This window comes from Candidatus Hydrogenedentota bacterium (assembly GCA_016791475.1).
GTDB lineage: Bacteria > Hydrogenedentota > Hydrogenedentia > Hydrogenedentales > JAEUWI01 > JAEUWI01.
The window spans coordinates 1-57,671 of sequence record JAEUWI010000041.1; the positions used below are offsets into that span (position 1 = coordinate 1).

Sequence of the window (57,671 nt, forward strand, 5' to 3'; positions counted from 1 at the left end):
GGGCTTCGGATACCGACATTCGGGCGGCGGCGGCTATCTCGTCGACAAAGGAACCATCCTGACTCAGCACATCGAGCACGGCGCGCTCCAGCGGTGTCACGTTGGCTGCGGGAGACGGGGTAGAAGCCGCCTGGCCCGTCGGTGACGCGACGGCCGGTGCGGCGGGTCGGGGAGGCGGCGCAACCACATCGCGGGGCGCGGGTGTATTCTGACGGGCGGGCGGACGATTCGCGGCCTCTATATCAAGCTCTACGAGAATATCCTGGGCCGTTTCCACCAGCTTGGCCCCTTCGCGAATGAGGGCGTGGGGACCCCGGCTGTTGTAGGCGCCGGCCTCGCCGGGTACCGCGTAGACTTCGCGGCCCTGCTCCGCGGCATTGCGTGCGGTAATCAGGGCGCCACTCCCAATGGGCGCCTCAACAACCACGGTACCCATGGAGAGTCCGCTGATAATCCGATTGCGATACGGGAAATGGCCCTTGGAAGGTTTCACCCCCATCTCGAAAGACGATACCACCGCGCCGTGTTGGACGATCCGGTGCATCAGCGCCGCGTTGGATGGGGGATAAACAATATCGACACCGCACCCGAGCACCGCGATCGTACGACCACCGGCCTCCATGGCCCCCTCGTGGGCGGCGGTGTCGATGCCTTCGGCCATCCCGCTGACAATGGTAATGCCGTGCGAGGCCAGTTCATAGGCGAGATTGCGGGCCATGCGCGCGCCGTAGGCCGTGGGCTTGCGGGTACCCACCAGCGCTACCGCCTGATGGTCCGCCTCGGCAAGACTTCCCCGGCAGAAAAGGACCAGGGGGGGATCGTAGATTTCGGCGAGGCGCAGGGGATAGGCCGGATCATCCATGGTCAACAGGGATGCGCCGTATTGGGCGAGGTGCATAAGCTGTCGGTCGACATCCACCACGCCCCGATAGGCCCGGATGCGTTCGGCCAGCTTCGGGCCCACAACGTCGCTCAGGGCTGCTTCCGAGGCCCCCAATACGTCCGCCGGCGTGCCGAAGCGCGACAGCAGTCGGATGAATAATGTTGTGCCCACCCCAGGAATCATTTTCAGGGTCAGCCACTCGAGTTGGTTTGCTGAAATTGACATGCTCGATACTATGCACGAGGCCTTGCGGATGGGTCAACCCCGGCGTTTCACCACGCTCCCGTGGTGAAGTAGTTTGTTGACAGAAGACCTCAAAGGGCCGCGCCTTTGTCAAGAGATTCAGGGCCCTTCCATGTCGCAATGAATTCTCGACGTTCACACCGCAGTTATAGTAATTCCGGCAGGAAAATCACTCAATTCCCGAAGTTTTTTTGAAAAAAAATTGAGCCGCGTCCGATTTTCGGACACATTATTTCGCGTAAGCCGTTGAATTTGAAGGAGATAGAGAATAAAAAGGAAAAATATTCAGATCCACCCTGGATCGGGAATAAATAACGGGAAAGAGGGTGTTTCATTAGTAGCGTCCGACAAAGGTCATTCCCCCTGACCTGAAGACGCCATCAGTCAGAAATGACTGGTTCCCACCACCGGCGAGTGCAATTATAACAGTTCCCCCGCTGTTTGCACTCGCCTCTTTTTTTGTCTTATAAACCCCTGCAAACAAACATGTTTGCAGGGGGTTTTTCTGGAAAAAACGGGTTAGGAATGGATGAGTTTTCGCCCCCTTAAGGTAGTGAACCTATTGACAATCCTATAGTTATCGCATATAATGCGCCCAATGTATGGCCCACTATCCGAATCCTTGGATAGACACTCTCTGAAATCCCCTCGTTTTGTGAGTTGACTTGCAGCGTCGCCTGCACGGTTGGGCCCCCAAGGCAACCACGCATTATATGCAATTCCAAAACCCGGCCACCTGAAAGGCCAATCTTATGTTACAGGAGACCATAATGACCATGAAATTCTCCACGGGACTCTGGGTGTTTTCCCACCACCCCGACCGGTTCTGCCCGGAAGGATACCGTGAATCCCCTAAGGTGTCGGAGGCGATCGCCCTGGCCGCGAAGATCAAGGGCCTCAAGGCGGTGGAAGTGAGCCAGACGGATATCTCCTCCGAGATGCCCGTAAAGGAAATGAAGCGCATACTCAAGGACAACGGTCTTCTGTGCTCGGGCGTGAATACGAATCTTGGTCATACGCGACGCTTCGCCCTCTCCGGCTTCGGCCACCAGCACCAGAAGACCCGTAACGCCGCGATCGATGAAGGCCGCAAAGCGACCGATCTGGCCCGTGCGCTGGGCGCCACGGAAATCACGCTGCGCCTCTACACCGACGGCTTCGACTACCCCTTCCAGGTGGACTACACGGCCCACTGGAACACCGTGATATCCTCCATCAAGACGATTGCGAAGTACGCCTCGCCGGACATTAACGTGGCGATCGCCTACAAGCCTCGCGAACCCCGGAAGCATCTGACCGTGGCGACGGTGGGCAAGGCCCTTTCCATGTGCCAGGAAATCGCGATGAAGAACGTGGGTGTGGCCATGAATTTTTCCCACGCCATGATGTCCGGCGAGAACCCGGCGGAGTCCATCGCCTTCCTGACGCGTTCGAACAAGTTGTTCCAGATGTACTTCAGCGATGGCTACCGCCTCTGGGACGACGGCATGATGCCGGGCAGCCTGAACCTGTGGGAGACCATGGAAGCGCTGTTCTACCTGAAGTCCTCGAAGTACAAGGGCTATTTCACCATTGACATGGTGCCCCAGCGCATCGAGCCGACCCACGCGCTCCAGATTGCCATCGGCAACTTGAGCATCCTCTTTAAGAAGCTGGAGAAGCTGGACACCTCCGAATTGCGAAAGGCGCAGAAGACTCTGGACGCCACCGAGTCGCAGCGCATCATCCGCCGCGTCATGCTCCAGTAGCATCGCCTTACAAAGTGCGCATAATCGGCCCTGTTCTACAGAACAGGGTCGATTTTTTGTTGTGCGGGCTTCGCGCGCCGTAGTAGGATCACCCCAGGCCCCAAACCCATACAAGTCAGGAGAGATTCCCAATGTTAAGTGGCAATACTACCGGTCTCAAGGCCAGCCATATCCGGCTCCTTGAGAACCTGTCCAAACGCAAGACCCCGTCGGAGAGCCTCATATCGCCCGAGTTGGCGCGGGCCATCACCGAGCTCGCCCGCGAACTGAATCGCCAGATCGGTCTGTTGATCGAGCGCAAAGGGCGCGTTTCCGCCGTAGTCGTGGGCGACGCCAAGTCCGTCTTTCTGCCCGATATCGACCGCAAGGGGCGCAACCGTCTCTGCGGGCTGCGTCTCGTTCACACGCACCTCAACGGCGAACCCCTCAGTGAAGACGACCTGACCGACCTGGCGCTCTTGCGTCTCGACAGTGTCGTGGCCATCGGCGTGGGTTCGGACGGTCTGCCGGGCAAGGTCTTCAGCGCCAATCTGCTGCCCGCAAACGAGGGTGACGAGCCCTGGGAAAAGCACGAATACCGCTCGGTGCACGAGCTGCCCTATGATTTTCCCGCCTTTATCGACGCGCTGGAAGATGAATTTGCGCGCCAGAGCTGGAGCCGCGACAGCCAGGGCAACGACGATCGGGCCATCGTCGTCCATATTTCCGAGAAAGCGCCGATTGCCGCCAAGGACTCCCTCGACGAGTTGCGCGAGCTGTGCCGCAGCGCCGGCATCAACGTCGTCCACGAACTGCAACAGCGCCGCACGCCCGATCCCAAGTATGTCATGGGCCAGGGCAAACTTAAAGCGGCGATCATCAAAGCCATGCAGGTCGGGGCGGAGACGCTGGTTTTCGATCTCAACCTGACGCCCTCGCAAATGAAAAGCGTGAGTGAGTTGACGGATTTGAAGGTGGTGGATCGAACCCAGGTGATTCTGGATATATTCGCGCTCCACGCCGTAACCCGGGAGGGCAAACTCCAGGTGGAGCTGGCCCAGCTCCGCTATCGCCAGCCCTTTCTGGGCATGAAGAGCTCCGCCTTTTCCCGTTTGACCGGCGGCATCGGCGGTCGCGGTCCCGGCGAGACCAAGCTGGAAGTGGATCGCCGACGCGCGAGCGATCGAATCGCCCGTCTGGAGCGCGAAGTCGACAAGTTGGGGGAGCGTCGCGAACTTCGACGTGGAGTGCGCCATCGAAAGGGCGTGCCCACCGTGGCCGTGGTGGGCTATACCAACGCGGGCAAGTCCACCTTGCTCAATTCATTGACCAACAGCGACGTCACGGCTGAAGACGCGCTTTTCGCAACGCTCAACCCCGTGTCGCGCCGGATACGCTTTCCCCAGGAACGTGAAGTTATCATCACCGACACGGTGGGCTTTATCCGTGATCTTCCGAAGGATCTCATGGCCGCTTTTCGTACCACCTTCGAAGAACTCCACGACGCCGATTTGCTGCTCCACGTGATGGACGCCTCATGTCCGGATCTCGAAGACAAGTATGAGACCGTCTTCAGCCTGCTCCGCGATCTGGAGCTGGACCTGAAGCCCACGTACTACGTGCTGAACAAGCAGGATAAATGCGATCCCGATGTATTGCAGGGACTCGCCGAACGATTTCAGGGATTCCCCATCAGTGCCCTTGATCGGGATTCCTTTGCCGACCTTTTGAACCAGATGGAGGCCGACCTGTGGTCGCAAGACTTGACGCCGGCGCACTAATGCGAACCATTTGCCTTACCCTTGGAACTTTGCTGTGCGCCCTGAGCGCCACGGCATCGGTGGAGGAGGCGCGGCAGCACCTGGCCTCGTACCGGATGGTTTTGACCGAGTTGCAGGACGCCCTGAACCGCCAGGACGCCGCGGCCTATGAGGCCCTGCGGGAAAAATCCCTGGCGACCCTCGCGGAAGCTCGCAAGGCCTTCGAGGCGTCGGGGGCCGACGACAGCACGGATCCGGCCATCGTATTCAGCTATGCCGAGGTCCTCAAATTGGAGGGCGACGACGACTTGGGCGCCGAAATCGCCCGGAACGCCCTGGACAAGGGCGTGGAAAGCCCTGCTCTCTGGCGCATCTATGGCGAAATGTGCCTGGCCACGGGACCTTCTCACTATGCACGGGGCGTTGAAGCCCTTTTGAAATCCACGGCCCTGGATGGCACAAGTCCGGAGTCCGCGGACACCTGGTTTGCTCTTGGTCGATACTATCTTGATCGGGAGATGCCCGAAGCCGCGAGCAAGGCATTTGCCTCCGCGCTGGCTGCGAATCCCGACCATGTTCCCGCCCAGTTGGGGGACGCCGCGGCCCGTATCTACGCCGGCGATATCGCGGGCGCGGGCGCGATTGTAGAGCGCGTGGGACGGGCAGCCCAACCCCACGACGTGCTGCTCCGCTCGATGGTCCGTTCCGCGCTCTTTGACTTCGAACTCGCCCGTCGGGAATTCGATGACACGGCGGAAAACCACTTTTCCTTTTCCAGGCTGATGTACATCGCCGGGCGATTTCCAGAGGCCGTGCTCGCGGCGAAGCGCGCGGGACGTCTGGCTCCGGAGCGTGTGGACATTTTGAATTTCCAGAGCGCGATCCAGATTCAACTGGGCGACTATGCCGGCGCGATTCAAACCTGCGAGGCGTCTCTGCGCGCGAAAGCGGACCAGCCCCAGATCCAGCAGACACTGGAGCAACTTAAGCAGGCGGCCCAGCAACAACAGGCGCCGCAGACCGGCCAGGGCAAGGGCATGCTTCGTTGAGCACTTGAGCGCGGGCAATCCTGGTTTGCGCCGCACCCGATCCTCAGCCGAAGTGGCGTCGGAAGTGGTGGTCGAAGGCCGCCGCACATGTCTCCAGGGAAGGGGGCGAACCCAGGAGCAAGGCGAGCGATGTGACGGGCTTGTCCGAAATTCCGCAGGGAACAATCGTTCTGAAATGCGCCATATTCGGGTCAACGTTCAGGGCAATGCCGTGAAACGTGGTCCAGCGCCTCAGGCCCACACCGATGGCGGCCACCTTGGCCCCGTCGACCCAGACCCCCGTCAGCCCCTCTACCCGTTCCCCCCGAAGCCCGTATTCCGCGAGTAGATCGATGAGCACGCTTTCGAGCGTACGAAGATACCAGCCGACCGACAGTCTCCAGGCGTTCAAATTGAGAATGGGATAGGCCACAAGCTGGCCTGGGCCGTGGTAGGTCACGTCGCCGCCCCGACTCGTCTCGACGACATCAATGCCCTCGGCCGCATAGGCCGCTTGGGTTAGCAGCAGATTGTCGTCATGGGCCTCGCGCCCGAGCGTAACAACGGGGCTGTGCTCCAGCAAGAAGAGCGTGTTGGGGACTTCACCCGCGACGACCGCCCGGTGCCGGGACAACTGGCGTTCCAGCATGGCGGCATACGGCTGGGGCTCGATAATTCGGATGGTCTCTATCTGGCGGTCAGCCATTGCCGAGAAGTTCGGCGATCGATCCCAGCGTCACGCCTTCCAGGGTGGGGACGATACGGTCCGCGAGATGGAGTTCCTCCGCGGTGAAGGAATTCGTTACCGCGAGCACTTTCATCCCCGCGCTGCGAGCGGAATCGACGCCTTGAATCGAGTCTTCCACGGCAACACACACCGCCGGGTCCAGACCGAGGTCATGAGCGGCACGCAGATATATCTCGGGATCGGGCTTCTTTTTCGTGATCATATCGCCGTGAATCCAAACGTCGAAGAGGTCGGTATTTACCCGGGCCGACTTCAACGTCTGGGCGGATTTCTTGCCGGGGCTGGAGGTGGCAATGCCGAGCTTCCAGTCGGGCGCGGCGTGGGCCGCCTCGATCAGGGTATGGATTCCGGGAAAGGAAATGTCCGGGTCGGTAACCAGCAGCTCCAGGAAATACTTGTGGCGCGTTTCCACGGCCAGGGCGACATCGATATCAACTCCGTACTTCTTTCCGGGGCCAATACAATACAGTTCCGCACCCGTGCCGATGAAAGGGATATAATCCTCCGGCTGAACGTCCAGATTGTATAATTCCTTGAACATCTTCGTGGTGGCGATAACGCTCAAGCCTTCGGTGTCGCCAAGGACGCCGTCTACGTCGAAAATCAAGCCCTTCATGTGGGGAAACTTCTCCAATGTGAGATAATTGCGAATGGGTCTTATGGGTCTTATGGGTCTTATGGGACTTAAGGACCATTGGGCTGTCTTAGATCGGGCCGATCCGTCTGATAAGTCTTCTAGACGGCCAGCTCTTCTTCCGCCTCCAGGCCGATGGCGTCGAGGATGGCGTCTTCATCGTTCTCCACGGTAAGGGGGGCCTCGGCGGACTTGATGGCATTGTCGGGATCCTTGAGGCCGTGGCCGGTGAGGATACACGTAACGCGAATCTTGTCGCTGTAAGCCGGCGTCTTGTCGTCGAAGTAGCCTGCGGCGGACAACTTGATCAGGCCCGCGATGCCTGCGGCGCTCGCCGGCTCGCAGAAGACGCCCTCGGTAGCGGCGACTTTCTGGTAGGCGTCCCGGATCTCGTCATCCGTCACGGCTTCGATGAGGCCGCCGGACTCGTCGCGGGCCGCCACGGCGCTTTCCCAACTGGCGGGATTGCCGATGCGGATGGCGGTGGCGAAGGTCTGGGGATTGTCCACGGGGTGGCCGAGCACGATAGGGGCGGAACCGGCCGCCTGGAAACCGAGCATCACGGGACGGTTCGGGCTCTTTTCTGCCTGGAGGTACTCCGTGTAGCCTTTCCAATAGGCTGTGATATTGCCCGCGTTGCCCACGGGCATGGCTTGGAAGTCGGGGGCGACGCCGCCGAAATCGTCGACGATCTCGAAGGCGCCGGACTTCTGGCCTTCAATGCGGAAGGGATTCACGGAATTCACCAGGGCGATGGGGTTGTCCTCACAGATCTTGCGAACCTGCGCCAGGGCGTCGTCGAAATTACCCTTGATCTGGATGACGCGGGCGCCGTGGATCATGGCCTGGGAGAGTTTGCCGAGCGCGATCTTCCCCTCGGGAATGAGCACGGCGCAGCGGATACCGGCACGGGCGGCATAGGCTGCGGCGGAGGCCGAGGTGTTGCCCGTAGAGGCGCACATGACGGCCTTGTAGCCCTCTTCCACGGCCTTGGTGATGGCCATGGTCATACCGCGATCCTTGAAGGAGCCGGTGGGATTCAGGCCTTCATACTTGAGCCAGATTTCGAGCTTCGGATGAATCAGGCGGCTCAGGTTGTAGGCGGGTATCATCGGCGTGGATCCCTCGTTGAGGGTGATGATACAGGTATTGTCATTAACCGGCATGTACTGTCGGTAACGGTTGATCAGGCCTTCATTGCGCATCGGCGTACCTCGAGTTTTCGGGGAAAATCGGTGTTGGAGTTTGGAGTCGGGTTCAGGCGAGGATCCGGATCATGTGGGTCGGCTCATCGATGATGGGTAGTGCGTCGATCTCGGCTATTGCGGCCTGCACATTGGCTTCCAGCGTCTCGTGGGTCACGATCACCACATGCGCCGGAACCGCTTCCTGTTCTTCCTTCTGAATGCACGATGAAATGCTGACGCCGTGCTTCCCGAGAATCGTGCAGATGGTGCCGAGCACTCCGGGGTGGTTCTCCGTGGTGAGGCGCAGGTAAAAGCGCCCCTTCAGGAGACCGCCGTCGCGAAGTTTCAAGTTGTGCGAGTAACGGAAAGGGGCCCGGGCGGGGGCGCCATTGAGCCGCGCGATATCGACGATGTCCGCAACGACGGCGCTGGCCGTGGGGAATTTCCCCGCGCCCCGCCCGTAGTAAAGCGTGCCATCGGCGATGTCGGACTTCACGTAGACGGCGTTGAACTCATACTTCACCGCCGCCAGAAGATGGGAATCGGGCACGAGGGTGGGGTGGACCCGAACCTCGATATCCTCGTCGGCCCGTTCGATTACGGCGAGGAGCTTCAACTGATAGCCCATTTCCGCGGCATAGGCCACGTCGAGGTGGGTCACCTTGGTGATGCCTTCGACATAGATATCTTCCAGCTTCACCGGTGTGCTGTAGCAAAGGCTCGCCAGGATCTGGCACTTGTGGGCCGTGTCGTGGCCCTCGATATCGAGGTCCGGCGGCGTCTCCGCGAAACCTTTCTCAATGGCCTGCTGAAGGGCGGAATCAAAATCGAGTCCCGCGATCGCCATGTTGGTCAGAATGTAGTTGCAGGTGCCGTTGAGAATGCCGTACACCGCCTGGATATTGTTGGCGGCGAGGCTTTCGCGGATCGCTTTGATGATGGGGATGGTGCCGGCAACCGCCGCTTCAAAGCGGAGTTCGACCCCGTTTTTCACCGCTGCCTCGGTCAACTCCGGACCGGCTTTGGCCAGAAGCATCTTATTCGCGGTCACGACGTGCTTGCCGCTGTTGAGCGCCTCCAGGATAAAGGTCCGCGCGGGTTCGTAGCCGCCGATGAGCTCGCAGACCACATCGACTTCCGGGTCCGCGATCAGCGTGCGCGCGTCATTGCTTACCGTGATTCCATCCAGCGTGAAGTTGGCCAGAAGACTCTGATTCAATTCCGCCACATGGACCAGCCGCACTTCCGCGCCGGTCTTGTCGGCAACAACACCCTGATGGGACATGAGCGTCTCGATCACGCCTCCACCCACCGTGCCGGCACCGATTACGCCTACCTTTACCGCCATTGCTTGTCCTTTCTCAATCTTTCATGCCGTGCGTATCCGAGAGGAATGCACGCTGGTCCGGCCGGGGGGCCGGTTCATATTTCACAGAAATTTACGATAGCGCCGATCAGCAACGCGCCTCTCGGCGCAATAACACCGCCGGCACGGCGCGCCACATACCACAGGGCATTCCTATGCGCCCTGCTCCACGTCAATAACACAAATCACATCGCCCACCTTGACCTTGTCGCCAACTTGGACGCGGTGCTCCACGAGGGCGCCGCTACAGGGCGCGGGGAGGACGAATGCCGCCTTGTCCGTCGTAAGCTCGATAAGATCATCGCCCTCCGCAAGGGGCCCGGGCGCCGCATACCACTCGGTAATCGTTCCGCCGGTTACCGCATCGTCGTCGTCACCCAGACTGGGCAGTGTAATCTCAATCCGCATGGGATGCTCCATTCAATTCATTCCCGGCCATGCGCGACTGGGCGTAGGCCGATTCCAAGAGCGCTTCGGAGCGATAGGAACTCCGCACGAAGGGCCCGGCGACGGCGAATCCGAAACCTATGCTCCACGCCAGCGCCTCAATTTCTTTAAACTGTTCGGGGGCAATGTAGGCCTGCACCGGGAAGTGCTTGGGTGTGGGTTGGAGGTACTGTCCGATGCTTACGGCATCGCAACCCGCCGCCTTGAGATCCCGTAGAGTTTCTTCGATTTCAGCGGGCGTTTCGCCACAGCCCAGCATGAAGGCGGACTTGATGAAGCGTCCCTCACTGTATTCCCGGGCGATGCGCAGGACTTCCAGGGACTGTTCATAGGTAAAGCGGCGATCCCGGATTCGCGAAAAAACGCTCTTTACGGTCTCGATATTATGGCTGAAAATCTCTGGACCTGCGGCCTGCACCCGTGCAATGTCCTCGCGCTTTCCATCGAAGTCCTGCACGAGCACTTCGATCGTGGTCTCCGGCGTGGAAGCCTTGATCGCGCGGATCGTCCGGGCGATGTGGCCGGCGCCTCCGTCGGGGAGGTCATCGCGCGTGACCGAAGTCAGCACGGTATGCTTCAGCCCCAGGCGTCTAACCGCCTCCGCGATGTGTTCGGGCTCGTCGAGATCGAGTTCACCCGGTTTGCCGCTGTTGACGGCGCAATAAGAGCAGTGGCGCGTGCAGGTATTGCCCATCACCATGAAAGTCGCGGTTTTCCTGCCCCAGCATTCGGACTGGTTCGGACAATGGGCGCTCTGACAGACGGTGTGCAGCCGGAGATCGCCCAGCAGCGATTTCACTTCGCTGAAGGCTTCTCCCGACGGCCACGGCTGACGGATCCATCCGGGAAAGGTCTTGGGGGGCTGTGTCTTGCTCATAACGATATATACACCGGTGCGTTAAGATGGGGATTCCCATACGGGCGGAGAGTATAACACGCCGGGACACAGGGATTGAATAGCGGGGTGAGGATGAAGGATGAAGGATGAAGGATGAAGGTTGAAGGATGAAGGATGAAGGATGAAGAATAGGTCCTATAAGTCTTATGGGTCAGTATGAAGACTGAGATCCCATACGACCCATAAGACCCATAAGACCCATACGACCCATAAGTCGCCCTCAAAACGCTTCCTGCTTCCTGATTTGCGCCTACTGCATCTGCACTTGAGGCTCCTCGTGCACGACCGGCATGTCCAGTGGCTTCCCCGGGATCTTCACTGGCTCGTCCACTTCGCGAAAGTCGAAAAACTGCTTCTGGATGGCGTTGCCGATGTCATTCAACTGAATCTGGAGGGAGTCAACAAACTCATGCAGGCCTGACTTCATGATATCCTCGACCCGGGCGCAGGCCAGATTCGAGCGCAGCCGATCGCAGCATCGTTCGGCGTCGTTGGTGTATAGAAAGGGCGGCGAACCGGACACGTAGGCGATTGAACTCTGAAGCCGGTCCACGCAGTACTTGACCGAGCGGGGGAATCCATAGCCCAGGAGGAGTAGATCGACCACGTTGGGCGGCGTGATGGGCCCGTAATGCTGGCGATAGGCCTGAAGGGCGCTGGCGCTTCGCAGCAGGGCGGACCACTGGATGTTGTCGTAGGGCGATCCCACATCCTCCACACGGGGCAGCAAATAGAAGTACTTCACGTCCAGAATACGCGAGGTCTTGTCCGCCCGTTCCAGCATACGCGCGATGCGGCTGAAATGCCAGCCCTCATCGTGCATCATGGTGGTGTAGCTTCGCCCGATAAACTCGTTGCTGCCTTTGACCACGAATTCCAGGAACTCGTGGGGCGACTCCAGCACTTCGTTGGTCAGCGTTGCCCGCTCCACTTCCTGGTAGAACTTATTCACATGCTCCCACAACTCCGAGGGAATGATCTCGCGCACGGAGCGGGCATTCTCACGGGACTGGCGAAGGCAGTTGTAAATACTGTTGGGATAGTTGCGGTCACAGGCAAGAAACCGCACCACATTTTCCTGCGAGACCCCGGAATAGTGCTCGTTGAAATAGTCCTCGTCCGCCATGATGCTGATCAGCGGACCCCACTGGGGCTCGGACGAGGCATCGAGGGTGAGGTGCCAATTTACATTGACGACACGGGCGACGTTTTCGGCCCGCTCCATATAACGACACATCCAGTAAATGGATTCTGCGACACGGCTCAGCATAAGAAGTACTTCCTTCCTTGGACTATTCGGCCAAAACCCACGTGTCCTTGCTTCCGCCGCCCTGGGATGAGTTCACCACGAGCGAGCCCTTCTTCAGGGCGACGCGTGTGAGGGCGCCCGGAAGCACATACTGGTCTTCACCATAGAGGGCATAGGGACGCAGATCCACATGACGCCCTTCGAAGCCGTCCTCGCAGAGCGTGGGAAGGCGTGACAGGCTCAGGGTCGGCTGGGCGATGTAATTGCGCGGATTGCGCTTGATCTGTTCCCGGTAGGCGTCGTGCTCCAGACGGGTCGCATGGGGACCCACCATGATGCCCGCTCCGCCGGACTCGTTGGCCGGTTTCACCACCAGGTGCTGGAGATTGTCGCAGACGTAGCCGAGGTCCTCCGGGTTGTCGCAGAGATAGGTCGGTACATTGGGAATGATGGCCTCTTCACCCAGGTAGTACTTGATGATCTGGGGAACGTAGGCGTAAATGACCTTGTCATCGGCAACGCCGGTACCGGGGGCGTTGGCCAGGGCGACCCGCCCTTCACGATAGACGTCCATCAGACCGGGCACTCCCAGGCAGGAGTCGGGTCGGAAGCAGAGAGGGTCGATAAAATCGTCATCAATGCGTCGGTAGATGACGTCCACGCGCCGGAAGCCCCGGGTCGTGCGGGTCTTCACGTAGCCATCCATGACGACCAGGTCGCGACCCTCGACCAGTTCCACACCCATCTGGTGCGCGAGGAACGAGTGCTCATAGTAGGCACTGTTGTAGATGCCGGGGGTAAGCACGGCCACCGTGGGGCGCTCCACGCCTTCGGGCACAAGGTGGAGCAGCATCTCGAGCAGCTTGCTCGGATACTCTTCCACGGGGCGCACTTTGCCGACGCCGAAGAAGTTCGGCAGGGTCCGCTTCATGATGTCGCGGTTCTCAAGCACATAGGACACGCCGGAGGGACAGCGCAAGTTGTCTTCCAGCACGTAAATCTGGCCGTCCTTATCGCGAACCAGATCCGTACCGGTCACGTGGGCCCAGATGCCCCGCGGCGGCTTAAGGCCGATGCATTCCTTGCGAAAGCCCGCCGAGGACTTGACCAGCGTCTCGGGAATGGCCTTGTCCTTGAGAATCTTCTGGTCGTTATAGATGTCCTGGAGGAAGGCGTTCAGCGCGAAGATTCGCTGCTTGAGCCCCTGCTCGATCCAGTTCCACTCCGCGGCCGGGATGATTCGGGGTATCAGATCGAAGGGGAAAATACGCTCCGTATTTCCGTCTTCCGTTTTCAGCGTGAAGGTGATTCCGAGCTCGCGCAGGGTGCGCTCCGCGCTGCGCTGGCGCTTCACAAAATCTTCCTTACTGATGGAAACAAGTTTCTCCACTATATTTTTCATGCCGGAGCGCGGCGCGCCCGTGTTATCGAGCATCTCGTCAAAAAAGCCCTCGGTCTCATAGACGTCGAGAATCTTCATGGGTTGTATCCTTCTTTGGGTGAATTAAAGGAATCGTGTTTCGCACAGGGGTGAATTGCGTTCAGACTTTTGTTGCGTTATTGAGGGGTAGTCAGGGGGGCGTGAAATCCCTCCGGAGATCCAGGGTCCACGGGTATTCCGCGCAGCATTCCGCACGCTTGAGTTTCATGTGGCCCGGGGTATGCCCGATCGGGCTGAATCGGGCCTCGCGGCGGGACTCCGCTTCGTAGGCATTGATCGGGTGGGTTTCGTAATTGCGGCCGCCGGGGTGGGCCGGCCAATAGGTGCAGCCGCCCAGAGAGCGCTCGTTCCACGTGTCCAGCAGGTCGAAAACCAGGGGCGCATGGGTGGGCACGTTGGGATGCATGCCATTAGGCAGGGACCAGGCCTTGAAGCGGATGCCGGCAACAAACTCGCCGGCCGTGCCGGTGGGATGGAGCGGTACCTCCACGCCATTGCAGGCGACCTTGTGGCGGCTGTCGATCAGCCCGCGCACGCGAAGCTGGACACGTTCAAGCGAGTTGTCGACAAATCGGGTGGTACCCCCGGCGCCGGGTTGCTCGCCGAGCACATGCCAGGGTTCGAGCGCACCACGCAACTCGAGATGGACCCCCGCTTTGGCCACTTCACCATAGAGTGGGAATCGAAACTCGAATTGGGGCGAGAACCACTCGTCTTCGAAGTGAATCTCCTGGCGACGCAGGTTCAGCAGCACGTCTTTAAAATCCTCCCAGACAAAATAGGGAAGCACATTGCGATCATGTAGCGCGGTGTTCCAGCGAACCAGCGGAAAATCATAGGGCCGCTCCCAGAACGTCGCAACAAGACTGCGGATCAGTAACTGCTGCAGCAGATTCATCTGGGGATGGGGTGGCATCTCGAAGGCGCGCAACTCCAGCAGTCCAAGGCGCCCCCGGGAAGAGTCCGGGGAGAAGAGTTTGTCGATACAGAATTCGGTCCGGTGGGTATTTCCGGTAACGTCCACCAGGATATTGCGGAAGGCCCGGTCCACCAGCCAGGGGGGTGGGTTCTCCACGCCGCGGAGATGCTCAAAGGCGACTTCAAGCTCGGAGACCAGATCGTTCCGGGCCTCGTCGATGCGGGGGGCCTGGCAGGTCGGCCCGATGAAGTTGCCGCTGAAGAGGTAGGAAAGACTCGGGTGATTGTTCCAGAAATTCAGCATACTCTGGAGTACATCGGGGCGACGCAGAAAGGGACTTTCCGCCGGCGTGGACCCGCCCAGTACGATGTGGCATCCGCCTCCGGTGCCCATGGCCCGTCCATCGATGCCGTATTTCTCCGCACTGAGACGGCACTGGCGGGCCTCCTCGTAGAGCGTGGTGGTGAACTCCTTCAACTGCCCCCAATTCTTCGCCGGGTGGATGTTGACTTCGACCACACCAGGGTCGGGTTGGACGCTGAAATGGGAGAGGCGCGGATCGAAGGGCGGGGAGTAGCCTTCGATGATGACCGGCATTTCGAGTGCGGCGGCGGTCTCTTCCACCGCGCGGACGAGGGCAAAGTAGGCCTCCGCCGTTTCCACCGGCGGCATGAAGATGTGAAGCCGTCCCTTGCGCGGTTCGACGCAAAGGGCCGTGCGGATGACGGGCGCCCATTGCTCGGAACCCTCCAGAAGAATGTTCTGCTCCATCCGCGCGTGGGCGCGTCCGGGTGGGCCTTCGACCCGGAAGGGTGCGATGGCGTTTCGCGGGGGCGCCCCCATCGGATCGCGCTCGAAAACCTGGTGTCGCGCGAGCTCGGGCTCGTAGGGCAGGGCATCCAGCGGCAAACGGAACCCCATGGGAGAGTCGCCCGGCAGCAGGTAGAGACGCTCCGAGCGAAGGTGCCAGGTGCCGCTTTTCCAGGCCAGGTTGCCGTCGCGTGGTTCCACGCGAATCGGGAGCACCAGGCCGGTTACGCTGTCCAGGCCCTGTTCATAGATCTGGGCGAGACGATTCCGCTCTACCGGATCATCGAGTTTGCTGTCAAAGGGATCGGTGTTGACCGGCAGGCGCCGCTCTTTCCAGAGGTAGTAAAAGGCGTCTTCGTAGCCCGGAATCAGGTATGAGGGATCCACGCCGAGCACGCGCGTCAGGTGCTCGCCAAAAAGCTCCGCGTGATCCGCGGTAATTCCATAGTCCCGAAGGGGGTTGGCCAGCCAACGCGGAGCGCGCCAGAGCGGCGTGCCGTCGTCGAGCCAGTAAGAGTCCATGGACCACCGGGGCAGGGGTTCGCCAGGGTACCATTTCCCCTGGCCCAGATGCTGGAGGGGGTCCTGGGCAAAGCGCTTACACAGCCGCTCAAAAAGCTGGAAAGCCAGGTTGTACTTGCCCTCGCCCAGCGCCTCGCCATGCCACATGGGGCTCTCGCGATCTTCCGCCGCGACGAAGGTGGGCTCGCCGCCCATGGTCAGGCCAACGCCGAGCCGCTCCAGTTTCTGATCGACGGTCTGGCCCAGGGTGTCGATGTGGATCCACTGATCGGGTGAAAAGGGCTTGGTCACACGGGGAGACTCGTAGACCCGACGGACCGACATGTCGAAGGTAAACGTCGTCTCGGCGATGCCCGTGCTACCGGTGATGGGGGCGGCGGAAACCGGGTCCGGGGTGGAGGCCAGGGGCAGATGCCCCTCGCCCGCAAGCAACCCCGAGGTAGGATCGAGACCCACCCAGCCGGCGCCGGGGAGGTAAACTTCAGCCCAGGCATGGAGATCGGTGAAATCCTGGGTCGCACCCGCCGGACCCTCCAGCGGTTTTTCGTCCGGCACCAACTGAATGAGGTAGCCACTCACGAAGCGTGCCGCCAGACCGAGGTTGCGAAGGATCTGAACCATGAGCCACGCGGAATCGCGACAGGATCCGCTGCGTTTCTTCAGGGTCTCCTCGCAGGTCTGAACCCCCGGCTCCATGCGAATCCGATACTCGATATCCTGGCTCAGGCGATGGTTCACCGCGACAATGTAGTCGATGATCTGCTGCTTTTCCCGGGGGACGCTTGCCAGATACTTGCACATGAGGGTGCCCGGAGGCTGGATGAGCAGGTAGGGGGCCAGATCTTTGGCCGTTGCCTCGTCATAAGAAAACGGATAGGTGTTGGCATAGTCGTCGAGGAAGAAATCGAAAGGATTGACTACCGCGAGTTCGGCCACGAGGTCCACGTCTACAATGAGGGAATCGGCCGGCTCGGGAAAGACCAGACGAGCAAGATAGTTGCCATGGGGATCCTGCTGCCAGTTCAGGAAATGTTCGCGGGGCTGGACCTTCAGGGTATAGCTGCTGACGGCGGTCCGGCAGTGTGGCGCGGGCCGTAATCTTACAATATGGGGGGACAATCTTACCAAACGGTCGTATTCGTAGCTTGTTCGGTGATGCAACGCGACGCGAACGCCCATACAATCAGCTCTCTTCCTGTGCCCGATTCACGGGGTAAATCGGAGTACAACGTTTAAAAATAGGGGCAAAAACGTTGATAATCAGTGCGAAACCGCTCCGGCGTGCGGACCCGGCCCATAATCGGGCCCGACTTCCCGGAAGTAGCGGGCACATTGACTTCGACGGTATAGAGCAAGTACTGTGCCAGTGCAATTTGATGGCACAAACCTTGCTCCGTAGACGGGTTAGAGCTTTGTGTGCAACGGGTACTGGGAAAGAGCATGTTTCAAGAGCAAGGAAGCCGTTGGGCGAAGTCGCCAAGTGGGACGTTGAACAGCCTCATACAGGAATACAGCACGGTCGCCGGATCCAACGACGAACTGCTGGATCCGCTCGGCAAGATCCGTCCGCACTGGCAATGGATCACGGAAGTCCTGGGCGAGTTGCCCTCCTCGGCCCTCTCGGAACGTCGCCGACAGGCGGAAGACATGGTCCGCCAGCACGGTATTACGTACAACGTGTACAGCGACGCCAAGGGCATGGATCGACCGTGGGCCCTGGATGTGCTCCCCGTGGTGTTGCCGGTGGAGGAGTGGGCTCATATAGAACGGGGCGTGCGCCAGCGCCTGCACCTGCTCAACCAGATCCTGGCCGATGTTTACGGCCCCGGAAACCTCGTCCGCGACGGTGTGCTGCCCAGAGAATTTGTCTACGCGAACCCCCAGTTTCACCGGGCCTGCCATGGCATCCCACCGGCGCGCCATGGCCACATCGCACGCTATGCCGTGGACCTGGTCCGAGATGCCTCCGGCCAATGGAAGGTCTACAGTGATCGGACCCAGGCCCCTTCGGGCGCGGGCTACACGCTGGAAAATCGGGTCGTCATGGCCCAGACCTTTCCGAACCTCTTCTCCGAAGGAAAGGTGGAGCGGCTCGCCGCTTTCTACGAAGCATTTCACACCACCCTGCGGGAGATGGCGCCGGGCGGCGCCCCCAACCCGACCATCGTTCTGCACACGCCCGGCCCCCTGAATGAAGTGTACTTCGAACATGTTTATCTGGCGCGCTATCTGGGAATCAATCTGCTGGAAGGCGCGGACCTCACCGTGCGCGACAACCATGTATACCTGAAGACGATTCAGGGGCTGCGAAAGGTCGATGTGCTGCTCCGGCGCATCGACGACGCCTTCAGTGATCCTCTGGAGCTTCGCAAGGACTCGACCCTGGGCCTCGCTGGACTGCTTCAGGCGGTGCGCAGTGGTAATGTGGCGGTATGCAACGCCGTGGGCAGCGGCATGCTGGAAGTTCCCGCCCTCGCGGCCGTTCTGCCCGCCGTCGCCCGCCATCTCACCGGCGGCGATCTTTCCCTGCCCTCGGTGCCCGCACGCTGGGGCGCCTTCGCCGAGGATCGCGCGTGGATGGAGAACCATTTTGAGTCCCTCCGCCTTCTGCCGGCCTTTGCAACCGGCGCCATTCACGCCATCAAGCCCGGTGAGATGTCCGAACTGGAACGGGATCGGTGGCGGGCCAACTGGCGCGAACGCCCCCATGATTTTGTCTCCGTGGAGCCCGTGTCGCCGTCAACCGCGCCCGTGTTTACGGGGGAACACCTGGTGCCAAACAGTCTGGTGCTGCGTGTCTATGCCGTGGGCGGCGAAACGCGGGACAGCATTCGCGTATTGCCCGGGGGCCTCGCGCGCGTCAGCCCCAAAGACGACATCTTCGATATATCGATGCAGCAGGGTTGCGGAAGCAAGGATATCTGGGTGATGACGGAAGGGGAGACGCCCTTCCGGAGTCTCCTTCAGGATCGCGGTGTGCCCCTGGTGATCCGGCGCTCCCCGGGCAACTTGTCCAGCCGCCTGGCGGAGAATCTCCTCTGGCTGGGCCGCTATTGCGAGCGGGCCGAGGCTACGGTGCGTTTCCTGCGTTATCTGCTCAATCAGTGCACGGACGAAGCCGGCTACCGCAGTATCGGTGAGTTGCGCTCGCTGTTGCGCGCCGCGCCGAGGGGACTCTTCGGCAAGCAGGCCGACGAGCAGATGAGCGCCATGTGGACCCGGCAGGCGAGCGATGAAAAAGGCGCCTATGACTGGCTCGCCTCTCTGGATCGTGTGCAGACGGTGATATTGGATGCGGTGTTCAACGCGCAGCAGCCCAACACCGTGGTCAGCAATATCATGGCGATCCGCCGCACGGCGTGGGTCGTGCGGGAGCGCTTTTCCGAAGATGACTGGCGAATCCTGAACAGCTTTACACTGGAGTTCATGCAGTTGCAGGAGCGCCGTACGCGGCCGGGCCTGGGTGAGGCACTCTACGCGATGAACCAGCTCGTGAGGGGATTTGCGGCCTTCAGTGGACTGCTGAGTGAGAACATGACCCGGGAATCCGGTCAGGTCTTTCTGGATATGGGACGACGCCTCGAACGAAGCAGCCAGACCACCAACGTCGTGTTTCAGACTCTGGAACGGGCCACCGAACACGAGGAGGCCCTGCTCCAGTCGTTGCTGGCCATCTGTGACAGCCCCATGACCTACCGGGCCCGCTATGGCTCCGTGTTTCAGGCGGCGCCGGTCATCGATCTTCTCGTGTGCGACGATACGAATCCCCGTTCGGTCGCCTATCAATTGAACCAGCTCATCAAGCATGTGAAGCGCCTGCCCAAAGCCGGTGGCGCGGGCCTCTTTAACAGCGAAGAGCGCATCATCGAACGTATCAACACCGAAATCCGGGCGGCCGACGCCAATGATCTGGCCCAGGCCGACGAGGACGGCGTTCGGGAAGGACTCCATGCGCTGCTCTTGAGACTCCACGCGGAACTTCCGAAGTTTGCCGACCTGCTGGAGCAGCGCTATTTCATCCACACGGCTCCCGCGCGGCCACTGGAAGAACTGAGATGAGAATGGTGAATAGTGAATTCAGAATAGTGAATGAAGTATTTGAGGGAAAGCGAAGAATACTCCGCGCCTCTCACCGTTCCCAGTTCCAATGCGTGATTCTTAATTCTCTATTCATAATTCACAATTCTCAATTCCCCGAGGGCCAATGAAGTACCGAATCACCCATAGCACCAAATACAAGTACGAAGGCAAAGTGCCCATTGGTTACAACCGCGTCTACCTGACCCCCCGTACCTGTGCCGGGCAGGAGTGCCTTCGTTCCCAACTCGCAGTCGAGCCGGTGCCCGCCGTTTTCGGCCAGCGGAGCCGGGATTTCTATGGCAACGAAGTCATATTCTTCACAGTGCAGGAACAGCACGACGTGCTCGAAATCACAGCCCGCAGTGAAGTGCGCCTGAACCCGGTGCTTACGGTTGACCCGGCCTCCACAGCTCCCTGGGAGGAGGCCCTGCGCCTGGTTCGCGAGAGCAGGGACCCCGATACCCACGATGCGCTCCAATTCACCTATCCCGCGGAGACCGTGGCGGTATCAACCGCGCTTCGGGACTACGCGCGCGAGTCTTTCTCACCCGGTACGCCCCTGCTGAAAGCGGCCGCCCACCTCATGACCCGGATCTTCAAAGAGTTCGCCTACGACCCGAACGCCACCACCGTCACCACGCCCGTGGAGGAGATTCTGGAAAAGCGTCGCGGCGTCTGCCAGGATTTCGCCCACCTCCAGATCGGATGCCTCCGCGCGCTCGGCCTGCCCGCGCGCTACGTGAGCGGCTATGTGGCCCCGAAGCATGCCGACTCCGGCCACGCCTACGTCGGCGCACAGGCATCCCACGCGTGGCTTTCCCTCTACACCCCCGGCGCGGGTTGGGTCGATCTCGATCCCACCAACAACTGCCTGCCGTCCGTCGAACACATCACGGTGGCCTGGGGCCGGAACTACGATGAAGTCAGTCCCGTCCGCGGCGTGATCCTCGGCGGCGGCACCCAGCACCTGGCCGTGGAAGTGGATGTGGCCAGAATCGCGGAATAATACGGCGGTCGCCCTCCGGAAGAAAACTTTCCAGCGTGCGTGGCGACTGTTCCGGTAGCATCCCCGTCCTGTCCGATATGGCTTATTGCGCAGGTCAGTGTACGTCGCCGATATTGGCGGCCAACTCCGATGGGTGAGGAGCAACAAGAGAAAGAATAGGAGTGGGGCGCGCTTTGCCGGTGTGGACCATGCCCACAATACCGTTCGAAAATCTTCCGCTGCTCGCCTTGACGTGCTATGCTTTTATTCCGGTACCACAAACCGCCGCCAGCGTGTCGGTGGAGAAAGGCAGGCTCCCCATGAACAATTTCATCAAATACGCCGGATGGATAGCACTTGTTCTGGTGCTGATCGTTGGCGGCTTTGCATACAATGTACGAATCAATGCGGAGAAGTCGCGCGCGAAACACGCGGAGCAGGAGCTGGAGAAGGTGCAGGCGCTACTCTCCAATTTGGAGGAAGAGGTGGCCCAACGGCAGGCGCACGAGAAGAACGAGGTCGCACCCGCCCCGATGCTCGCGTCTCCCGAGCCGCAGGTTGCTCCACCCGTGGAAGTTGACCCACCCGCACCGGAGTCCACGCCCCCGGCCCCGCCGACCCCTGACGCCGTCCCCAATGTGGATCTGGAAGATCGCGTCGCCACGGCCCAACTCAATATGATGGCGGAGATGACCTACCAGTCGCTCTTTGACGAACTCCAACTGACGCCCGAAGTGCGCGCCTCCTTGAAAGACGCCATAGCCGCGCACATGCTGGCCATGCAGCGCGAGACGGGCGCCGCGATGGGCGCAAAGAACGAGACGGCGAAGGCCTTCTACGCCCGAATCGAAGCGATGAAAGGCGCCATGCGCGACGAGCTGGCCCAGTTTCTCAGTCCGGAGGAGCTGACGGCGTGGGATGAGTATGAGCCGGTGGCCGATCAGATGCTCTACGAGCGGTTGGTGGACGGACAGATGAACATGCTGGCGCCGGGGCTCACGAATGAGAACCGCGTCCTGGCAAGTCAGGTGATGGCGGAGGAGTTGGTGCGGGAGTTCGACGCGTTGGGCCAAAGCGACGAGATCTACAGCATGGACAGTCACAATGGCGCCCAGGCGCGGGCGCTCAATGCGAGTCTGGAACGTCTTGCCGAAGAACTGGATGAGGCGCAGTTAAGTCAGGTCCAGGGATTTGTCAATCAGGCGATTGCCATGTTTGACGCGATGAAAGGGCGGTAGGGCGAGGGGCGCCGATCCATTGGGCAAGCGTTCGGCCTGCGCAAGTCGAGGTGCTGCCCCCCCTGGCCCCCGCAAGCGGGGGGAACCCTACCTGTTGGAGTAAACCTCTTGATCCCCCCGCTTGCGGGGGGGGGGAGGGGGGTAAGACTCCGACACGATTGTGATTCTTGGTGACGAACCAACATGTTCACAATTGAAGTAGTCTATCTTTAATCCCCAAAAATCCAATTGATCGTCAGCAACACCACCAGCAGAATCATCAGCCATTTGCCGATCAGCCAGGCGCGCAGGCCACCCTCCGCCGCCCGGATGCGCGCCACTTCTTCGCCCGCGTAGCGCGCCGTGCGCATCAGGATGTTTTTTGACGTCTCGCCGGCCTTCTCCACGACCTCCTTCACATCTTCGCGTTCGCTGAAGGCCTTGGCCTTTTCCGCCGCCTCCTGCCCGATGGTCGTGGCCTTTTCTTTCACCGCCTGGACATCTTTGCGGGCGCCGATGGCCTTCGCCTTGCGCGCCGCCACGATACCAATGGCTTTGGCGGTCGCTTTCAGTTCCTGGGCCTGCTCGCTTTCGCTGAACTCTTTGGCTTTCACATAGGCCTGCTTGCCCGCCGCGGTGATCTTCTCCTTGGCCGCCTTTACGTCTTCCCGTTCGGAAAACTCCATGAAGGCGTCGATTACGTCCTTGCCGACCTCCTTCAATTGCTCTTCCAGCGAGTCGTTCTTGCCGGGGATGTCTTCCATGGAGGCGCCGCAGTAGGGGCAATAGGGTTCATGGTCGCGGTAATGCAACTTGCAGGTGGGACACGCGGGATGGCGTTCGTCCGCAAAACTCTCCAGATCCTCCAGTGAAGAGCCACAGCGCGCCTCGTATTGTCCGGCCTCCTGATAATCCGGTTTCAGCGCCAGGGCCGATTCGAAGAAATAGCGTGCGGTGGCCTTGTCCTTCTCGAAGAACGTGCGGCCGAATAAGTACAGGGCCTCTGGATTTTTTGCGGCTTCGCCCTTGGCAAGCAGGGTTTTCAGATGCTCCCGTGCGCCCGCGAAGTCGCCAATCTCGACGCTCAGGCGGGCGGCTTTCAGAGTTTCATTTTCCATGGCTTCACCTCGCAGTTACTATCAGACTTCCAGCGTCTGGCCTTCACGGGGAATCACGACTTTCTTGACGCCCGCATCATGCAACGCGCCCTGGAGGGATTTCATTCCCTCGGGTTCGCCGTGGACCAGGAGCACCTGCTCCGCGCAATCTCTGAAACGCGAGCCAAACTCGATCAACTCCCGGCGTCCGGCGTGGGCGCTGAACTCATTCATGATACGCACGTGGGCGTTGAGATCATAATCGATGCCAAAGATGCGGATCCGGCGCGAGCGCTCCACGATCCGCCGGCCCAGGGTATTCTTTGCCTGAAATCCAATGATCATGATGGTGTTCTTCGGATTCGTGCAGTGGTTCTTGAGGTGGTGGAGAATGCGCCCGTGCTCACACATGCCCGCGGCGGAGATGATGATGGCCGGCCCTTCGAGCTTGTTAATCTCCATGGATTCCTCCACGGTCCGGATATAGCGTATCCGTTTCGTCATGAAGGGATCGCCGTTCTCGCTCATCGCGCGGCGGAATTCTTCATCAAAGGACTCCGTGTGGAGGCGGAAAACTTCCGTGATGTTCACGGTCAACGGGCTGTCCACGATCACCGGAATCTCGGGAATGAGTCCCTCGGCCTCCAGACGCTTCAGGGCGTAGACCATTTCCTGAGCGCGCTCCAGCGCAAAAGCCGGCACGATGACTTTGCCGCCCCGGTCCACGGTCTCATTGATATACTGGGCGAGTTTTACCTCCATGCGCTCCATGGAATCGTGGTCGCGATCGCCGTAGGTGCTTTCCATCATCACCACATCCGCAGGACCCGGCACCCAGGGATCTTCCAGAATCGCCATGTTTTTCCGGCCGATATCGCCGCTGAAGATGAACTTGCGCCGCTTTCCCTGCTCTTCATAGTCCAGCTCCACCATGGCCGAGCCGAGCACGTGGCCCGCATTGTGGTAGGTCAGAAACACGTTTGGCATGACGGGGAAGCGAACTTCATAGGGTATGGAAACGAAGCGCTTGATGACTTCCCGGGCGTCATCTTCGGTATAGAGCGGCGGAATGAAAGTCATGTGCTTCTTCGAAAGCCATTCCGCGTCCCGCTTCTGGATCCGGGCGCTGTCCTGCAGCATCACGGCGCAGAGGTCGCGCGTGGCGGGCGTGGCGTAGATCACGCCGCGATAGCCGAACTTGGCGAGCATGGGGAGGAGACCGCTGTGGTCGATATGGGCGTGACTCAGGATGACGGCGTTCAGCCGGTCCATGTCGAAGTTCACCCTCCGGTTTTTTTCTTCCGCCTCCTTGCGCTTCCCCTGGAACATGCCGCAATCGAGGAGGATACGGGCGCCGTTGATCTCCAGATAGTGCTTGCTTCCGGTTACCTCTTCCGCGCCGCCGTAGGATGTGATTCTCATATCGATGCCTCTCGCTGACTGATAATGGGACGGTCCTCCCGATAGGAAGCCACGCACCGCCGTACCAACGACTCGGGGTCTTCGTCGAAGAGTATTCGCGACCCCGTTTTTTTCTTGATAATCGGGAGAAAATCGTCCACGTGATCCGCCACGCCACCGGTGCCGGTGAGCACGCCGATGAGGCGACCTTCGTCGTAGGCGATGGCGAATTCGCCGAGGGTGCCCGAGCGCCCGCCCACGATGAGCACGATGTCGCAACTGCGGATGCCGGTGACTTCGCGCCCCATGAGACCGCTGCCGGTGTAGATGAGCACGTCGAGGTGATCGGTCGGCGAGCCATAGCGCCCCACGTGCTCGTCGAAGCTGATGGCGGGGGAGATGCCGATGGTGAGGCCGCCCGCGCGCTTGCAGCCGATAACGGCGTGGTGGGGAAGACCGGGGCAGCCCCCGGTGAGAATGGCGCACCCTTCTTCCGCGATAGCCTGTCCAATACGCTCGCACTTGGCGATAAGCTCGTCGGCCATTTCACCGCCGGCCGAACCCATGACCCCGATCTTTATCCGGGCAACGTCCATTGCGCCTCTTTTCGAATCAACACTTTCCCGACAACAGGGCCCGAGCATGTTCCAGGCTCACGCTGGACACGGAACCGTCCAGCAAGCGTGCAATTTCTTTTTCCCGCGACTCGGCTTCGATAGCGGTCACGTCGGTGCGCGTGCGCCCGTTTCCGCTCGCCTTGGCCACCGTGAAGTGCACATCGCCCACGGCCGCGATCTGGGCCAGGTGGGTCACGCACAGCACCTGATGGGACGAGGCGATGGACTGGAGCTTCTGGGCCACTTTGCGGGCCACGTCGCCGCCGACGCCCGCGTCCACTTCATCGAAGATGAGCGTGGGGATTGTGTCCGCACCCGCCAGGACCGTCTTGATGGCCAGCATGATGCGGGACATTTCGCCGCCCGAGGCCACCTGCTTCAGGGGCTTCATGGATTCGCCCTGGTTGGCCGCCAACTGGAAGGTGGCGCGGTCGAAACCGGAGAGACTGAGAGGGACGCTCTCGATGCGCGCTTCGAAGCGGGCCCCCTTCATCCCCAGTTCCTGCACCGAAGCCGTGACTTCCTTCTCCAGTTTTTTGCCGGCTTTCTGCCGCGCGGCGCTGAGTTTTCCGCCCGCCTCGGTGATGGTTGCCAGCAGGGCGGTCGATTCGCGCTTCAGGCTGAGCAGTTGCTCGTCGCGATTCTCATAACCGCTTAAATCCGCCCAGGCTTTCTCGCGATAGGCGAGCACATCGGCGATCGTGGCGCCATACTTCCGGCGCAGGGCTCCGATAAGGGTGCTGCGCCGGTTCAACTCGTTCAGTTCCTGGGGGTCGAACTCCATTTCGGCCGTGTAAACCCGCAATTCGGCCGCGATATTGTCCACCGCCGCCTGCACCTCGGCCAATTGACCGGCCAGGGGAGCAAAGCGCTCGTCAATCGCCGCCAGTTCATCCAGATCGCGCCCGACGGAAGCGAGGCGGTCGATCACGGCAATCTCGTCTTCTTCGTAAAGCAGGGCGTAGGCCCGTTGGGCGGTCTCGAAGATCGTTTCTGAATTGGTAATGAGGTTAATCCGGGCCTTCAGGGTTTCATCTTCCCCGGGCTCCAGGGCCGCCTCGTCGATCTCGTTCACTTCAAAGCGGAGAAACTCCATCTGGCGGGTACGGTCCCGATCATCGCTCTCCAGCGCCTCGATGCGACGCTCGATATCGCGGTAGGTCTCGACTTGCCCGCGAAGGGCCTGCGCAGCCGCCTCGGTACCGCCGAAAGCGTCGAGGAGGTCCAGTTGGCGATCCGCGCGGAGCAGGGACTGGTGATCGTGCTGGCCGTGAACGTCCACCAGCTCATCCCCGATGTCGGACAATACCGCAATGGGCACCATGGCCCCGTTGATATAGCCTTTGGTCCGTCCATCGCGGGAGATGGTTCGGGAGAGGTGGAGTTCGTCGCCTTCCAGCACAATCTCGTGCTCTTTGAGCAGGGCCTTAAGGCGCTTTTTCGGCGTGCGCAGCAGAAAGATGGCGTCGATCTGGGCTTTTTCCGAACCGGCGCGGAGCACATCGCCCGTGGACCGAGCGCCAAGCACCAGATTGAGCGCACCGATGAGAATCGACTTGCCTGCGCCGGTTTCGCCGGTCAGGACATTGAAGCCCCGTTGAAAGTCGATCTCGACGGTGTCAATCAGGGCGTAATTCTGTATGCGCAGGGTGGCTAGCATGGAATCGGCTCCGCCGGTGCAAAATCGCGCAGCCAGGCCAGAAATTCTTTGTTGCCCGCGGGCCCGGTGAGGGGCGAGGGGATCACGTCGATGGATTGAAAGCCCAGTCCCCGGGCCACGGCGCATACATCGTCCACAGTCTGCTGGCGCACATCCTCATCGCGCACCACGCCGCCCTTGCCGATCTGGCCCTTGCCCGCTTCAAACTGGGGCTTGATCAGCACGATGCCTTCGGGCGCTTCGCCCAGCACCGGCATGAGGGGCGGCAGCACGATCTTCAGCGAGATGAAGGAGCAATCCGCAACAAAGCGGGTGGGGGCCTCGTCGAGCATGTCCCGCGTGAGATTGCGCACGTTGCAGCGCTCCATCACCACCACGCGGGGATCTTGGCGGAGGTCCCAGGCGAGTTGGCCATAGCCCACATCGACCGCATAGACCTTGGTCGCGCCCTGCTGGAGGCAGCAATCGGTGAAGCCGCCCGTGGACGCGCCCACGTCGATACAGACATGCCCCGCCACGACAAAGGGGAAGTTTTCGAAGGCGGCGGCCAGCTTGTCGCCGCCCCGGCTCACGAATCGGGCCTGTTCGCGAATTTCGAGGGCGAATTCGCTGTCCACCCGAAGACCGGGCTTGTCCAGCTTGTTGCCGGAGGCGTCGAAGACCTGCCCGGTCTGAATCAGTCCCTGCGCCTTGGAGCGGGATACCCCCGCCTGCTGTTGCACCAGAATGTCGAGTCGCTCTTTGACCATATATCCGCTTACGTAGACCGTCGATACCACAATAGGTTGTAGTGGGATTATACGCGATCCGGCGGCGGAGTAAACACTTTTGAGGACCCTGAGCGTGGGACCGCAGGTCTTAGTCGATGAAAGAGCAAGACTGGGTGCCACCCGTACACGCAGGAGCCCCAGCGACTAAGTTTACGGGTGTATCGCTGAGACGAAATACCTTGCGAATTTCCTGCGACCTCAACGCACAGTCGTTGTAAGCATATTAAGATCTCTCAATTGCATCGGGTCAGCTCACCCGCAAGCTACCGACCGCCTCAGGCGGCCCGCGTGCGGGTGGCACCCCGGGTTGAGTTTTTTACTACCGCGCGGGCGGGGCCGCCGTGAGCACCCGGGCGCCCGCCTCCTCGCTGATGACCAGGATCGCGAATTGCTTCACCTGGGCAATGTCCAGCGTGCTGGAGGAGGCATAGTCGAAGCGGCCCCGGAGGTCGGTGTAGCCATCGCGGTAGAAGACGGTCTCGCCGCTTTGCATCTGGGCGAATACCTTGACGTATACCTTCGGCAAGGGCTTGCCGTCGGCTTTGCCGGTGACCTGTACCTGGCCGTAGCGCTCGATCAACTGAGCGACCAGGCTGCTGGCGTAGCGAATGCCGGAACGGTTGATGCCGCCCGCTTCCGCTTTCACAATGACATGGCGCGCGGCGAACTCGGCGGGGAGGGACACTGCAGTCTGGCTTTGGGCGGTGTCGAAGGTGACCGTGAGCGTCGCCACGGGTTTCACACCTGCGACCACGTTGGTGTCGGCGAGGGCGAAGGGACTCCGGGTGAAGAGCATTTCCAGATCGATGGGGTAGAAGCTGAGCACACATGACTTCAGGTTGCCGTAGCGAATGAGGAGCGAGTCCTCCTTCACCTCCAGATCGAGCTGGGGCTCTTGCGCGGCGAGGGCGTCCTGTCCGGGTTGCTTATCCGTCGCGGGCGTATTGGCCCCGACGATTTCGCTGGCCTGTGCCACGATGGCGGCGAAGCGCTCGCGCCAGGCGTCCACGGGATAATCCTTGTACTGCGCGGCGATGGTGGCCGCCGACGACGGATCTTCACGGTAGAAGGCGAGGTAGGCCTGAAGGTAGTCATACTGGATGCGCGTGGGCAGCGCCTCCGGCTGCACCTGCTCGAAGTAGGCCATGGCCTCGCCGACGCGATCCTGCAGGAGCAGGTAATAGGTCAGGGCGAGCAGATCCTCCTGACGCGGCGCGGTGCGATGAGCCAGCACGTTCAGCAGGGCGTTGTACTGCTGCTCCAGTTGGGCGTTGGTGATCATCCACTTGCCCTCCAGGTGGTGGGCCCGGGGATTGATGAGCGGCACGAATTCCATGTGCTGGTAGGTCTTTCGCTCCACGGGCACGATGGTCAGCAGGGCGCTCTCGAAGCTGGGGCCTGTCTGGGCTATGAAGTCTTCCCGGTACTGGAGGAAGGTTTTTAGTCCATCTGCGTCGTTGTGGTGGACCGCATAGGCCCAGCAATCCGGCTGATACATCGCCCGGCCCTTCAGCAGCGTCAACACCTGCTGGTAGAAGGCCTGATCCTTCATCCGCCAGAGCACGAGCCCAAGATCGAGGCGGTTGAGGTTGGACTGCTTCAGGTACGCGATGACCTCGTCCGCCGTGCCCTGCTGGGAGACGTAGGCCCACGAGGTGGTATCGGTCGTCGTGGGCACCTCCACGACCGCCATGGAAGCCGGTTCCGCGTGCGCGAGCAACTGGCCGTTCTGGCTTACGTGAACGGGGAAGTGGGTGAAGGTCCCGGCCTGCGGGAAGTAAAAGAAATACTCCAGTCGCGCCGTGCTGTAGGCGTCGAGGCCGAGACGCTCGCTCTTCGTATAGCGACCGCTGCCCACGGGCAACGCGCCTGCGGGGATCTGGTGGAGCACTTCGATTTGGAGGGGCGTGGAGGCCGGGTTGGTCGCCGTGACCTGACAGCCGTAAACGACACCCGTGAGGAATTCACCGGTCACGAACTTGTCGAATTGCTGGTTGCCCTCAAAGCGGAAGCGATCATCCTGGCGGAAGAAATTCTGACTCACCAGTACGGGCGTATCCGCGACGGAAGGCGCGGCGTCAATATCTTTGTAGAAGGCGATGGCCGCGCCGCCCGCTTTCACGGTGAAGAAACCGTCCGTGCTGCTCTGTTCGTGCTTCGGCGATTCAAAAGGCAGATCGAGCACCGCCAGAGCCAGCATGGCTTCGGTGAAGTTCGAAGCGGCTTCTGCGAGGTTACCGGACACGAAGGGCCTCGCCGGATCCGCCTCGGCATAATCGCGCCAGAAGGCATTCACGGGAATCAGCCCAGAGGTTGCCTGGCCGATGGGCAGCTTGTAGTAATCGTTTTCGAGCAGGGCCTTGGTTTTTTCGGGCGCGCGGTAAAGGGCCCGGTAGTTATCGAACAGAATTCCTACAGGCATTTCCTCTTTGGCCAGATTGGCGGCCCCACCAGTTGCGAAGTTGAATTGTCGGTTACCTTTCGAATCGACCAATTCCGGTAACGCTTGCGGCCTGTCTACTCCAGACGAACGGTTTCCGTCGGCATCCGATTCAACTCCTCGCCGTTTTGCTTTTTCTTCCATTTTCTTCTCGGGTCTGGCTTCGCCCGCATTAAAAAAGTCTGTGCCGTTCCCATTGGCTTCAATGCCGACTCTGGGATCAAAGCCGCCATTGCCGGGACGCCCGAGGGGATCGCCGCCGACATCACTGACCCCAAGGGAAACACCGGCCACGAAGGGCACTTCCTTGCCGACCGTAATACTTTCGTCGGCATATAAGTGCGAAGTATTGTACGTGCTGACCAGGTCATGCACCGCGAACCCTGCCCTGGATCCCAGCGCGCCGCCATAGAGCGCGGTCATGAAGAGGGTGTTGAAATACTCCGGGTTAGGCGGTCGCATGTCCAGGGCATCGCGCACGAAAGGCGAGACCACGGCCTGGGCCTCGGGGAATCGCCGGGCCAGCAGGATTTTCTCCACGAGGTTAAGCTGCCCGAGTTTCCAAGGCTCCAGGTAACCCTTCAGGTCTTCCTCCAGCAGCCACTGATCGATAAAGGTCTTCTGGTACTTGTTCGCGAGATAAGGGCGAACAACCGCATCGAAGAAGGCCCGGTCCTTGTGGTAGAGGAACAGGTTCAGCTCGTGGGATTCGTAGGTGGAGAACTTGGTTCGCTTCTCCGCATCGCTCAGGCTAGGCCAGCGCGACAGAAAGCTGAACTCCGCCAGTTTGGCGTCTCCATTGAGCGTCATGAACAAAGCCATCACCGACGGGACGGAATCGTAGACCTGCACGTTGGCCTCGCCGGTGAGACTCACCTTCAATTCGGTGCCCGTCTCCAGCACCTGAATGCGCTTCTGCTCCACGAGTGACTTCGCGGGATCCAGGGCCTTCGCCAGGCGCTGATCGCGGGGTGTCCAGGCCTGCGCGGGCAGCGTGGCGTACGATGACACCGTGGCGAAGGGATCCGTGGCGACGATCTGGACAAAGCCCCGGCCCTGGAGTGCTTCGGCGGGGACCGCCACCAGGCCATTGGCGTCGGGCTTAAGGTTGTAGATCGCCGAGGATTCGCCATCGAGGAAATCGAAACTGGGGGAGAAAGGGATCACAGGCATGGATTCACCGATCTCCGCCGTCCGCGCCGGGCTTGGCTGCTCGGAAGGCTTCGGGGGCGAAATCGCGACGGGCGCTTCCCCGGAACTCGCGGCGTCCTGCGCCGCCTGCGTTTCTTCGAAGCTCCACGGATTCAGCAACAGCGACGGACGCTCCAGCATGTTTCCCGGAAACTTCTCGGCGAAGCGGCGCTCCAGCACATAGCGGAATTCATCGCCGATTTGACGGCCCGAGGTGTAGAGCGCATAACCCTGGTTCAGGTTCCACGCCATGGCATAGGGCGGTCTGGTCACGTTAAACTGTTGATAGGCGTAGCGGTCCGGTAGAAAGCGGGTAGAGACCACGTGGACGCGCGTGAATTCGTTGGCCCCGCCCACTAGCACCTCCAGGCCGCCGCTATCGGTCTTGACTTGCTGAATCTGGAGCACGGCAGGTGCGGGCGTCTCCAGAATGCGATGGGCCGAAGCCACATAACCACCGGTGGCCTCGCCATCGGTAACGCACACCGTGATCCGCCTCCCGGAGGCCTTCATGTGCAGTAGGTAGTCGCCCGCCGAAAGGCCCGACAGGGTGAGGTAGCCATCTTCCAGGGCGAGGGCGTCACTCCGATCCGCCGTGTAAACACCTTGGCGCATTTCGAGGAGAGACCCAGCGTCCGTGGCCTTGTCCGGCGCATCACCCGACAAGGGCACATACAGGACCTCGCGTGTGCTGCCCTGGAGCACGGGGGGATAAGTGACGCCCGGCTTTGTCAGATTCCACGCCTGAGGCATGAAGCCGGGAGACGAAGCACTGACCTGATAGATGTCTTTCAGGTCCCCCAATGAAATTTTTCCTTCACTATCGGTCTGGAGATCCACCGTCACGGGATCGGTGAAGTGGAGGTGATTCAAGGTAAAATTGACCAGGCGATCGGCGATGGCCATTCCGTTCTTGTCGCGCATTTCCAGGCCGTAGCCCCCGTCCGACTTCGTGAGGAAGAGGGCGGCGGTCTGCGGTGTGGCGTGGATGCCGTTCACCGCAATGACCTGTTCCGCGCTCAGCGGCAGGGGCTCGCCGCCGGTCAGTTTCTCCAGGGTGCCATTCAGGGCGAAGGTCACTTGTGCCAGATTCTCCGGCACGCGAAATTCGTGGATGGACAGCTCATTGTTTTGCAGGGCAAAGTCGCTGATCTGCTGGCTGCTCTCGATGCCGTCGTGGGTGCGGGAGCGAATCGAGAGCACGGGGTTTTTCAAGCGCGAGAGGGGTATGGGGGTGCCGTTGAGATAGAGGAGGGGGCGCACTGCAACTTTGGCCGACGTGCCTGCGCGCAGGGATTCCTGATCCACGTGGAAGCCCGCAGCGAGGTTATAGTTCTCGCCTGCATGCTGAAAATTCGCCAGGGTCGTGAAGTCACCCGCGCATAACAGTAAGGATTGCTCGCCGGGTGTCGTGGAGAAAGGGAGAGTGAGCTCGCCGTCCTTGTCTGCCGTGTACATGCGTTCGGAAAACCAGATGGACGCGTCCGGCACTTTCGTTCCGGTTTCGTCGAAGACTGTAAAGACTTGTCCGCCGCTGCTGGTGCGGCTGAGGTATTGCAGGTCGCCTTTCGCCACCACCGCGCGGCTGCTGGTGCCGTTGCCCACGAACTCGATCACCCAGACGCCTCGTCCGGTCAGCTCGGGAAAGGAGAATTCCCGCCGCACGCGGGTGAGGGGGGGCTCGGTGTAGGTGTAGACCTGCTCTTCATTCGCCACAAGCCCGTCGAGGTCGATGGCGGTGTTGATGGGTTGTTTGAATTGCTGGTAGTAATTTCGCGTGTCGATCTCAAAGACCTTTACCAGCAGACGATCCACGTTCTTTACCCATAGGTCCAGGGTGACAGGCTCGTCAATGCCGAAGCGCCCCCGATTTTCCGGCACAAAGGCCACCTCGACGCGATTTTTCAACTCGTCCACATCGGCGGGATTGAGCCATGTGTACCAGCGCTCCAGATCGCCCTTGCCCTGGGTGAGCTTCGCGGCGGCGAAGTGACGACGCAGGTAATCCTCACGTATGTACGGCTTGAAGGTGTCGTAGTCTGTGTCGGTCTCAAAGAAGGCGCGCAGGTAGAAGCCGATCAGGTCCTCGTCCGATTCCACGGCAGGTAGACCCGTGGCGCCGTCAAAGTTAAGCGAGAAATCGACCCGGTATACGGCGTTGTCGGGCAGTGTAAGATACTCGGGGTTCGTGTAGTCTGCCCGGCGGGGCAATTTAATGTACTGAAAAAATCGATCGCGGTTGTAAATGCCCTGACTCATGTCAAAAACAAGTCGGTGATAGAGCACATGGGCCTTCAGCGAGTTGTGGGCGGGCGCAAGACGTTGCACGAAGTCCCACAGGCGCTCCAGGTAGGCCTCCATGGCTGCTGGGTCCCGCTGCCAGTTGGCGTCGTCATTGCCGGGCGACAGGCGGCGCAGGTAGGCCTCGATGAACTGGGTATTGTCCAGCAGTTCTGGCTTGAGGGCGACCAGGGCGTCGAGTTGCTCCCGGGTCAGGAGCTTGTGAATGCCGAGCTCGCCGAAATTACCACTATTCGGCGCATTGAGGTCCTTAGCGATAAGTTCGGGCAGGCGTGGATAATCCGGCAGGCTGAGCTTGGCCAAGAGGTTGCGGAGGCGCGCGGGGGAGAGGTCCGTGGCGAGGAGCCAGTCATAGGCCCCGGCACGAAATCCCTCCACCGTCTCCTGATAGTTCGCGTTGTTCAGCGTCCGCTCCAGGAAGCCCTCCCGGCTGACGAGCGCGGGGTCCAGGGCCGTGGGCAGGCCGGGAGCCTCGCCGGGCACCTGGCGCTGGTGGTCAAAAGAAAAGCCGAAGATGGATTTCAGGTACTCCAGCGTCTCCTCGGGCTTGGCGGGATAGCGCAGCAGCGCCTGGCGATTTCGGATCTCTCGGACCTGCTCCGTCTCGCCATAGCGCGCGGCCCAGGCCTCCAGCAGTTTCGGGACCTCTTCCAGCTTGCCCGTCTCCTGAAGGTGGAGGCAACTGAAGTAGTAGTAGTCCTCCGTACCGGGGACGAGCTCTTTCAGCACTTCCGCGCGGTCCTTCGCAAGGGCAAAACGCTCCAGGAACTGAAGATCGGCCCCCTTCGCGACACCCGCCACGCCCAATGCCAACAGCACGACCCACCCGATTCGCAGTTTCATGGCAACGCTCCCTGTGATTGAGGTAATGACTATTCTATGCCCGACCGACGGCAAAGGGTTTCCACATCAAGGTAACGCCCCGCCGGGAAAGATGTTCACGATCAGCGATCCATTAGACACCATCCGGGAACCCGAGTTCGCGAAATTCTCAACGACGGAAATTTGAATCCCTGCCCGCGATAAATGCAGTCCCAGGAAGGAAACGCACTCTTCTGGAGTTTCGTTGACGCAGGCGCTGTTTGACAACAACGCGCCAGTTGGGCAGAATCCTTTTCACGTGAAACGGCTCTGCTTGGATTTTCACGCTGGAAATGAGAGAGACTATGGGACATATGGATTTACCCCGCCTGCGCATCGCGGACGATGCGTTGTTTCTGCGCAACATCACCATGCGCCTTCCTTTTCGCTATGGCAAGGCGGTGCTGGTGGCGGCGCCCTTGCTGCACTTGCGACTGGTCATGGAGGGGGCCGATGGGAAAAGCGTTATCGGCGTCGCGGCGGACATGCTGCCGCCGAAGTGGTTCGACAAGGACCCGGCCAAGAAGTTCGAAGACAACATCAACGACTTGATCGCCGCCGTGCGGATCGCGGGCAAGGTCTATCGCGATGCGGCGTCTGCTGCCGCTTCTCCCTTTGACGTGTGGGCCGGCGCGCACCCGGTGGTGTTGCGCCAGGGCCACGAAGCCGGACTCAACGGACTCACCTCGCAGTTTGGCTCGTCGCTTTACGAGCGCGCGGTGATCGATGCCTTCGGCAAGGGCGCGAGGGCGAGCTTTCACGCCATGCTGCGCAATAATCTTCTGGGTATTCGTCCGGATGCCATTGCCCTCGGTCTGGAAGGGTTTGAACCCGGGACCTTCATCGCCCCCGCGTCGCCCTCGACAGTTCACATCCGCCACACGGTGGGTCTGGGCGATGCCCTGCGGGACAGCGAGCTACCCGAGGCCGAGCGGCGCGTGCAGGGCCTTCCGGTCACGGTCGAGTCGTGGATCCGCGAAGGCGGCGTGCACTATTTCAAGATTAAGGCCAGCGGCAATGTGGACATCGACGGTCCGCGGCTGGCGGCGATTCACGCCCTCTTGCGCGAGTGCGCACCGGCGGATTATGCGGTGACCCTTGATGGCAACGAGCAGTTTGCTTCCATCGCCGCGCTGAAATCGTGGTGGGAGACGCTGTCGCAGGATGCCGGTCTCGCCAATTTCTGGCCCCGCGTGCTGTATTTCGAGCAGCCGGTCGATCGGGCTCGCGCGCTGGAAGTGACCCGGGAAGAAGTGGCCGAGCTGGGTTCGGCCTTTCCGCCCTTACTCATCGACGAGTCCGACGATGCCGTGGACACCTTTCAGCGGGCCGTCGACTGCGGCTATCGCGGCGTGAGCGCGAAGAACTGCAAGGGGGTGTTTAAGTCGATTCTCAATGCCGCGCTGGCGGCGCGGCTCAGCCAGGGGCGGCCCGGCGCTTTTTTCCTGTCGGCGGAGGACCTGTGCAACCAGCCCGTGGTGCCGCTGCAGCAGGATCTGTGCGTGGCCAGCGCGCTGGGCGTCACCCATGCCGAGCGCAACGGCCATCACTATGCGGGACTGCTGGATCATCTGTCGCCGACGGAACGCGCCCTGGCGCTGTCGGCCAACAGCACCCTTTACGAGCCCTTCGGTGACAGCGGACGTCTGCGCATTCGAAACGGCGCGGTGGATGTCAGCAGCCTCCAAGGGGCGGGACTGGGCCTGGCAGGTGACGTTGATTTCGAAAGCATGACGCCAGTTGAGGATTGGAAGTTTGAATCGTTGGGAATTGAAGAGTGATACCAGCATCGATTGTCTCTGAAGTCCTTTCGGTCCTTTATGTCCTTAGCTCGGCGAAGTAATCCGTAGTTTTGCCCAAAGTCCATCAACACAGGAAACCCACCATGATCAAGACCACCGTCGTCGGCAGTTACCCCACGCCCCTATGGTTGCGCGTCCACAGCACGCGCGAGGCCCTGCGCGATGCCATCATTGTCGTGCTTCAGACCCAGGAACAGGCCGGTATCGACGTGGTGGCCGATGGCGAGCTCAACCGTTGGGACATCAACCACGCCGAAACCAACGGCATGATCGATTTCTTCGTGCGTCCGCTGGACAACTTCCGGCGTGACCTGAGCTTTGCAGAACTGCAAGCCTGGCGTGCGAACGAGCAGATGAAGTTTCGATCCGCGCCTCCCGGCGTGGTCGTGGGAGCGCTCGGTGCGGGACAGCTCGATTTGCCGGGCAACTACGCGCTTTTCAAAGGCCTCACCACGAAGCCGAAGAAGTTCACCGTGACCAGCCCGTACATGCTTGCGAAGACGCTGGTCGATCAGCACTACCGCGATACGGAAGCGCTGATGATGGCCCTGGCGGACATCCTCCGTGATCAGGTTGCCTCCATCGATGCCGACGTGATCCAGGTGGACGAGGCGAACGTTACGGGGCACGCGGAGGATGGCCTCATGGCCGCCCGGGGTATCAATCGTGTACTGGAAGGGGTAAAGGGGGAGAAGGCGGTCCACCTCTGCTTCGGCAACTACGGCGGACAGACGATTCAAAAGGGCGCCTACAAGCGGCTGGTGGAATTGCTCAATGCCCTCGAGGCGGATCACGTGGTCCTGGAGATGGCGCGCCGTACCGAGGACGATCTGAAGGCCCTGGCCGATGTGCGCCCCAGCTTGGGCATGGGCATTGGCGTCATCGACATCAAGGACAACGAAGTGGAGACGCCCAGCGAAGTAGCCGCGCGCATCGAGGCCGCCGCAAAGGTCCTGGGGGTTGATCGAATTCACTATGTGCACCCCGATTGCGGCTTCTGGATGCTGCCGCGCCCCGTGGCCGATGCGAAGATGAGGGCGCTGGTGAAGGGGCGCGATTTGTTTCAAGGGTGAGGACTGCGGCCAGAAATAGCGCGGGCGTGCGCGGTCAGCAGGGCGAGTTGAGCTTTGCTCGTCTACCCCCTAACCCCCCGCAAGCGGGGGGGAAGGGAGGTGGTAAGCACCCAGGCCGGCAAGGATGCCTTTTTGACCTTCTGATTCCACCCCATTGCTCGTGTGACCGCGATCTATACCGTCATGTCTTACTCATATAGCCGTCCGTCCGGCGCTTCCGGGTTCTTCTGCGGCGGGGCTTCGGTGTGACTGGCTTCGAGCAGGGCGTACAGGCGCGCGAGCATTTCGGGATTCTGCTGTCTCAGATCCTGTGACTCGCCGGGATCCTCGCTCAGGTCGTAGAGCTCCGGCGCGCTGTCCGGGCCGCGCTGGATAATCTTCCAATCACCGCTCAGAAGGCCGGCGCGTTGTCCGGTGTCGTCCTCCCAGTAGAAGAAACGGGCGCGTGCGAGATCGGCCGACGGCTGGCCCTGGAAAAGACTCCGGATGGACTGGCCGTCAAGATTCCGCGGGGCCGAATCCTGCGCACCCGCAAGTTCGGCGCAGGTGGGGAGAAAGTCGGCGAAGTGCCAGGGCACGTGGTTTGCGTCGCCTGGATGGATGGTTCCGGGCCACCAGGCCAGCGCGGGCACGCGGATGCCGCCTTCGTACTGGTCGTACTTGTAGCCGCGCAGTGGACCGTTGGCGTCGAAGAAATCGGGATCGGGAATGCTGTAGTGATCCGGGCCATTGTCCGAAGTGAAGAGCACAAGGGTGTTCTCCGCGATACCCTTCGCCTTGAGGGCATCCAGGATCTGGCCCACGCCCCGATCCATATGGGAAATCATGCCGGCCATGGTGGCGCGGGGCGCGTCGGGCGTGTGGTAGCCCTCGCGCCAATTGAACTCGGGCGCCACTTCGGGAAACTGGCCGCGATAGGGCGCAATGGCCGATTCGGGGGCGGTCCATTCGTGGTGCGGGATCGTGATGGACACGAAGCAGAAAAAAGGCGCCGCGTGGTCCGCCTGAAGGTAATCCAGTGCTTTTTGCAGGATCAGGTCATGGGTATAGACCTTTCTCGCGCCGTTGCGGTTCTCGGGTATCAGGTGGCGCTTCTCGTTGTGCCACAGATAATCCGTGTATTGAAATTGAGCGTGGCGCTGGTGCAGCGTGCCGAAAAACTCATCGAATCCCTGTTTGTTCGGGGTGCCCGATGTGCCTGCTTCGCCGAGTCCCCACTTGCCGAAGAGGGCGGTGGTATAGCCGGCGGCCTTGAGCACTTCGGCCACGGTCACATCTTCGTCCCGCAGGGGAATGCCGCCGCCATTGGCCCGGACGGGCGTATGGCCGCCATGGTAGCCTGTCATCAGCACGCTGCGGGATGCGGCGCAAAGGGCGGCACCGGCGTAGGCCCGGGTAAAGCGCATGCCTTCCGCCGCCATTTGATCCAGCCGGGGCGTCTTGATTTTCTGTTGGCCATAGGGGCCGATATGACCGTAACCCAGATCGTCCGTGAGGATCAGGACGATATTGGGGCGTTCGAGGCCGTGGGCGGTCATGGCGAAAACGATCAGCAGGACCGACAGACAGCAATCTAAGCAGCGCATGGGGTTCTCCCGTGTAAAAGCCCTGAACACACAACCTTTCGACAGGATAGCGACCACGCGCAGGGAAGGCAAATCGTACTTCAATCCCAGAATCTAACCGTTTCCATTTGCCTTGCGGGGTATTCCGGGGTATACTTCTACTAAATTACAGCATCAACGACCACGGAGGGTACGTACATGGCTGGAATATCAGGTGTGGGACCGACGATGTCCGCACAGCAGATCGAACTGCAACGGACCGTGAAGACGGCGCAACTCCTCAAAGATGTGACTGAACTACAGGGCGATCTGGCCCTGAAGCTCCTCGATTCGGCCCAGGTGGGCGGAACGGGGCAGAATCTGAATATTCAAGTATGACGACATAACTCAATCGCGTTGGGTTTCGTTGGGAATGCCGCCCGGCGGTTGGGCGCATTAAAAAAGTACATACCGCCATGATTGAACGACACGTCTCGATATACTCGGGTCGTGTCGATTCGTTTTCGGACGAATCGGTGAGAAAAACGTTTGTGGGGTGCTATAGTAAACGTTCAGGGTTCCGGATGCCGGGCCGCAGCGTTTTCAGGGTTGGCTGAATACCATGAAGCTTGAGATCAACAGGGACGAACTGGAGTCCATCATCCACCTGGGGGACGTGACGGATCCCTGTCCTTACCTGCCCGGTAAGGAGGCGACGTTCCGCTTCGGGAATGGCCATCTGGCGAGCGGGCACTACGAGGAATTGCTGGCCTGGGGCTATCGGCGGAACGGGAACTATGTGTACCGTCCCGTATGTGGCGCCTGCCGGGAGTGCTGGGTGCTGCGCGTTCCCGTGGATACCTTCAGGATGACCAAGTCGCAGCGGCGCGTTTGGAATCGGGGTGCCGAGGCTTTCGTGGTCTCGGTGGGCTCCTGCCAATACAGCGTGGAAAAGGCCGAGGTATACCGCCGCTACCTGGCCCACCAGCACGGAACGGAAGAGTGCGCGGTCACCGAAGAGCGCTACAGCACGTTTCTGGTGGAAAGCTGTCTGCGCCACGAGACGATGGAACTGCAATACCGGGTCGATGGTCGCCTCGCGGGGGTCGGGATTGTTGACCGCCTGCGACATTCCCTTTCCACGGTCTACTTCTACTTTGATCCCGATTTTTCTCGCCTGAGTCCCGGGACCTGGTCCGCCCTGTTTGAAATTCGACTTGCGAAAACCTGGGGGCTGCCTTACTACTATCTGGGCTATTTCATACCCGGATGCGCGGCGATGAACTACAAAGCGCGCTTTCAGCCCTGTGAACTGAAGCAGCCCGACCGACCGGGTTGGATCCCCTTCAGTCCGGAGCGATTCCCAATTTGACACACAACTCTGTCCCAAAATGGGAACACCGCCGTCGCGGTTGCCCCATCGAATCGAAGATCTGCCGCGACCCCAAAATTATAAACCTCTGTTGCCAGCGCGTTTAGCGAGATACGAGGGAATGAGTCGAAGTTGGTATGCATATTGCGCTTTAGCTCCGTGACAACAGTCATCTCCGGTGAGGAGGTTGTAGCAGTACGCTCGGCCTGAAGGAGTGCGAACCTGGGTTCTGACTTTCCCAGGGTTCATCGGGCTGCGGTAAGAGTACGCGCTTGCGGGGGCCTTGCAAGCGCAGGGGTTTCCTACGTAGAATGCACCGCGGGGGCGCGGTGCTGTCTGGATGGCGGCGCGTCTTTCCCGGGTAATACCCGGCCCCACCTGATCGAGGAGTACCCAGTCATGAACGAAGCCACCCCGAACCCCAATGCGGGTGCCGGCCTTGAAGAGGGCCTGCCCACCAGGGACCCCTATCCCCGCATGATCCTGGTCTGCATGGGCATCTCCATGACCCTGATCGTCATCATTTTCGCGTGCCTGTTCTACGACTTCATGCACCGGAATGAGCAGAATGTTCGTCCGGTGACGCAACCCATCCAGCGCCCCGCCGAAGCCCCTCCGTCCTGAGCACAGCTTCCGGGTGGACGCGTCACGTACCGATGGCGCCCTGACCCCAGTGGTAGAGCACCCCGCCGTCGGGAAACTCCTGCTTTGCCTGCTCCAGGGCCTGCTCCAGGCGCGGCAGCACGACCTCGATGTCATCGCCATCGTCCGGCAGGGCCACGATGCTCGCGGTGAAGGTCAATGCAAAGCCCGCCACGGCATTGGCGATGGCGCCAAGCTGGGCCTGGATGCGCTGGGTGAGGATGATCGCGCCATCGAGGGGGGTCTCGGGCAGAAACAGTATGAACTGTCCACCGTGATAGCGGCCTGCGATATCCATCACCCGGATATTGGTGAGTATGACGCCGGAAAGACAGGTCAGAAGCAGGTCGCCCATGGCCACACCGCTTTCGCTGTTCACCTCGGTAAATGAATCGATATCGATCAGCACCAGACTCGCAACCCGGTTGTAGCGCATGACCCGGCGGAGTTCCTCGGAAAGCTCCTTCTCCAGCGCGGGGCGGTTGAGCAGGCGGGTGAGGGGATCGACCCGCACCATTTCCTCGTAGGAGCGCCTGCGCTCGATTACCGCCTGCACATGGGCCACCAGGATCACCGGATCGAAGGGCTTGATGAGACAGTCATCCACCCCGCTGCGAAGCGCCCGCACGTGGCTCTCGGTCTGGGTGCCGTCGATGAGAAACAGGAAGGGGATGTCCCGCGTAACGGGGTTCATCATGCATTTTTCCCGCAGCCGGGCACCATCCATATCGGTCACCGAATGCTCCGATACCACAATGTCGACGGGACCATCCTTCAGTCGCTTCAGGGCCTCCCAGCCATCCGGGGCGGTACGCACCCGAAAATTGGCCCGGCTCAGGTAGTCCCGCATCAGGTGGAGGGTGTTGGCATCGTCTTCGACGATGAGCACATGACGTTGACGCATATTCGACAGAATAGCCATAAATCCCGACTTTCCAGGTGGCGCGGCGCGCCCGTTGCTTTGTATCGGAGGGGAGCCTTTCAGGGTTCCCGAATTAAGCGCTAGTGGTGTTCGTTCGTCGCAAGCGCGGGCGGGTTGCCCTTGCTGGCGTAAAGCAGTATGGCCGTCCCCACGCTTCCGGCGATGATGCTGGCCGTAAGTATACCAAGCTTGGCGCCCGCAAGGAGATCGGCGGCGTGCGCCGAAGAATCCGCTGGCCCATGGCCACTGTCATGCCCGAGGGGAAAGGCCAGGCCGGCGATAAACAGGGACATGGTGAAGCCGATGCCGGCAAGCCAGGTTACCCCCCAGAGCTGAAGCCAGCGCACGCCCTGTGGAAGATCCGCCAGGCCGGACTTGACCGCCAGCCAGCACGCCCCCATGATGCCGAGTTGTTTCCCGGCGACCAGCCCGAATATCACGCCCAGAGAAACCGGCTGGAGATAGAGCTCGGCGATGCGGGAAAACTCAATCTGCACCCCGGAGTTGGAGAAGGCGAACACCGGCATAATGACGAACGCGGTGAAAGGGTGGAGCTTATGCTCGATCCGCTGCAGGGGGGCTTCGACGTGAACACATTCCGCTTCAATCGCCCGGACCACCCGCTGCTGGCGGGAGTTTACGAGCAGGGGATTCACATGGTCCTCGGCATCGTCAAAACGCTGGAGAAGTTGTGTAATCCGGCTGATGAACAACGGCGTCTCATAACGTGCGTCGGCCGGGATGGTGAAGGCGAACAGCACGCCCGCAATGGTGGCGTGAACGCCGGAGAGGAAGAAGGCCACCCAGATGACACCGGCAAGCAAAGCAAACACGAGGGCATTGCGAATACCCAGCCGCGCGAGAAGAGAGGACGTGAGAATGACGGCTATTCCCGTCAACAGGGGTGTCGTCGCGATGGTATCCGTGTAGAACAGGGCGATTACCGTCACCGAACCAAGATCATCGACGATCGCCAGGGCAATCAGGAAGACCGCCAGCCCCGTGGGCACCCGCCGGGAAAGGAGGCCCAGGACGCCCGCGGCGAAGGCGATGTCGGTCGCCATGGGGATGCCCCAGCCCGAAAGCCCGTCGCCTGTGGCGTTGATGGCGGAGTAGATGAGGGCGGGACAGACCATGCCACCGATGGCGGCAACGATGGGGAGCAGCGCCTTCCGGACCGAGGCCAACTCGCCGACCAGCATCTCGCGTTTGATTTCCAGCCCCACCAGGAAGAAGAAAATCGACATGAGTCCATCATTAATCAAGTGGTGGAGAGACTTCGCAATCACCTCGCCATGAAGGTATATGCCGAAATTCAGGTGCCACAGATCGGTGTACCATTCACTGAGGGGACGACCCCGCACGATGAGCGAGCTGTTCGCCAGACAAAGCGCCGCGATGGCCGCCACGAGCAGAAACACGGCGGACATGGCCCCGTGGTGAAGAATTTTCTGCAAGGTAGAAACTTGCTCCAGTGGCGGCGGTGTGGGGGAAGAAGCACGTTTCGACATGAATTGGAAACCTCACTGGAATTCAGGAACTGTGATTGTAGCCACCGGGCGGTGGCAAAGCTTCGGGCCGCCCGCGCAACCCGGGCGGGTTCCGCCGTGGCAGCTTACGTATTTTTCAGGAAAAGCACCACAAGTGTCAACTAAAGATCCCGTGAAATCCCGATTTTTCGGCCCGCGTGATCCACTTTGGACCGGGAATCTTGAATTGCACTTTTTGGAAAACATGGTATATACTTCCCGACTCACAGAGGGTTGACCTCAAATCGAGGAAGTCACAAGCCCGGAACCGGGCCGTTGGGGTGAATCGCGAATGGCGCCGGGGAGTGTCCATCCGGAAATCCGAATGCAGTACGGAGATTACCAATGAGTAGTGCCACGATTATACTCGATGGAAAAAGCAACGACTTCCCGGCCTTTGCGGGCACGGAAAACGAAGTCGCCATCGATTGCACCCATTTGCGAAAAGTGACCGGCGCAATCACCTATGACCCCGGTTATGGCAACACGGGATCCTGCAAGAGCGCGATCACTTATATCGACGGTGATAACGGAATTCTGCGCTATCGCGGTTATCCGATCGAGGACCTTGCGGGCACACTCCGCTTTTCCCAGGTGGCCTACCTGTTGATCCATGGCGAGCTTCCCAACGAGCAGCAGTTCAAAGTCTGGCGCGAGGAACTCACGCGGCACAGTCTGGTACACGAGAGTCTGCTGAAATTTTTCGACCACTTCCCCGTCACGGCGCACCCCATGAATATCCTGGCGTCGATGATTTCCTCCATGTCTTCCTTTTATCCCTACGACGCCGAAGACGAAGAGCATATTAATCTGAACGTCATGCGTCTTCTCGGGCAGGTCAAGACGCTGGCGGCGTTCTCCTACAAGAAGTCCGTGGGTCAGGCGGTCATTTATCCGCAGAACAATTTGAGCTATGCCGCGAATTTTCTTCGGATGATGTTTGGCCAGCCGACGGAAGAGTATGTAGTGTCTCCCGTGCTGGAACGTGCGCTGGACGCCCTGCTGATTCTTCACGCGGACCACGAGCAGAATTGCAGCACCTCCACGGTACGGATGGTGGGCAGCAGCCGCGCCAATTTGTACGCCTCCATATCTTCCGGCGTAAACGCCCTTTGGGGCCCCCTCCACGGCGGCGCCAACCAGGCCGTGCTGGAAATGCTCCAGATGATCCAGGCCGACGGCGGCGACTACAAGAAGTATGTGGAAAAGGCGAAGGATAAGGACGACAGCTTCCGCCTGATGGGCTTTGGCCACCGGGTCTACAAGAATTTCGATCCGCGCGCCAAGCTGCTTCGCGAAGCCTGCGACGACGTGTTGAAGGAGTTGGGAATCAACGATCCGCTCCTCGATATCGCCAAGAACCTCGAAGAGATCGCGCTCAACGACGAGTTCTTCATCGAGCGCAAGCTGTACCCCAACGTGGACTTCTATAGCGGCATCATCTACCGCGCCATGGGTATCCCCACGGAAATGTTCACGGTGCTGTTCTCGATCGGTCGCATGCCCGGCTGGATCGCGCACTGGCTCGAAATGCGCAACGACCCCGATTTCCGGATCCATCGCCCGCGCCAGATTTACGTGGGGCCGACCGAGCGACGCTACAAGAAGTAGAGTCGGTCTCTTCCGCTTGATCGGCCCCCTCAATAGCCGGGCAAGTCTGGTGAAGATTGTTTTGGCGCGAGAATCTTATGGGATTCTCGCGCAGTTTTTTTCTATCCTGGCCGGAGGCCAGCCGGTCTCAAACGAATTCTACATGCCGATCAGCGTATCTTTGGCGCATGCGGCTCGATAATTACGCGTTCTTGCTCACGGTCCAGCTTGCCTGTGTGGGACGAAGGCTCAGGTTGTGTCATGTTTCTCGGCCAGATAGACCACAACGCCCGCCAAGTGGGGCAAGTGTTCGTGCAGCACCTCACGAATCCGCCGAACTAGCCTGCCAGCCTCTTCCACCGACAGCGCGGGGTCAAGGGCAATGCCCACCTCGGCACGGAGCTTGTGTCCGAGCCACCGCGCTTTCACTTCTACAACAGAATCATGCTCGATTACGTGTTCCACGGCATGCTTGATGCCCTCGACCGTATCGGGTTCTATCCCATCCAGCGCGCGAATGGTTACAGCGCGCGCCGACTGCCAGACGATTCCGAAGATGGCTGCCGAGATGCCCAGCCCGATGAGGGGATCGGCGAGGGGGAAGCCCAGCCAGACCCCCACGGCGCCCGCGAGCACGGCCAGGCTTGTCCAGCCATCCACCCGGGCGTGGTATCCATCGGCGATAAGGGCCACACTGTTGATCTCGCGGCCTACGCGAATGCGGAACAGGGCCACAGCCTCATTGCCGATGAACCCGACAATGGATGCCACAACAACCCCGCCGAGGTACTGAATGGGCTGGGGATGGATGAACCTGAGCACGGATTCGTAAGCCGCTACGAGTGCGCTGAAAAGGATGATCAGGACGATTACGGCGCCCGCGATGTCTTCGACTTTGCCGAGGCCATAGGGAAACCGTGGACTCGGCTTTCGCCGGGCAAAGAGGAATGCAATCCAGAGGGGCACCGCCGTGACGGCATCGCCGAAATTGTGAATGGTATCCGCCAGAAGCGCCACGCTGCCCGACATCGCCACCACGAACACCTGTATCAACGCGGTGACCATGAGGCCAATGAAGGACCATTTGATGGCCCAGATGCCGCGCGACGTGGAAGCGATGGTGGCATCCACGACGCCATGAGAATGCCCGTGTCCGTGTCCGTGGTGATGGTGTCCATGATGATGGCGCCCTTGACCATCGTGGTGATGCTTGGCGGAACCGTGCATGCGTCCACCCGCGCCCTCCGATTGACTTTCCGTCCTTGGGCGGACGCTTCGAATCTTCATGGTGACGGATCTTCCTTCGTTCTACGTATCGGCTTAAGACACCCGACGGGCCGGCCGCCCCGAATAGCGGGGGGGGCGGCGGCCGACGTATTCTTTAGCGCAGGGGAACGCTCCCCTTAAGTCGGTCCCCCGCAGGGGTCTCGATTTCGATCCAGAGGCGCGCGTCCGCAGGGATCGGGCTTGGCATTTCCACGTGACCGTGATGATAGTCGTTTTCAATCTCCGTTTTCACGACAACAACCCCCGAGGCGTCTTCCGAACCCACCCATTCCCGGATGGCGGCAACCTCACCGCCGGAAACCTTGATATTGAAGTGACCATCCTCAAGCTTTTCTTCGAACATCGGCTGTACGGTGTAAGGGCCGATAGTCACGGAGGCCAACTCGGTCATTGGAATAGCGGTCGGCGTGGCTGTGGGAGCCGCAGTTTCCGGCTGGGGGGTATTGCCGGCTTCCGGCTCGGGAGATGCGCCGCACCCGGCCATAAGGACCATTGCCGCGATTACCATACTGGAATTCTTCATGGGACAGTCTCCTGGTTGGTATGAAGGCAACGACGGAACGTACAGGAAATGGGACTATTTGAGCGCTGTGCTCCCTTTCAGGCGGCCCCCCTCCGGCGTTTCGATTTCCACCCAGAGCCGGGCGTCCGCAGACAGGGGATCGGGCACTTCGATATGAGCGCAATGGTGGTCAACTTCAAATTCTGCTTTGGTGACAACGGTATCGGTGGCCCCTTCATCGCCGACCCACGCGCGCACGGTCGCGGGTTCGCCTCCCTTGACATAGAGGTTGAAGTGGCCCTTGGCCAGATCGCCTATGTGCAGAGAATCCACCGTAAAAGGGTCCAGCATGATCGGAGCGAGCGCCGTCTGCGCCCCGGTTTCGGCGAATTGGTTCTGGGATACCGGAGCGGCCTCCGGCGCCGGGGCGTCGGGGGCCTTGGCATCGGGCCCGGCCTGAGTGCAGCCGGCCACAGCGCCGAGGATTAGAAGACTCAAAAGGAAAGACGTGCAGCGTTTCATGGGTATTCTCCTTGTTCAGGACAGATCGTCCGCTTTGTCGGTTTCGTTCCTGGATTGAATCGGTTTCTTATGAAAGAGGAGGTAGTAGCCCGCGGGTACCACGACCAGATTGAGCAGGGTGGACGTGACCAGCCCCCCGAGGACGACGATGGCGAGGGGGGCAAGCAACTCGCTGCCGGGCTCGCCCTTGGCGAGGGCGATGGGAATCAGCCCCAGCACGGCGGTGAGGGCCGTCATCAGGATCGGGACGAGGCGCTCCAGGGAACCCTGAAGGATGGCGTCCTCAAAGGATTTCCCCTCGACCTCCATCAGGTGACTGTAGTGGTTGACCAGCAGGATGCCGTTGCGCACCGCAATGCCAAAGAGCGTCACGAAGCCCACCATACTGGCGATGGAAATCACCGGGGCCTTGTAGGCACCGATGCCGAAGAGCGCGGCGCTATTCAAGAATATGTTACCACTCTCCGACAGGAAAATGGCCACGATACCGCCAATGAGCGCAAGGGGCAGATTCAGCATGACCAGGGCCGCCGCTTTGGTGGAGTGAAAGGCACTGGAGAGCAAGACCAGAATAACCACGCTGACAAACGCGCCCATGAGGTAAATCGAGCGGCTTGCCGATTGCTGGGCCTCGAACTGGCCGCCATAGGTCACGGTGTAACCGAACTCCGTAACGATGGGCTCAACTTTGGCCTCCACCTGCTGCACCAGGTCGCCTATGTTGTAGCCCTCGGCCACGTTGAGCGAAACGACCGCTTTGCGCCGCCCGTTTTCTCGCTGGATGCCCAGGGCCATCAGCTCCGGCCGGATCTCGGCCACCTCGCTCAATTTCACGAGTCCACCGCCCTCGCCCAATAGGAGCAAGATTTGGCACCTGAACAAGGTTGACATATTGCGAGTCACCTCTGTAATATGAGGTGTATGACAGGCTCGGCAGCAACAACCAAATCGATGCTTCACACCCTTTTGACTGCGGTGGGTTTGATTTGCTGTTTATCCGGCCTGATTCTTCAAAGCAGCTGCGTACTCTGTGTTGGTGACAATGGTCATCTCGAGATCGAGGCTCTTGTTCGGGCGTGCTGTACCCAGCTGGCGGCACCGCGAATGCCAATTGGGGCATACACGACTCAAATAGACGCAGCAAACGATAACAACGATCAATGTGGCGGTTGCGTGGACTTTCCTCTAAGCTCCACGCTGGCATTAAAATCTCAGACATCAGTTCGCAACATACCGCCCCATTTCGCATCACAGACCTTGGTCGTGTTCGCCTTGCCAGCCAGCGGCATTGCATGCAATGCCGTTCAGCCCTCGCCTCCCCCGGCTGAACTATCTCACTCTCGCCTGGCACTGAGATCCCTTCGCGCCACCGTGATCCGTATCTGATTTAACCTCCCCGTCTCTCGTGGAACGTCCAGGAGAAGTGCATCTGGTCACTTCATCTGCCTGGCCGCGATGTTCGCAATGTGTTTTGAACTACGACGGAGAGTTGTATCATGTCAAAGTACTTCCATTCCTTTAGAAGCTCGTGCCTTGTTGCCGCACTTTTGTTGACATTGAGCGTCGTGGCGCTGGGGTGTGCGCATGCGCCGATTTCATATGCACGCAACACGTTTACACCACGCGTCAATAAAAACGGCCCGCCGTATACCAAATATCCCCATCTTGGCCGCAATCACTTTACTCGCACGCCCCCCAAATCTAATGGAGGGCGATAAAATGTCAAAGTTTCCATACTATATTTTGGCGTGCCTCACCTTTTGGGCTGTTCCTGCTTATGTATGTTATGCCGTCGAAGCTGTGTCACAACCAGAGTTGACTGCTTTCAATAACCCAACCGGCCCGTTGTCTCTAGCCGATGTCTTGGCCCTTGCGCTCGAACAGCATCCTGACTTGAAGGTGTACTCCTGGGATATCCGAGCCGCCGAAGCAAGGGAGATTCAGGCGGGGCTGCGCCCCAATCCAGAACTCTCGCTTGATATTGAAGATATCCGGATCGGTGGATCCAATAGCACAAGCGCTTCGTCTCGAACGCTGGGCTTTTCGGGCGTTGACGGCCTCTCTGCCGGTATCTCGCGTTCGGAGGAATCTCCGCAAGACTCCGTGTTTGGAGAAACGGAAATTACCCTCGCCCTCTCCCAACTGGTTGAACTGGGAGGCAAGCGCGCCAAGCGCGTAATAGCGGCGAGCCGCGAACGGGACGTTGTCGCCTGGGACTACGAAGTTGCCCGCGTGGATGTATTGACAAAGGCGGCCCAAGCGTTCTACGCCGTAGTTGCCGCCCAGGAACACGTAGACTTGTCGAAAACACTGGCCGATCTGGCAAACCAAGCCCATGCGACCATTCAGACGCTGGTGCAGGCCGGCAAAGTATCGGCAATCGAAGAATCCCGAAGCCAGGTGGAGCTCGGCCAGCTCAGCATCGAGCGTGATACCGCGATCCACGAACTGAATGCGGCGCGTATCGAACTTGCCGGGACGTGGGGGTCGAACGAGCCAAGATTTGACACGGCAATCGGGAGCTTTCCTGAGTCCTTCGCCCCAATGTCCGCTGAAGATCTAGAGGCATCGATTGACAGGTCTCCCTATATGTCCCGTTGGGTCGCCGAACTGGATCGGCGCGACGCGGTGATTGCATTGGAGCGGGCCAACGGTAAGCCGGATCTCACGGTGACTCTTGGTCTACGTAGCTCGGGATCCGGCGGTGCGGATTCAGGTACCAGGGATCTTTCTAGTGCAGACGGTCTATCGATAACTAGGGGAAGCACCGACTCCGATCGAGATGCACGCGTTGTGCTCGGTTTCTCCCTTCCCTTGCCTCTGTTTAACCGCAACCAGGGCTCCATCGCGGAGGCGGAATATCTGGCTCGCAAGGCGTCCGATGAGCGTCGCGCTACCCAAGCGGCCATATCTAACGCCTTGGCGGTGGCCTCGGAGCGCGCATCGGCGTTCCATGCCGCTTACCTTTCAATGAAAATAACCGTCGTGCCAACGGCGCAAGAGGCCTTCGATGCCGTCCAGGAAGGCTACCTGGCGGGTAAATTCGGATTGCTGGATGTACTCATCGCACAGCGCGCGCTATTTGACGCGCAGCGCCAAATGACCCAATCACAAGCTTCCTTTCAACAAACCATCGTGGAGATCGAGCGCTTCACCGGGATGACCTCGGAACCGGCACAGCCTGTTGAGTTAGTAGAGCCCATGGAGAAAAAACAATGAAAGTACTCAATATTGTCCTGGTTGCGCTGGTTGTTGTTGTCGGCGGCGGGTTTGCCTACTACTTTTCAACCATGGAGATGCCCGTCGCGGCCACCGAGGAAGGCGAGGCTGGCCATGCCGACGAAGCGGGCGAAAAAGAACACGAGCACACCGGCGAGGAAGAACATGCCGAAGAGGGCGAAAAGCACGACGACCATGGGGAAGAACCCCATGAAGAAGGCGGCACGGATGAGCATGGGGACGAAGATGGTGCCCAACACGCCAAAATCGACGAAGCTACTGCTGAAAAGCATGGCCTCAAGTTCGCCCCCGCTGTCGGCGGCGTCCTGCAAAACCGTTTGACCTTGCCGGGGGAAATTGCCCTGGACGAAAACAGAGTCGTTCACGTAGTACCCCGCTTGAGTGGCGTGGCAGAGCAAGTCGCTAAAAACCTGGGTGATATGGTCGCCAAGGGAGACCTGCTGGCAAAAATCAACAGCCGCGAACTTGCCGACTTAAAGAGCGACTACCTGGCTTCGCTGGAGCGTCGCTCGCTCGCCCAGTCGCGCTTCGCGCGGGAAAAGGAACTTTTCGAGAAGAAAATCTCCCCCGCCGAGGACTTCCTCTCTGCTAAACAGGCGTTGGCTGAAGAGGACATCATGATCCGAACGAGCGACCAGAAACTGCAGGCGCTGGGACTTTCAACGGAAGCGATTGCCTCGGTGCGTGACCGCAGCGACCGCAGCTTGACGGATTATTCTCTCATTTCCCCGCTTGATGGAACGGTGATCGAGAAGCATCTCACAACCGGCGAATTTGTGGAAGCCCAGGCGGACGCTTTTGTGATCGCCGATCTCAGCCAGGTTTGGGTCTCCGTAGTGGTCTACGCCGCAGACCTAAAAAATATCCGTGACGGACAACAGGTGATCGTGCGCTCCGAGGATCTCGGTATTGAGGCCACCGGAGAAGTCGCCTACATAGGGGCCCTCGTTGGAGAACAAACCCGAACAACCAAGGCAACCGTCGAACTGCCCAATCCCGAAGGACTGTGGCGGCCCGGCCTCTTTGTGTCGGTGGGAATAACCCAGGATGAATTTTCCGTCCCGATTGCCGTGGCTCTGGATGCCGTTCAATCCTTGAAGGATGAATCCGTAGTTTTCGTTCGCGAAGGCGATACGATCGAGTCACGCCCCGTTAAGTTGGGCCGCAGCGACGGGAAACAGGCCGAAATTCTCGAGGGTCTGAATCCCGGTGAAATGTATGTAACAGAGAACAGCTTTCTCGTCAAGGCCGACATCGAAAAAGCTGGCGCGGCGCACGAGCACTAACGGAGACGATGAACATGAAAACAATCACTGCCGTTGTTCGCACCCACGTGCTGGACCGAGTACTACACGCCTTGGAGCGTTGTGAACATTTCCCCGGAGTCACCGTCAGCACTTGTCATGGTGAAAGCCGTGGCAGGGGCGCGGGCGGGACTTATAGCCCGGAACCGGGCCTGTCCATGCGCGAAATGGCACGACTTGAGATTTACTGCACCGACGACCATTGCGCGCACCTGGCCGAGGTTATCAGGACGGCGGCGCACACGGGTATTCCGGGGGATGGTGTGATCGGGATTGCGGATCTCGTCGACATTGTTCGCATTCGCAGCGGCGAGCGCAACGACGCCGCCGTATAGCGCCTCCCCCTCGTCTCCTCTGAAAACGAATAAAAAGGAAAACGCAGCATGTTTGATCGTCTGCTGAAAATATCCATAGAGCAGCGCTGGCTCGTCCTCGTTGCTACGATGGGCATCGCCGCGCTGGGTATATACAGCTATACCTTGCTCCCGATAGATGCCGTGCCGGACATAACGAATGTCCAAGTGCAAGTGAATACCAGGGCGGCCGGGTTCTCTCCTCTGGAAGTGGAACAGCGAATTACCTTTCCGCTTGAAACCGTGATTGCGGGCCTTCCCAAACTTGACTACACGCGCTCCCTGTCGCGTTACGGTTTGTCCCAATTGACCATCGTCTTTAAAGATGGCACCGATATCTACTTCGCGCGCCAGCTCGTGAACGAACGCCTCCAGGAGGCGAAGAGTAATCTGCCACCCGGCCTTGAACCCACGATGGGGCCCATATCGACTGGCCTGGGCGAGATTTACATGTATACCGTAGAGCCTGAGCCTGGCGCCGTCAAGGAAGATGGCCAGCCTTATACAGCGACTGATCTGCGCGAGATACAGGATTGGGTGGTGAAGCCACAGTTGCGCACGGTGCCCGGCGTTACGGAGGTGAACACCATAGGCGGATATGAGAAGCAGTATCACGTTACGCCCGACCCCCGAAAACTTACATCCTATGGCCTTACGTTTCACGACGTGCTGGCGGCGCTTGAGCGAAACAACAGCAATGTTGGCGCAGGTTACATCGAACGGAGCGGCTCAGAATATCTGGTGCGCTCGCCCGGGCAGGTGCAGGGGCCGGAAGACATCAAGGAGATTGTTGTAGCGACACACGACGGGGTTCCCATCCATGTCCATGATGTGGCGGAGGTAGGGCTCGGCAAGGAACTTCGCACGGGTGCGGCGACGGAGAATGGGGAGGAGGTCGTGCTCGGAACAGCCTTCATGCTCATGGGAGCGAATAGCCGAACCGTCTCCGAGGCCGTTGGCGAGAAATTGGACGTGGTCAATGAATCCCTCCCAGAGGGCGTGATCGCCAAGACCGTCTACGACCGTACCGTCCTGGTCAACAAGACGATCAAAACGGTTTACAAAAATCTTGGCGAGGGCGCGCTGCTCGTCATCATCGTGCTGTTTCTGTTCCTCGGCAATATCCGGGCAGCCCTGATCACCGCCCTGATAATTCCGCTCTCCATGCTTTTCACGATCTCGGGAATGGTTACCAACGAAGTCAGCGCGAACTTGATGAGTCTTGGTGCGCTCGACTTCGGCATCATCGTGGACGGCGCGGTGGTCATCGTGGAGAATTGCATCCGCAGGCTCGGAGAGGAGCAACACCGGCTTGGACGACGCCTCACGCTCGCCGAGCGGTTGCATATGGTTTTTGATGCATCGAGTGAGACACGGCGGGCGATAATCTACGGCCAGCTCATCATCATGGTGGTTTATCTGCCTATTCTCACGCTGACGGGCGTTGAGGGGAAAATGTTCGGGCCCATGGCGTTCACCGTACTGGCGGCGCTGCTCGGCGCGATGATTTTTTCCGTGACCTTTGTCCCGGCCGCGGTCGCGACTTTCATGGGCGGGAAGATCGCGGAGAAAGAAAACCTCCTGGTGGTATTCGCGAAAGGGCTTTATCTCCCGACACTAAACACGGCGATGAAGTTCAAACTCCCCGTTACGGTTGCCGCATTATTCCTCTGTGTCGTCTGCGGTGTCCTTGCATCGAGAATGGGGCGTGAATTCATCCCGAGTCTGAACGAAGGCGATATGGCGGTACAGGCTCTGCGTATCCCTGGAACAAGCCTTACACAATCGCTCGAAATGCAGCGTACCCTCGAACAATCCCTCAAGGCGCTGCCTGAAGTGCAGACCGTGTTTGCCCGTATTGGAACTGCGGAGATTGCATCGGACCCCATGCCTCCCAGCATCGCAGACACCTATGTGATGCTGAAGCCGCATGAGGACTGGCCCAACCCCGATAAGACCAAAGACGAATTTGTGGCAGAAGTCCAGGAAATGGTCGAAAAACTTCCGGGCAATAACTACGAAATAACCCAGCCAATCCAGATGCGTTTCAATGAACTGATCGCGGGTGTACGCAGCGACGTGGCCGTGAAATTGTACGGCGATGATCTGGATGTTTTGCTGGCTACGGCGCAGGAAGTCGGCGAGGTTATGGAGAAGGTGCCGGGCGCTGCCGACGTTAAGGTGGAGCAAGTGACGGGCTTGCCGATGCTAAGCATCACCCCCAATCGAAAAGCCATCGCCCGCCTGGGGCTCAACGTTGCCGATGTGCAGGAAGTCATTGAAGTTGCCGTGGGGGGCAAGAGTGCGGGCGAAGTCTTTGAAGGTGATCGGCGCTTCGATCTCGTCGTACGGCTACCCGAAGAACTCCGGTCGGATATTGAAGCGCTAAAGCGTGTGCCGGTGCCGTTGCCCGCCGGGACAGTCGGAGACAACGAGTCAAATCTTACCGAAGCCGCCGTCCCGTCCTCGGCTGCGGGCTATGTGTCTCTGGAAACGGTGGCCGATTTCAACATTGCGCCAGGCCCCAATCAAATCAGTCGGGAAAATGGCAAACGACGAATTGTAGTCACCTCCAATGTTCGAGGCAGGGACATAGGTTCGTTCGTAGGCGAAGCTGAAGCCAAAATTAAGGCGGGCGTCAAAATTCCCGCCGGATACTGGACCGATTGGGGCGGCCAGTTTGAACAGTTGATTTCTGCCGCGCAACGCTTGCGGATCGTGGTACCCCTGTCCTTCTTGATGATATTTGTCTTGCTGCTCATGATGTTTGGCAGTGCCAAAGACGCCATGCTTGTATTTACCGGCGTTCCACTCGCACTCACGGGCGGAATTATCGCGCTCTGGATACGCGGCATACCATTGTCCATATCCGCAGGCGTCGGCTTTATCGCCCTCTCCGGCGTTGCTGTTCTGAATGGATTGGTCATGATCTCGTTCATCCAAAAGTTACGCGAGGACGGAATCGGCATTGACCAGGCAATTTCCCAAGGTGCCATAACCCGCCTTCGTCCGGTTCTGATGACCGCGCTGGTGGCCTCGCTCGGATTCGTGCCCATGGCGATCGCCACGGGCACCGGCGCGGAAGTGCAGCGACCCTTGGCAACCGTGGTTATTGGAGGAATTATCTCATCGACGCTGCTCACCTTGGTGGTGCTCCCCGTTCTCTACAGGCTCTTTTCCAGGGAGTCTCGACCGGAGAGTTAGGCAAACCCTGATACTGAAAACCCATCCTCAATCACCTTTATTTCCAGGGGTTTGGCGCGACCCGTTGGATTTTTCGAAGGGGTGGAGCGCATACTTGTGTTACGCCCTACAGGAGTATATATGGCCAAGCTTACCCTTAAAATCGACGGCATGTGCTGCGCCGAAGAGATCGCGACCCTGAAGCGCGCGCTGGAGGGGATCGTGCCGGAGGAGACGCTTTCTTTCGATCTTCTCAACGGCCGCCTCGCTGCGGAAGGGGGCGAAGCCGCCGCCGATTCAATCATTAATGCCGTCAATAAAACCGGGATGCGCGCGGTGCGCTGGTCCGATCACGTTGCGCGCCAGCAGGCGGGGGAGAGCTTCTGGAAGCGTTACGGACGGGTCATCTGCGCGGGCCTGAGCGCGGCGGCCATTGCGGTTGGCTTTCTGATCCACACCACGGCTGCGGGGCTGCATGCGGCATTCTCCGGCGGCGAGGGCGCGAATGTGCCCGTCGTCACCATCGCGGCCTATGCGGTCGCGGTCCTGAGCGGCGGATGGTTCGTCTTCCCCAAGGCCTGGTATGCCGCGCGGGCGCTGCGACCGGACATGAATCTCTTGATGGTCACCGCCGTCATTGGCGCGGGGCTGATCGGCGAATGGTTCGAATCCGCCACCGTGTCTTTTCTCTTCGCCGTGGCGCTGCTGCTGGAATCCTGGAGCGTGGGTCGTGCGCGCAAGGCCATCGGCGCGCTCATGGATCTTGCACCGGCCAAGGCCCGCTTCATCTGCCCCAACGATGGCGACATTGAGGAAAAGCCCGTGGCCCAGGTTCCGCTGGGGGTTACCGTGCTGGTGCGGCCCGGCGAGCGCATTCCCCTGGACGGCATCGTGACCAAAGGAACCACCACCATTAATCAGTCCCCTATCACAGGCGAATCCGTGCCCGTGACCAAAGTTTCGGGCGACGTGGTTTTCGCCGGAACCATCAATGAAGATGGGGCCATCGAGTTCAAAGCTACGTCGGCTGCGGACGACACTACGCTGGCGCGTATTGTTCGCATGGTGGAGGAGGCCCAGCAGCGCCGGGCGGCTGCGGAACAGTGGGTAGAGAAGTTTGCCCGCTATTACACCCCCGCCATGATGTTACTGGCGCTGTTGGTTGCGTTATTGCCGCCTCTCGTATTGGGTGCAACGTGGACTCCCTGGTTTTATCAAGCCCTTGTGATGCTCGTGATCGCGTGTCCGTGCGCCTTGGTCATTTCAACGCCGGTGAGCATCGTAGCGGGCTTGAGTTGCGCCGCACGCCACGGCGTGCTGATCAAAGGCGGGGCCTACCTTGAAGCCCCCGCGCGTTTAAGAGCTATCGCCCTCGACAAGACCGGCACTCTGACCCAGGGCAAGCCGGACGTGCAGCGGATCGCGCCCATGAACGGCCACACCGAAGCCGAACTGTTGGAGCGCGCCGCCGCCCTGGAAATGGGCAGCGGACACCCCCTCGCGCGCGCGGTGCTCGCACGGGCCCGGGCGGCAGGCATCACCCCGGCGGCGGCCGAGGACTTTCAATCGCTTCAAGGGCGCGGCGCGGAAGGCCGCATCGGCGGACGCGACTTCTGGATCGGCAGCCACAACCTGATGCACGAGAAAGGCGCGGAAACGCCCGAAATACACGACACCGCCCTGGCGATGGAAGACGCGGGCCACTCCGTGATCGCCATCGGCAATGACGACCATGTGTGTGGCCTGATCAGCGTGGGCGACGCCGTCCGTGCGGCGTCGGCAACCTCGGTAAAGGCCATGAAAGCAGCGGGAATCGAGCATGTGGCCATGTTGACCGGCGATAATGAGGGCACGGCGCGGGCCGTCGCAACGCTCTCGGGGGTTGACAGTTTTCAGTCCGAGTTGCTGCCGGAAGGCAAGGTGGAGGCCTTGCGTACGCTCATGAGAGAATTCAAGTACGTGGCGATGGTGGGAGATGGTGTGAATGATGCGCCCGCCATGGCCGAGGCGACCCTGGGCATCGCCATGGGGGCCATGGGAACGGACGTCGCCATCGAGACGGCGGATATCGCACTGATGTCGGACGACCTGTCGAAGATCGCCTGGCTCATTCGCCACTCCCGTCGCACGCTCTTCATCATCAAGCAGAACATTGCTATCGCCCTGGGGCTCAAGCTGATGTTTATCGCCCTCGCCATGGCGGGCGTGGCAACCCTCTGGATGGCCATCGCGGCGGATATGGGGGCCTCACTGCTGGTGATATTCAACGGGCTGCGCCTCCTTCGCGGTTAGGGTACGCGGAATTTGCTCATCAAATACTCATC

At 60.0% G+C, this 57,671-nt stretch carries 40 protein-coding genes; 17 read left to right on the forward strand and 23 right to left on the reverse strand.

Annotation, left to right across the window (positions count from 1 at the left end):
• The coding region (gene dprA / locus JNK74_19600) for a DNA-protecting protein DprA (GenBank protein ID MBL7648390.1) at positions 1–1,054 on the reverse strand (1,054 nt) is incomplete at its 3' end.
• 842 nt (positions 1,055–1,896) lie between these two features.
• Here dprA and JNK74_19605 point away from each other — a divergent pair.
• The 3 genes from JNK74_19605 to JNK74_19615 all read left to right on the forward strand — a co-directional run bounded on the left by JNK74_19605 (position 1,897) and on the right by JNK74_19615 (position 5,662).
• Complete coding sequence (locus JNK74_19605) at positions 1,897–2,874, forward strand: sugar phosphate isomerase/epimerase (protein ID MBL7648391.1); 978 nt, start codon at positions 1,897–1,899, stop codon at positions 2,872–2,874.
• 131 nt (positions 2,875–3,005) lie between these two features.
• The gene (hflX, locus tag JNK74_19610; protein MBL7648392.1) at positions 3,006–4,634 is read left to right on the forward strand and encodes a GTPase HflX; all 1,629 of its coding nucleotides are present in this window, start codon (positions 3,006–3,008) and stop codon (positions 4,632–4,634) included.
• The gene (locus JNK74_19615) at positions 4,634–5,662 is read left to right on the forward strand and encodes a tetratricopeptide repeat protein (protein ID MBL7648393.1); all 1,029 of its coding nucleotides are present in this window, start codon (positions 4,634–4,636) and stop codon (positions 5,660–5,662) included. Before hflX ends, JNK74_19615 begins: the two co-directional genes overlap by 1 nt.
• A gap of 43 nt (positions 5,663–5,705) precedes the next feature.
• Here JNK74_19615 and lipB read toward each other — a convergent pair whose 3' ends face one another.
• The 9 genes from lipB to JNK74_19660 form a co-directional block, all read right to left on the reverse strand.
• Complete coding sequence (gene lipB, locus JNK74_19620) at positions 5,706–6,347, reverse strand: lipoyl(octanoyl) transferase LipB (protein ID MBL7648394.1); 642 nt, start codon at positions 6,345–6,347, stop codon at positions 5,706–5,708.
• Positions 6,340–7,005, reverse strand: a complete 666-nt coding sequence (locus tag JNK74_19625) for an HAD family phosphatase (GenBank protein ID MBL7648395.1) — start codon at positions 7,003–7,005, stop codon at positions 6,340–6,342. Before JNK74_19625 ends, lipB begins: the two co-directional genes overlap by 8 nt.
• 119 nt (positions 7,006–7,124) lie before the next feature.
• The gene (locus JNK74_19630) at positions 7,125–8,228 is read right to left on the reverse strand and encodes a threonine synthase (protein MBL7648396.1); all 1,104 of its coding nucleotides are present in this window, start codon (positions 8,226–8,228) and stop codon (positions 7,125–7,127) included.
• Between the two features lie 52 nt (positions 8,229–8,280).
• Complete coding sequence (locus JNK74_19635; protein ID MBL7648397.1) at positions 8,281–9,558, reverse strand: homoserine dehydrogenase; 1,278 nt, start codon at positions 9,556–9,558, stop codon at positions 8,281–8,283.
• A 171-nt stretch (positions 9,559–9,729) separates the two neighbouring features.
• Complete coding sequence (locus JNK74_19640) at positions 9,730–9,984, reverse strand: lipoyl domain-containing protein (GenBank protein ID MBL7648398.1); 255 nt, start codon at positions 9,982–9,984, stop codon at positions 9,730–9,732.
• Positions 9,974–10,900, reverse strand: a complete 927-nt coding sequence (lipA, locus tag JNK74_19645; protein MBL7648399.1) for a lipoyl synthase — start codon at positions 10,898–10,900, stop codon at positions 9,974–9,976. The genes JNK74_19640 and lipA overlap by 11 nt, the downstream gene beginning before the upstream one ends.
• 271 nt (positions 10,901–11,171) lie before the next feature.
• A complete protein-coding gene (locus JNK74_19650) occupies positions 11,172–12,191 on the reverse strand; it encodes an alpha-E domain-containing protein (protein ID MBL7648400.1) in 1,020 nt (339 codons plus the stop codon).
• Between the two features lie 22 nt (positions 12,192–12,213).
• Positions 12,214–13,650 carry a circularly permuted type 2 ATP-grasp protein gene (locus JNK74_19655; GenBank protein ID MBL7648401.1) on the reverse strand — a complete coding sequence of 479 codons (1,437 nt, stop codon included), beginning with the start codon at positions 13,648–13,650 and terminating at the stop codon, positions 12,214–12,216.
• Positions 13,651–13,741: 91 nt separating this feature from the next.
• A complete protein-coding gene (locus JNK74_19660; GenBank protein ID MBL7648402.1) occupies positions 13,742–17,041 on the reverse strand; it encodes a transglutaminase family protein in 3,300 nt (1,099 codons plus the stop codon).
• Positions 17,042–17,302: 261 nt separating this feature from the next.
• Here JNK74_19660 and JNK74_19665 point away from each other — a divergent pair, with 261 nt between their 5' ends.
• The 3 genes from JNK74_19665 to JNK74_19675 all read left to right on the forward strand — a co-directional run bounded on the left by JNK74_19665 (position 17,303) and on the right by JNK74_19675 (position 22,165).
• On the forward strand, positions 17,303–19,921 hold the full coding sequence (locus JNK74_19665; protein ID MBL7648403.1) for a circularly permuted type 2 ATP-grasp protein: 2,619 nt from the start codon (positions 17,303–17,305) through the stop codon (positions 19,919–19,921).
• 280 nt (positions 19,922–20,201) lie between these two features.
• Entirely contained in the window at positions 20,202–20,948 is a 747-nt protein-coding gene (locus JNK74_19670) for a transglutaminase family protein (protein MBL7648404.1), read from the forward strand.
• A gap of 188 nt (positions 20,949–21,136) precedes the next feature.
• Positions 21,137–22,165, forward strand: a complete 1,029-nt coding sequence (locus JNK74_19675) for a hypothetical protein (GenBank protein MBL7648405.1) — start codon at positions 21,137–21,139, stop codon at positions 22,163–22,165.
• A gap of 209 nt (positions 22,166–22,374) precedes the next feature.
• Here the strand turns inward: JNK74_19675 and JNK74_19680 are convergent, their stop codons facing one another.
• The 6 genes from JNK74_19680 to JNK74_19705 form a co-directional block, all read right to left on the reverse strand.
• Complete coding sequence (locus JNK74_19680) at positions 22,375–23,262, reverse strand: hypothetical protein (GenBank protein ID MBL7648406.1); 888 nt, start codon at positions 23,260–23,262, stop codon at positions 22,375–22,377.
• A 21-nt stretch (positions 23,263–23,283) separates the two neighbouring features.
• Positions 23,284–24,663: an MBL fold metallo-hydrolase gene (locus JNK74_19685; GenBank protein MBL7648407.1), complete on the reverse strand. Its 1,380-nt coding sequence runs from the start codon at positions 24,661–24,663 to the stop codon at positions 23,284–23,286.
• A complete protein-coding gene (locus JNK74_19690) occupies positions 24,660–25,238 on the reverse strand; it encodes a hypothetical protein (GenBank protein MBL7648408.1) in 579 nt (192 codons plus the stop codon). The genes JNK74_19685 and JNK74_19690 overlap by 4 nt, the downstream gene beginning before the upstream one ends.
• A 16-nt stretch (positions 25,239–25,254) precedes the next feature.
• Positions 25,255–26,919: a DNA repair protein RecN gene (recN, locus tag JNK74_19695; protein MBL7648409.1), complete on the reverse strand. Its 1,665-nt coding sequence runs from the start codon at positions 26,917–26,919 to the stop codon at positions 25,255–25,257.
• On the reverse strand, positions 26,913–27,668 hold the full coding sequence (locus JNK74_19700) for a TlyA family RNA methyltransferase (protein ID MBL7648410.1): 756 nt from the start codon (positions 27,666–27,668) through the stop codon (positions 26,913–26,915). The genes recN and JNK74_19700 overlap by 7 nt, the downstream gene beginning before the upstream one ends.
• 340 nt (positions 27,669–28,008) lie before the next feature.
• Positions 28,009–34,464 (reverse strand): hypothetical protein, encoded by a 6,456-nt coding sequence (locus JNK74_19705; GenBank protein MBL7648411.1) that lies wholly within the window; start codon positions 34,462–34,464, stop codon positions 28,009–28,011.
• A gap of 323 nt (positions 34,465–34,787) precedes the next feature.
• Here JNK74_19705 and JNK74_19710 point away from each other — a divergent pair, with 323 nt between their 5' ends.
• Positions 34,788–36,263, forward strand: coding sequence for a hypothetical protein (locus JNK74_19710; GenBank protein MBL7648412.1), 1,476 nt, complete (start codon positions 34,788–34,790; stop codon positions 36,261–36,263).
• A 104-nt stretch (positions 36,264–36,367) separates the two neighbouring features.
• A complete protein-coding gene (locus tag JNK74_19715; protein ID MBL7648413.1) occupies positions 36,368–37,357 on the forward strand; it encodes a cobalamin-independent methionine synthase II family protein in 990 nt (329 codons plus the stop codon).
• 188 nt (positions 37,358–37,545) lie between these two features.
• On the opposite strand, the gene JNK74_19720 is transcribed toward JNK74_19715, so the two are convergent.
• Positions 37,546–38,943 (reverse strand): sulfatase-like hydrolase/transferase, encoded by a 1,398-nt coding sequence (locus JNK74_19720; GenBank protein MBL7648414.1) that lies wholly within the window; start codon positions 38,941–38,943, stop codon positions 37,546–37,548.
• Positions 38,944–39,120: 177 nt separating this feature from the next.
• On the opposite strand from JNK74_19720, the gene JNK74_19725 reads away from it, so the two are divergent.
• The 3 genes from JNK74_19725 to JNK74_19735 all read left to right on the forward strand — a co-directional run bounded on the left by JNK74_19725 (position 39,121) and on the right by JNK74_19735 (position 40,897).
• Entirely contained in the window at positions 39,121–39,300 is a 180-nt protein-coding gene (locus JNK74_19725; GenBank protein MBL7648415.1) for a hypothetical protein, read from the forward strand.
• Positions 39,301–39,523: 223 nt separating this feature from the next.
• Positions 39,524–40,273: an arginyltransferase gene (locus JNK74_19730; GenBank protein MBL7648416.1), complete on the forward strand. Its 750-nt coding sequence runs from the start codon at positions 39,524–39,526 to the stop codon at positions 40,271–40,273.
• A gap of 399 nt (positions 40,274–40,672) precedes the next feature.
• A complete protein-coding gene (locus JNK74_19735; GenBank protein ID MBL7648417.1) occupies positions 40,673–40,897 on the forward strand; it encodes a hypothetical protein in 225 nt (74 codons plus the stop codon).
• 22 nt (positions 40,898–40,919) lie between these two features.
• On the opposite strand, the gene JNK74_19740 is transcribed toward JNK74_19735, so the two are convergent.
• Positions 40,920–41,837 carry a diguanylate cyclase gene (locus tag JNK74_19740; protein ID MBL7648418.1) on the reverse strand — a complete coding sequence of 306 codons (918 nt, stop codon included), beginning with the start codon at positions 41,835–41,837 and terminating at the stop codon, positions 40,920–40,922.
• 80 nt (positions 41,838–41,917) lie between these two features.
• Entirely contained in the window at positions 41,918–43,348 is a 1,431-nt protein-coding gene (gene nhaA / locus JNK74_19745) for a Na+/H+ antiporter NhaA (GenBank protein ID MBL7648419.1), read from the reverse strand.
• A gap of 363 nt (positions 43,349–43,711) precedes the next feature.
• Here nhaA and JNK74_19750 point away from each other — a divergent pair, with 363 nt between their 5' ends.
• Positions 43,712–44,977 (forward strand): citrate synthase, encoded by a 1,266-nt coding sequence (locus tag JNK74_19750; GenBank protein ID MBL7648420.1) that lies wholly within the window; start codon positions 43,712–43,714, stop codon positions 44,975–44,977.
• 228 nt (positions 44,978–45,205) lie between these two features.
• Here JNK74_19750 and JNK74_19755 read toward each other — a convergent pair whose 3' ends face one another.
• From JNK74_19755 to JNK74_19770, 4 genes are all read right to left on the reverse strand, one after another.
• Positions 45,206–46,183: a cation transporter gene (locus JNK74_19755; GenBank protein ID MBL7648421.1), complete on the reverse strand. Its 978-nt coding sequence runs from the start codon at positions 46,181–46,183 to the stop codon at positions 45,206–45,208.
• Positions 46,184–46,337: 154 nt separating this feature from the next.
• Positions 46,338–46,766, reverse strand: coding sequence for a hypothetical protein (locus JNK74_19760; GenBank protein MBL7648422.1), 429 nt, complete (start codon positions 46,764–46,766; stop codon positions 46,338–46,340).
• Positions 46,767–46,820: 54 nt separating this feature from the next.
• On the reverse strand, positions 46,821–47,267 hold the full coding sequence (locus JNK74_19765; GenBank protein ID MBL7648423.1) for a hypothetical protein: 447 nt from the start codon (positions 47,265–47,267) through the stop codon (positions 46,821–46,823).
• 15 nt (positions 47,268–47,282) lie between these two features.
• Entirely contained in the window at positions 47,283–48,131 is an 849-nt protein-coding gene (locus JNK74_19770; protein MBL7648424.1) for an efflux RND transporter permease subunit, read from the reverse strand.
• A gap of 855 nt (positions 48,132–48,986) precedes the next feature.
• Between JNK74_19770 and JNK74_19775 the strand changes: the two genes are divergently transcribed.
• The 5 genes from JNK74_19775 to JNK74_19795 all read left to right on the forward strand — a co-directional run bounded on the left by JNK74_19775 (position 48,987) and on the right by JNK74_19795 (position 57,639).
• Positions 48,987–50,486, forward strand: a complete 1,500-nt coding sequence (locus JNK74_19775) for a TolC family protein (GenBank protein MBL7648425.1) — start codon at positions 48,987–48,989, stop codon at positions 50,484–50,486.
• Positions 50,483–51,793 carry an efflux RND transporter periplasmic adaptor subunit gene (locus JNK74_19780; GenBank protein ID MBL7648426.1) on the forward strand — a complete coding sequence of 437 codons (1,311 nt, stop codon included), beginning with the start codon at positions 50,483–50,485 and terminating at the stop codon, positions 51,791–51,793. Before JNK74_19775 ends, JNK74_19780 begins: the two co-directional genes overlap by 4 nt.
• Positions 51,794–51,807: 14 nt before the next feature.
• Positions 51,808–52,146, forward strand: coding sequence for a P-II family nitrogen regulator (locus JNK74_19785; protein MBL7648427.1), 339 nt, complete (start codon positions 51,808–51,810; stop codon positions 52,144–52,146).
• A gap of 48 nt (positions 52,147–52,194) precedes the next feature.
• Positions 52,195–55,368, forward strand: a complete 3,174-nt coding sequence (locus JNK74_19790) for a CusA/CzcA family heavy metal efflux RND transporter (protein MBL7648428.1) — start codon at positions 52,195–52,197, stop codon at positions 55,366–55,368.
• Positions 55,369–55,488: 120 nt separating this feature from the next.
• Positions 55,489–57,639 (forward strand): heavy metal translocating P-type ATPase, encoded by a 2,151-nt coding sequence (locus JNK74_19795; protein ID MBL7648429.1) that lies wholly within the window; start codon positions 55,489–55,491, stop codon positions 57,637–57,639.
• Positions 57,640–57,671 lie beyond the last annotated feature (32 nt).

Bases quoted from the DNA above. Each gene is read 5' to 3' on its own strand.
- JNK74_19605 (MBL7648391.1), top strand. From the start codon at position 1,897: ATGACCATGAAATTCTCCACGGGACTCTGGGTGTTTTCCCACCACCCC.
- hflX (MBL7648392.1), top strand. From the start codon at position 3,006: ATGTTAAGTGGCAATACTACCGGTCTCAAGGCCAGCCATATCCGGCTC.
- JNK74_19615 (MBL7648393.1), top strand. From the start codon at position 4,634: ATGCGAACCATTTGCCTTACCCTTGGAACTTTGCTGTGCGCCCTGAGC.
- lipB (MBL7648394.1), bottom strand. From the start codon at position 6,347: ATGGCTGACCGCCAGATAGAGACCATCCGAATTATCGAGCCCCAGCCG.
- JNK74_19625 (MBL7648395.1), bottom strand. From the start codon at position 7,005: ATGAAGGGCTTGATTTTCGACGTAGACGGCGTCCTTGGCGACACCGAA.
- JNK74_19630 (MBL7648396.1), bottom strand. From the start codon at position 8,228: ATGCGCAATGAAGGCCTGATCAACCGTTACCGACAGTACATGCCGGTT.
- JNK74_19635 (MBL7648397.1), bottom strand. From the start codon at position 9,558: ATGGCGGTAAAGGTAGGCGTAATCGGTGCCGGCACGGTGGGTGGAGGC.
- JNK74_19640 (MBL7648398.1), bottom strand. From the start codon at position 9,984: ATGCGGATTGAGATTACACTGCCCAGTCTGGGTGACGACGACGATGCG.
- lipA (MBL7648399.1), bottom strand. From the start codon at position 10,900: ATGAGCAAGACACAGCCCCCCAAGACCTTTCCCGGATGGATCCGTCAG.
- JNK74_19650 (MBL7648400.1), bottom strand. From the start codon at position 12,191: ATGCTGAGCCGTGTCGCAGAATCCATTTACTGGATGTGTCGTTATATG.
- JNK74_19655 (MBL7648401.1), bottom strand. From the start codon at position 13,650: ATGAAGATTCTCGACGTCTATGAGACCGAGGGCTTTTTTGACGAGATG.
- JNK74_19660 (MBL7648402.1), bottom strand. From the start codon at position 17,041: ATGGGCGTTCGCGTCGCGTTGCATCACCGAACAAGCTACGAATACGAC.
- JNK74_19665 (MBL7648403.1), top strand. From the start codon at position 17,303: ATGTTTCAAGAGCAAGGAAGCCGTTGGGCGAAGTCGCCAAGTGGGACG.
- JNK74_19675 (MBL7648405.1), top strand. From the start codon at position 21,137: ATGCCCACAATACCGTTCGAAAATCTTCCGCTGCTCGCCTTGACGTGC.
- JNK74_19680 (MBL7648406.1), bottom strand. From the start codon at position 23,262: ATGGAAAATGAAACTCTGAAAGCCGCCCGCCTGAGCGTCGAGATTGGC.
- JNK74_19685 (MBL7648407.1), bottom strand. From the start codon at position 24,663: ATGAGAATCACATCCTACGGCGGCGCGGAAGAGGTAACCGGAAGCAAG.
- JNK74_19690 (MBL7648408.1), bottom strand. From the start codon at position 25,238: ATGGACGTTGCCCGGATAAAGATCGGGGTCATGGGTTCGGCCGGCGGT.
- recN (MBL7648409.1), bottom strand. From the start codon at position 26,919: ATGCTAGCCACCCTGCGCATACAGAATTACGCCCTGATTGACACCGTC.
- JNK74_19700 (MBL7648410.1), bottom strand. From the start codon at position 27,668: ATGGTCAAAGAGCGACTCGACATTCTGGTGCAACAGCAGGCGGGGGTA.
- JNK74_19705 (MBL7648411.1), bottom strand. From the start codon at position 34,464: ATGAAACTGCGAATCGGGTGGGTCGTGCTGTTGGCATTGGGCGTGGCG.
- JNK74_19710 (MBL7648412.1), top strand. From the start codon at position 34,788: ATGGGACATATGGATTTACCCCGCCTGCGCATCGCGGACGATGCGTTG.
- JNK74_19715 (MBL7648413.1), top strand. From the start codon at position 36,368: ATGATCAAGACCACCGTCGTCGGCAGTTACCCCACGCCCCTATGGTTG.
- JNK74_19720 (MBL7648414.1), bottom strand. From the start codon at position 38,943: ATGCGCTGCTTAGATTGCTGTCTGTCGGTCCTGCTGATCGTTTTCGCC.
- JNK74_19725 (MBL7648415.1), top strand. From the start codon at position 39,121: ATGGCTGGAATATCAGGTGTGGGACCGACGATGTCCGCACAGCAGATC.
- JNK74_19730 (MBL7648416.1), top strand. From the start codon at position 39,524: ATGAAGCTTGAGATCAACAGGGACGAACTGGAGTCCATCATCCACCTG.
- JNK74_19735 (MBL7648417.1), top strand. From the start codon at position 40,673: ATGAACGAAGCCACCCCGAACCCCAATGCGGGTGCCGGCCTTGAAGAG.
- JNK74_19740 (MBL7648418.1), bottom strand. From the start codon at position 41,837: ATGGCTATTCTGTCGAATATGCGTCAACGTCATGTGCTCATCGTCGAA.
- nhaA (MBL7648419.1), bottom strand. From the start codon at position 43,348: ATGTCGAAACGTGCTTCTTCCCCCACACCGCCGCCACTGGAGCAAGTT.
- JNK74_19750 (MBL7648420.1), top strand. From the start codon at position 43,712: ATGAGTAGTGCCACGATTATACTCGATGGAAAAAGCAACGACTTCCCG.
- JNK74_19755 (MBL7648421.1), bottom strand. From the start codon at position 46,183: ATGCACGGTTCCGCCAAGCATCACCACGATGGTCAAGGGCGCCATCAT.
- JNK74_19760 (MBL7648422.1), bottom strand. From the start codon at position 46,766: ATGAAGAATTCCAGTATGGTAATCGCGGCAATGGTCCTTATGGCCGGG.
- JNK74_19765 (MBL7648423.1), bottom strand. From the start codon at position 47,267: ATGAAACGCTGCACGTCTTTCCTTTTGAGTCTTCTAATCCTCGGCGCT.
- JNK74_19775 (MBL7648425.1), top strand. From the start codon at position 48,987: ATGTCAAAGTTTCCATACTATATTTTGGCGTGCCTCACCTTTTGGGCT.
- JNK74_19780 (MBL7648426.1), top strand. From the start codon at position 50,483: ATGAAAGTACTCAATATTGTCCTGGTTGCGCTGGTTGTTGTTGTCGGC.
- JNK74_19785 (MBL7648427.1), top strand. From the start codon at position 51,808: ATGAAAACAATCACTGCCGTTGTTCGCACCCACGTGCTGGACCGAGTA.
- JNK74_19790 (MBL7648428.1), top strand. From the start codon at position 52,195: ATGTTTGATCGTCTGCTGAAAATATCCATAGAGCAGCGCTGGCTCGTC.
- JNK74_19795 (MBL7648429.1), top strand. From the start codon at position 55,489: ATGGCCAAGCTTACCCTTAAAATCGACGGCATGTGCTGCGCCGAAGAG.